The 52839-nt window shown below is 58.3% G+C and carries 56 protein-coding genes and 2 tRNA genes (2 of these 58 cut by a window edge); 22 read left to right on the top strand and 36 right to left on the bottom strand.

Annotated features, from left to right (window positions below; translation table 11 throughout):
• Positions 1-19 (bottom strand) — tRNA-His (locus AC1RR7_RS01230); it reaches 157 nt to the left of the window's first position.
• 32 nt (positions 20-51) lie between these two features.
• A tRNA-Arg gene (locus AC1RR7_RS01225) sits at positions 52-128 on the bottom strand.
• 274 nt (positions 129-402) lie between these two features.
• Here AC1RR7_RS01225 and folD point away from each other — a divergent pair.
• Both folD and pbpG read left to right on the top strand, forming a co-directional pair.
• Complete coding sequence (folD, locus tag AC1RR7_RS01220) at positions 403-1257, top strand: bifunctional methylenetetrahydrofolate dehydrogenase/methenyltetrahydrofolate cyclohydrolase FolD (RefSeq protein WP_085712473.1); 855 nt, start codon at positions 403-405, stop codon at positions 1255-1257.
• Between the two features lie 228 nt (positions 1258-1485).
• A complete protein-coding gene (gene pbpG, locus AC1RR7_RS01215; RefSeq protein ID WP_096822336.1) occupies positions 1486-2424 on the top strand; it encodes a D-alanyl-D-alanine endopeptidase in 939 nt (312 codons plus the stop codon).
• A 54-nt stretch (positions 2425-2478) separates the two neighbouring features.
• Here the strand turns inward: pbpG and AC1RR7_RS01210 are convergent, their stop codons facing one another.
• Together AC1RR7_RS01210 and AC1RR7_RS01205 are read right to left on the bottom strand one after the other, a co-directional pair.
• A complete protein-coding gene (locus tag AC1RR7_RS01210; protein WP_273535496.1) occupies positions 2479-2670 on the bottom strand; it encodes a hypothetical protein in 192 nt (63 codons plus the stop codon).
• 96 nt (positions 2671-2766) lie between these two features.
• Positions 2767-3438, bottom strand: a complete 672-nt coding sequence (locus AC1RR7_RS01205; RefSeq protein ID WP_273535497.1) for a peptidase C39 family protein — start codon at positions 3436-3438, stop codon at positions 2767-2769.
• Between the two features lie 231 nt (positions 3439-3669).
• Between AC1RR7_RS01205 and AC1RR7_RS01200 the strand changes: the two genes are divergently transcribed.
• Complete coding sequence (locus AC1RR7_RS01200; RefSeq protein ID WP_176504897.1) at positions 3670-3840, top strand: hypothetical protein; 171 nt, start codon at positions 3670-3672, stop codon at positions 3838-3840.
• Between the two features lie 74 nt (positions 3841-3914).
• Here AC1RR7_RS01200 and AC1RR7_RS01195 read toward each other — a convergent pair whose 3' ends face one another.
• The gene (locus AC1RR7_RS01195) at positions 3915-4664 is read right to left on the bottom strand and encodes a TerC family protein (protein ID WP_273535501.1); all 750 of its coding nucleotides are present in this window, start codon (positions 4662-4664) and stop codon (positions 3915-3917) included.
• Positions 4665-4692: 28 nt separating this feature from the next.
• A complete protein-coding gene (locus AC1RR7_RS01190) occupies positions 4693-4935 on the bottom strand; it encodes a hypothetical protein (RefSeq protein WP_493155802.1) in 243 nt (80 codons plus the stop codon).
• A 144-nt stretch (positions 4936-5079) separates the two neighbouring features.
• Between AC1RR7_RS01190 and nhaR the strand changes: the two genes are divergently transcribed.
• A complete protein-coding gene (gene nhaR / locus AC1RR7_RS01185; RefSeq protein WP_273535504.1) occupies positions 5080-5979 on the top strand; it encodes a transcriptional activator NhaR in 900 nt (299 codons plus the stop codon).
• On the opposite strand, the gene AC1RR7_RS01180 is transcribed toward nhaR, so the two are convergent.
• Positions 5976-7136 carry an MFS transporter gene (locus AC1RR7_RS01180; protein WP_273535506.1) on the bottom strand — a complete coding sequence of 387 codons (1161 nt, stop codon included), beginning with the start codon at positions 7134-7136 and terminating at the stop codon, positions 5976-5978. The genes nhaR and AC1RR7_RS01180 overlap by 4 nt on opposite strands.
• A 337-nt stretch (positions 7137-7473) precedes the next feature.
• Here AC1RR7_RS01180 and sstT point away from each other — a divergent pair, with 337 nt between their 5' ends.
• The gene (sstT, locus tag AC1RR7_RS01175; RefSeq protein WP_192558456.1) at positions 7474-8706 is read left to right on the top strand and encodes a serine/threonine transporter SstT; all 1233 of its coding nucleotides are present in this window, start codon (positions 7474-7476) and stop codon (positions 8704-8706) included.
• A 66-nt stretch (positions 8707-8772) separates the two neighbouring features.
• Here the strand turns inward: sstT and AC1RR7_RS01170 are convergent, their stop codons facing one another.
• Complete coding sequence (locus AC1RR7_RS01170) at positions 8773-9282, bottom strand: DUF1993 domain-containing protein (RefSeq protein WP_102621714.1); 510 nt, start codon at positions 9280-9282, stop codon at positions 8773-8775.
• Positions 9283-9406: 124 nt separating this feature from the next.
• On the opposite strand from AC1RR7_RS01170, the gene AC1RR7_RS01165 reads away from it, so the two are divergent.
• Positions 9407-10054, top strand: a complete 648-nt coding sequence (locus AC1RR7_RS01165; protein WP_102621713.1) for a YceH family protein — start codon at positions 9407-9409, stop codon at positions 10052-10054.
• A 17-nt stretch (positions 10055-10071) separates the two neighbouring features.
• On the opposite strand, the gene AC1RR7_RS01160 is transcribed toward AC1RR7_RS01165, so the two are convergent.
• Both AC1RR7_RS01160 and AC1RR7_RS01155 read right to left on the bottom strand, forming a co-directional pair.
• Positions 10072-10590 (bottom strand): cupin domain-containing protein, encoded by a 519-nt coding sequence (locus AC1RR7_RS01160; protein ID WP_102621712.1) that lies wholly within the window; start codon positions 10588-10590, stop codon positions 10072-10074.
• A gap of 97 nt (positions 10591-10687) precedes the next feature.
• Positions 10688-11506, bottom strand: coding sequence for a shikimate 5-dehydrogenase (locus AC1RR7_RS01155; RefSeq protein WP_102621711.1), 819 nt, complete (start codon positions 11504-11506; stop codon positions 10688-10690).
• Between the two features lie 254 nt (positions 11507-11760).
• Between AC1RR7_RS01155 and AC1RR7_RS01150 the strand changes: the two genes are divergently transcribed.
• The 3 genes from AC1RR7_RS01150 to AC1RR7_RS01140 all read left to right on the top strand — a co-directional run bounded on the left by AC1RR7_RS01150 (position 11761) and on the right by AC1RR7_RS01140 (position 12836).
• Complete coding sequence (locus tag AC1RR7_RS01150; RefSeq protein ID WP_096822348.1) at positions 11761-12111, top strand: hypothetical protein; 351 nt, start codon at positions 11761-11763, stop codon at positions 12109-12111.
• A gap of 245 nt (positions 12112-12356) precedes the next feature.
• A complete protein-coding gene (locus AC1RR7_RS01145; protein ID WP_085712486.1) occupies positions 12357-12551 on the top strand; it encodes a hypothetical protein in 195 nt (64 codons plus the stop codon).
• Positions 12552-12653: 102 nt separating this feature from the next.
• Positions 12654-12836, top strand: a complete 183-nt coding sequence (locus AC1RR7_RS01140) for a hypothetical protein (protein WP_096822349.1) — start codon at positions 12654-12656, stop codon at positions 12834-12836.
• Here the strand turns inward: AC1RR7_RS01140 and AC1RR7_RS01135 are convergent.
• Positions 12833-13894 carry an AI-2E family transporter gene (locus tag AC1RR7_RS01135; protein WP_273535513.1) on the bottom strand — a complete coding sequence of 354 codons (1062 nt, stop codon included), beginning with the start codon at positions 13892-13894 and terminating at the stop codon, positions 12833-12835. The genes AC1RR7_RS01140 and AC1RR7_RS01135 overlap by 4 nt on opposite strands.
• 156 nt (positions 13895-14050) lie before the next feature.
• Here AC1RR7_RS01135 and trhP point away from each other — a divergent pair, with 156 nt between their 5' ends.
• Positions 14051-15379 (top strand): prephenate-dependent tRNA uridine(34) hydroxylase TrhP, encoded by a 1329-nt coding sequence (trhP, locus tag AC1RR7_RS01130; RefSeq protein ID WP_493155798.1) that lies wholly within the window; start codon positions 14051-14053, stop codon positions 15377-15379.
• A gap of 6 nt (positions 15380-15385) precedes the next feature.
• Here trhP and AC1RR7_RS01125 read toward each other — a convergent pair whose 3' ends face one another.
• On the bottom strand, positions 15386-16249 hold the full coding sequence (locus AC1RR7_RS01125) for a LysR family transcriptional regulator (RefSeq protein WP_493155796.1): 864 nt from the start codon (positions 16247-16249) through the stop codon (positions 15386-15388).
• Positions 16250-16351: 102 nt separating this feature from the next.
• Between AC1RR7_RS01125 and AC1RR7_RS01120 the strand changes: the two genes are divergently transcribed.
• A complete protein-coding gene (locus AC1RR7_RS01120) occupies positions 16352-17245 on the top strand; it encodes a DMT family transporter (protein ID WP_493155794.1) in 894 nt (297 codons plus the stop codon).
• Between the two features lie 12 nt (positions 17246-17257).
• Here AC1RR7_RS01120 and AC1RR7_RS01115 read toward each other — a convergent pair whose 3' ends face one another.
• Entirely contained in the window at positions 17258-17974 is a 717-nt protein-coding gene (locus AC1RR7_RS01115) for a FadR/GntR family transcriptional regulator (protein ID WP_493065173.1), read from the bottom strand.
• Between the two features lie 365 nt (positions 17975-18339).
• Between AC1RR7_RS01115 and AC1RR7_RS01110 the strand changes: the two genes are divergently transcribed.
• Together AC1RR7_RS01110 and gudD are read left to right on the top strand one after the other, a co-directional pair.
• On the top strand, positions 18340-19686 hold the full coding sequence (locus tag AC1RR7_RS01110; RefSeq protein ID WP_493155792.1) for an MFS transporter: 1347 nt from the start codon (positions 18340-18342) through the stop codon (positions 19684-19686).
• Positions 19687-19700: 14 nt separating this feature from the next.
• On the top strand, positions 19701-21044 hold the full coding sequence (gene gudD, locus AC1RR7_RS01105) for a glucarate dehydratase (protein WP_493155790.1): 1344 nt from the start codon (positions 19701-19703) through the stop codon (positions 21042-21044).
• Here the strand turns inward: gudD and AC1RR7_RS01100 are convergent.
• On the bottom strand, positions 21041-21916 hold the full coding sequence (locus AC1RR7_RS01100) for a LysR family transcriptional regulator (protein ID WP_493155788.1): 876 nt from the start codon (positions 21914-21916) through the stop codon (positions 21041-21043). The genes gudD and AC1RR7_RS01100 overlap by 4 nt on opposite strands.
• Positions 21917-22076: 160 nt before the next feature.
• Here AC1RR7_RS01100 and ampC point away from each other — a divergent pair, with 160 nt between their 5' ends.
• Positions 22077-23243, top strand: a complete 1167-nt coding sequence (gene ampC / locus AC1RR7_RS01095; RefSeq protein ID WP_192558468.1) for a class C beta-lactamase — start codon at positions 22077-22079, stop codon at positions 23241-23243.
• A 71-nt stretch (positions 23244-23314) separates the two neighbouring features.
• Here ampC and AC1RR7_RS01090 read toward each other — a convergent pair whose 3' ends face one another.
• Positions 23315-23878 (bottom strand): DUF4174 domain-containing protein, encoded by a 564-nt coding sequence (locus AC1RR7_RS01090; RefSeq protein WP_493155785.1) that lies wholly within the window; start codon positions 23876-23878, stop codon positions 23315-23317.
• A 209-nt stretch (positions 23879-24087) separates the two neighbouring features.
• Between AC1RR7_RS01090 and AC1RR7_RS01085 the strand changes: the two genes are divergently transcribed.
• Positions 24088-24552, top strand: a complete 465-nt coding sequence (locus AC1RR7_RS01085; RefSeq protein WP_102621704.1) for a GNAT family N-acetyltransferase — start codon at positions 24088-24090, stop codon at positions 24550-24552.
• Here the strand turns inward: AC1RR7_RS01085 and AC1RR7_RS01080 are convergent.
• The 4 genes from AC1RR7_RS01080 to AC1RR7_RS01065 form a co-directional block, all read right to left on the bottom strand.
• Complete coding sequence (locus AC1RR7_RS01080) at positions 24542-24805, bottom strand: hypothetical protein (protein WP_493155782.1); 264 nt, start codon at positions 24803-24805, stop codon at positions 24542-24544. The two genes, AC1RR7_RS01085 and AC1RR7_RS01080, sit on opposite strands and share 11 nt — an antisense overlap.
• A gap of 80 nt (positions 24806-24885) precedes the next feature.
• Positions 24886-25671 (bottom strand): sulfite exporter TauE/SafE family protein, encoded by a 786-nt coding sequence (locus AC1RR7_RS01075; protein ID WP_011335062.1) that lies wholly within the window; start codon positions 25669-25671, stop codon positions 24886-24888.
• A 104-nt stretch (positions 25672-25775) separates the two neighbouring features.
• Entirely contained in the window at positions 25776-26990 is a 1215-nt protein-coding gene (locus AC1RR7_RS01070) for an MFS transporter (protein WP_493155780.1), read from the bottom strand.
• Positions 26991-27071: 81 nt separating this feature from the next.
• Positions 27072-27821 carry a hypothetical protein gene (locus AC1RR7_RS01065; protein ID WP_493155778.1) on the bottom strand — a complete coding sequence of 250 codons (750 nt, stop codon included), beginning with the start codon at positions 27819-27821 and terminating at the stop codon, positions 27072-27074.
• A 246-nt stretch (positions 27822-28067) separates the two neighbouring features.
• On the opposite strand from AC1RR7_RS01065, the gene AC1RR7_RS01060 reads away from it, so the two are divergent.
• On the top strand, positions 28068-29216 hold the full coding sequence (locus AC1RR7_RS01060; protein WP_493155776.1) for an aldose epimerase family protein: 1149 nt from the start codon (positions 28068-28070) through the stop codon (positions 29214-29216).
• A 184-nt stretch (positions 29217-29400) separates the two neighbouring features.
• Here AC1RR7_RS01060 and AC1RR7_RS01055 read toward each other — a convergent pair whose 3' ends face one another.
• From AC1RR7_RS01055 to AC1RR7_RS00985, 15 genes are all read right to left on the bottom strand, one after another.
• Entirely contained in the window at positions 29401-29838 is a 438-nt protein-coding gene (locus AC1RR7_RS01055) for an SUKH-3 domain-containing protein (RefSeq protein ID WP_102621754.1), read from the bottom strand.
• Between the two features lie 71 nt (positions 29839-29909).
• A complete protein-coding gene (locus AC1RR7_RS01050) occupies positions 29910-30380 on the bottom strand; it encodes a hypothetical protein (protein WP_146013099.1) in 471 nt (156 codons plus the stop codon).
• A gap of 142 nt (positions 30381-30522) precedes the next feature.
• Positions 30523-30918, bottom strand: coding sequence for a hypothetical protein (locus tag AC1RR7_RS01045; protein ID WP_493155774.1), 396 nt, complete (start codon positions 30916-30918; stop codon positions 30523-30525).
• A 208-nt stretch (positions 30919-31126) separates the two neighbouring features.
• Entirely contained in the window at positions 31127-31660 is a 534-nt protein-coding gene (locus AC1RR7_RS01040; protein ID WP_102621698.1) for an Imm15 family immunity protein, read from the bottom strand.
• Positions 31661-31788: 128 nt separating this feature from the next.
• Positions 31789-32181, bottom strand: a complete 393-nt coding sequence (locus tag AC1RR7_RS01035) for a hypothetical protein (RefSeq protein ID WP_102621697.1) — start codon at positions 32179-32181, stop codon at positions 31789-31791.
• Positions 32182-32363: 182 nt separating this feature from the next.
• Positions 32364-32627 (bottom strand): PAAR domain-containing protein, encoded by a 264-nt coding sequence (locus AC1RR7_RS01030; protein ID WP_007951599.1) that lies wholly within the window; start codon positions 32625-32627, stop codon positions 32364-32366.
• Positions 32628-32654: 27 nt separating this feature from the next.
• On the bottom strand, positions 32655-32990 hold the full coding sequence (locus tag AC1RR7_RS01025; RefSeq protein WP_102621696.1) for a hypothetical protein: 336 nt from the start codon (positions 32988-32990) through the stop codon (positions 32655-32657).
• A 38-nt stretch (positions 32991-33028) separates the two neighbouring features.
• Positions 33029-33766, bottom strand: a complete 738-nt coding sequence (locus AC1RR7_RS01020) for a hypothetical protein (RefSeq protein ID WP_493155772.1) — start codon at positions 33764-33766, stop codon at positions 33029-33031.
• 201 nt (positions 33767-33967) lie between these two features.
• Positions 33968-34963, bottom strand: a complete 996-nt coding sequence (locus AC1RR7_RS01015; RefSeq protein WP_102621694.1) for an ankyrin repeat domain-containing protein — start codon at positions 34961-34963, stop codon at positions 33968-33970.
• 139 nt (positions 34964-35102) lie between these two features.
• Positions 35103-35366 carry a PAAR domain-containing protein gene (locus tag AC1RR7_RS01010; protein ID WP_102621693.1) on the bottom strand — a complete coding sequence of 88 codons (264 nt, stop codon included), beginning with the start codon at positions 35364-35366 and terminating at the stop codon, positions 35103-35105.
• 21 nt (positions 35367-35387) lie between these two features.
• Complete coding sequence (locus tag AC1RR7_RS01005; protein WP_371858324.1) at positions 35388-35729, bottom strand: immunity protein Imm33 domain-containing protein; 342 nt, start codon at positions 35727-35729, stop codon at positions 35388-35390.
• Between the two features lie 224 nt (positions 35730-35953).
• Entirely contained in the window at positions 35954-36427 is a 474-nt protein-coding gene (locus tag AC1RR7_RS01000) for a hypothetical protein (RefSeq protein ID WP_102621692.1), read from the bottom strand.
• Complete coding sequence (locus tag AC1RR7_RS00995) at positions 36427-41115, bottom strand: RHS repeat-associated core domain-containing protein (RefSeq protein ID WP_493155769.1); 4689 nt, start codon at positions 41113-41115, stop codon at positions 36427-36429. Before AC1RR7_RS00995 ends, AC1RR7_RS01000 begins: the two co-directional genes overlap by 1 nt.
• A complete protein-coding gene (locus tag AC1RR7_RS00990; RefSeq protein ID WP_493155767.1) occupies positions 41112-44018 on the bottom strand; it encodes a type VI secretion system Vgr family protein in 2907 nt (968 codons plus the stop codon). The genes AC1RR7_RS00995 and AC1RR7_RS00990 overlap by 4 nt, the downstream gene beginning before the upstream one ends.
• Positions 44019-44145: 127 nt before the next feature.
• Positions 44146-44661, bottom strand: coding sequence for an Hcp family type VI secretion system effector (locus AC1RR7_RS00985; protein WP_007949952.1), 516 nt, complete (start codon positions 44659-44661; stop codon positions 44146-44148).
• A 433-nt stretch (positions 44662-45094) separates the two neighbouring features.
• Between AC1RR7_RS00985 and AC1RR7_RS00980 the strand changes: the two genes are divergently transcribed.
• Positions 45095-45916, top strand: coding sequence for an aldo/keto reductase (locus AC1RR7_RS00980; RefSeq protein WP_096823053.1), 822 nt, complete (start codon positions 45095-45097; stop codon positions 45914-45916).
• A 29-nt stretch (positions 45917-45945) separates the two neighbouring features.
• A complete protein-coding gene (locus AC1RR7_RS00975) occupies positions 45946-46416 on the top strand; it encodes a DUF1810 domain-containing protein (protein WP_096823054.1) in 471 nt (156 codons plus the stop codon).
• Here AC1RR7_RS00975 and AC1RR7_RS00970 read toward each other — a convergent pair.
• Positions 46381-48741 carry a DNA polymerase II gene (locus tag AC1RR7_RS00970; RefSeq protein WP_493155764.1) on the bottom strand — a complete coding sequence of 787 codons (2361 nt, stop codon included), beginning with the start codon at positions 48739-48741 and terminating at the stop codon, positions 46381-46383. The genes AC1RR7_RS00975 and AC1RR7_RS00970 overlap by 36 nt on opposite strands.
• 189 nt (positions 48742-48930) lie before the next feature.
• Here AC1RR7_RS00970 and AC1RR7_RS00965 point away from each other — a divergent pair, with 189 nt between their 5' ends.
• Entirely contained in the window at positions 48931-49371 is a 441-nt protein-coding gene (locus AC1RR7_RS00965; RefSeq protein ID WP_096823056.1) for a CBS domain-containing protein, read from the top strand.
• Between the two features lie 144 nt (positions 49372-49515).
• Here the strand turns inward: AC1RR7_RS00965 and AC1RR7_RS00960 are convergent, their stop codons facing one another.
• Positions 49516-50139 carry a glutathione S-transferase N-terminal domain-containing protein gene (locus AC1RR7_RS00960; protein ID WP_273535774.1) on the bottom strand — a complete coding sequence of 208 codons (624 nt, stop codon included), beginning with the start codon at positions 50137-50139 and terminating at the stop codon, positions 49516-49518.
• A 1090-nt stretch (positions 50140-51229) separates the two neighbouring features.
• Between AC1RR7_RS00960 and AC1RR7_RS00955 the strand changes: the two genes are divergently transcribed.
• The 3 genes in view from AC1RR7_RS00955 to AC1RR7_RS00945 are tightly spaced (at most 49 nt apart) and all read left to right on the top strand, a layout consistent with a single transcriptional unit that may run on beyond the window.
• On the top strand, positions 51230-52045 hold the full coding sequence (locus AC1RR7_RS00955) for an energy transducer TonB (RefSeq protein WP_493155762.1): 816 nt from the start codon (positions 51230-51232) through the stop codon (positions 52043-52045).
• A gap of 49 nt (positions 52046-52094) precedes the next feature.
• Positions 52095-52799 (top strand): MotA/TolQ/ExbB proton channel family protein, encoded by a 705-nt coding sequence (locus AC1RR7_RS00950; protein ID WP_007959058.1) that lies wholly within the window; start codon positions 52095-52097, stop codon positions 52797-52799.
• Positions 52799-52839 carry the beginning of an ExbD/TolR family protein gene (locus AC1RR7_RS00945; RefSeq protein ID WP_007959059.1) on the top strand. 361 nt of this gene lie beyond the right edge of the window, so only the first 41 of its 402 coding nucleotides appear in the window; its start codon is at positions 52799-52801; its stop codon lies off the right edge, out of view. The genes AC1RR7_RS00950 and AC1RR7_RS00945 overlap by 1 nt, the downstream gene beginning before the upstream one ends.

Raw genomic sequence — 52839 nt, 5'->3', positions numbered from 1 at the left:
CCAACTGAGCTACGCCCACCATATCGCGTTACTTGTGCCAAAGCTGCCTAATGGCGCACCCGGCAGGACTCGAACCTGCGACCATCCGCTTAGAAGGCGGATGCTCTATCCAGCTGAGCTACGGGCGCCTTGTTAGCTGTACCCTTGGAGGACTACAAACTAAGTGCTTTCCAGTCTCGCAGAACCTTGATTCCGCTCAACCTTCTTAACCAGTGCTAGGCTGTGCCCGACAAGTGCGACGAATAGTATAGAGCGACCTGCAGGTCGTCAAATCCTTTTTAAAAAAAATTCATTTAATTAAAGGGCTTAGGGGAATTTGCTGACCAAGCGCCTTTGCCCTCACCGTCTGACATGCGAGAATGCGTTCTCTTTTTTTCCCCTCTCGATGGTTAATCACGCGCAATGACTGCACAACTAATCGACGGCAAATCAATCGCCGCCAGCCTGCGCCAGCAGATCGCCCAACGGGTAGCCGAACGTCGCGAGCAAGGCTTGCGCACTCCCGGCCTCGCGGTGATCCTGGTCGGCAGCGATCCTGCCTCTCAGGTTTATGTCTCGCACAAGCGTAAAGACTGTGAAGAGGTCGGCTTCCTCTCTCAAGCCTACGACCTGCCTTCTGAAACCACTCAAGAAGCGCTGACCGATCTGATCGATCGACTGAACGACGACCCGGCAATCGACGGCGTTCTGCTTCAACTTCCGCTGCCTGAGCACCTGGACGCCTCCAAACTGCTGGAACGCATCCGCCCGGACAAGGACGTCGATGGTTTCCATCCTTATAACGTCGGCCGCCTGGCCCAGCGCATTCCGCTGCTGCGCCCCTGCACCCCGAAAGGCATCATGACCTTGCTGGAAAGCACCGGTGTCGATCTGTACGGGATGGACGCCGTGGTTGTCGGCGCTTCCAACATCGTCGGTCGCCCGATGGCCATGGAGCTGCTGCTGGCCGGCTGCACCGTGACCGTGACCCACCGCTTCACCAAGGACCTGGCCGGTCACGTCGGCCGCGCCGATCTGGTGGTGGTGGCTGCCGGCAAGCCGGGCCTGGTCAAGGGCGAGTGGATCAAGGAAGGCGCGATCGTGATCGACGTCGGCATCAACCGTCAGGACGACGGCAAACTGGTCGGTGACGTCGTGTACGAAACCGCCCTGCCCCGCGCCGGCTGGATCACTCCAGTACCGGGCGGTGTCGGCCCGATGACCCGTGCCTGCCTGCTGGAAAACACGCTGTACGCGGCAGAAACCCTGCACGCCTGAGTCGCTTTTCCCGCTCTCCCGAAACCCCGCCTCGTGCGGGGTTTTTCATGTCCTCGAAAAAACCTTTACCGTTCGCCGGAAACCCCTATTTTTACAGGGCTTTTCACGACTTTTTCATGCCTCGCAAACAACCATCGACAGTTCTTCAGCCATACTCCTAAAATGCGTCGTTTTACGACACAGTCCGTTACAAATAACGGCATTTCCAACCTTCATGAGTTCGCCCGCGTGAATATTCGTCTGTCCATCCTGAGCCTGGTTTTTGCATTTTCAGGCACGCTCCTCACGCCAACGGTCAACGCCGCCGAAACCACCGCTGCCCCCCGAGACGCCTCGCAACTGAAAATCGCCTCTGGCAGCGCCCTGCTGATGGATCTGCAGACCAACAAAGTCATCTACTCCAGCAATCCGGACGTGATCGTGCCGATCGCCTCCGTCAGCAAGTTGATGACCGGTCTGGTCGTGGTTGAAGCTCACCAGAACATGGACGAATGGATTGACGTCGACATCAGCCATACCCCGGAAATGAAAGGCGTGTTTTCCCGGGTCAAACTGCGCAGCGAATTGCCGCGCCGAGAGATGCTGCTGATTGCCCTGATGTCCTCGGAAAACCGCGCAGCGGCCAGCCTGGCCCACCACTACCCAGGCGGCTATGTGGCATTCATCGCGGCGATGAACGCCAAGGCCAAGGCGCTGGGCATGACCAGCACCCACTTCGTCGAGCCGACCGGCCTGTCGGAACGCAACGTTTCCACCGCCCGCGACCTGAGCAAGTTGCTGATGGCCGCGCAAAAACATCCGATCCTCAGCGAGCTCACCACCACCAAGGAAAAAACCGTGTCGTTCCGCAAACCCAACTACACCTTGGGTTTCCGCAACACCGACCACTTGGTCAACAAAGCCGACTGGGACATCAAGATCACCAAAACCGGCTTCACCAATCCGGCCGGCCACTGCCTGGTGCTTGTGACCAGGATGAGCAACCGTCCGGTCGCCCTGGTGATTCTCGACGCCTTCGGCAAGTACACCCACTTTGCCGATGCGAGCCGCATCCGCAGCTGGATGGAAACCGGCAGAAGCACCAACGTTCCGGCGGTGGCTCAGCAATACAAGGCCGAGAAGAACCTCAAGGGTCGCCACAGCGGCGTCGTCGAAGCCTCCAAGTAATCCGCGACACAAGAAAAAGCCCCGAACATTCGGGGCTTTTTTTCGTCTGCTGGATCAGTCGTTGGGCAGCGGCATCTGGTCATCACCGGCACTTGGATCGCGCCGATGCTCCGGCGTCACAACGGCGGGACGAGCCAGCGGATCACGCAGCGGGCTATCCGGGTCCAGCACCGGATCAACGTCCGGTTCCGGCGTCGTCGGCACACTGTCCGGTTTATGGTCGTCGAAGCTCGAATCGGTACTCATACGCACCTCTCATTCGGGTCATCACCCGAAAAATCGGGCGTTACCTTTAAGAGCTTAGCCCCGCGCCATCGTGCCCGTCAGAAGACGGACGGAACCTCATTTCGCTTCCAGCGCCTTGCGGGCCTGTGCCGCCTCGCGCTCCTGACCGGCCTGTGCCAGTTCATCAGCCGCTTTCAACCAACGCTGGCGATCGACCGCTGCCGGGATCTGCGAAGGCTTCTGAATCAATACTGCCCAGCCACCCGACTTCTCGAGCGCCGACTCAAAAGAGCTGAAACTCATCAGTTCGCGGCGGTTCATCCCGGCGCGCAGCAGCACCTTCTGCTTTTTGCGGTCGTAGCCAGAGAGGATCGCGTAACGCGGCTCGGCCCAGAACGCCGATCCTTCGCTGAAACGCACCATCACCGGGTAACCCGCCGCGACCTGGGTCAGCAACGCAGGCAAACGGGCATCTACCGGGTATACGACCATGCCGTATTCACGGGCCAGGTTCTGCATATTCTGCTGCAACTTGTCTTCGGCGCCCGGCAAATGCAGCGGTTTTTCCAACAGGCCCGGCGTGATCATGACGCCCTGTTGCGACAGCAGACTGGCCAGCACCTGCGGCCCGCTCTGATTGGCTTCGCCACGATAGAAGGTGCCACTGAGCTCGACGCGCTCCGGCAGGCGCTGGACCTCGGGTGCCACACTGCCCGCACAACCCACCAATGCTGTCACGCAACCGGCTACCAGCAACGCCATGCGAATCCGGGAAAATAGCTGCACCATCGTCACTCTCTTGATCAGTTACCGGTCATCGTGTTCCGGCTTGGTCGAGGATCATAGGACGGCGTAACGCTGCGGTATAGCCCAAAGGGGCAGATGCATCGTCTGCATAGAGCGAAGTGATTGGTCACCACCGACCTTTGGTCAATAGCCTGAAACACGCCAGCGACTAGACTGTCATCCAGACAAGCGCAAAAGAGCGAGCGCCCGACGCAGGGCAAAGAGGAGGCACAGATGAGCCTGACCATGACCATCGTAATGCTGATTGCCGGCTGGCTGGCCGTCGCCGCCGCCATGCTGTGGGGCGTGCTGCGGATTTCCCGGCGCCACCATCACCACCCTGCACAACCCGCACCGATCAAGAAAGTCGAGAAACACAGCACCCGTCACGCCACCGCGCACTGACCTCCTGCAACCGACTCAAACAAAAAGGCCGCCTGGACTCTCGCGAGTTCAGGCGGCCTTTGGTTTTCCAGCGATTACACTTCGGCAGTCAGTTTCTTCTGCCTGGCGCGGCGCGACATCATGTTCAGCACTTCAATCGAAGCCGAGAACGCCATGGCGGCATACACATAACCTTTCGGTACGTGGGCGCCGAAGCCTTCGGCGATCAGCGTCATGCCGATCATGATCAGGAAGCCCAGGGCCAACATCACCACCGTCGGGTTGTCGTTGATGAACTTGGCCAGCGGATCAGCCGCAAACAGCATCACCAGCACCGAAACCACCACCGCGATCACCATGATCGGCAAGTGTTCGGTCATGCCGACCGCGGTAATGATGCTGTCGATCGAGAACACCATGTCCAGCATCAGAATCTGCCCGATGGCGGCGGCAAAACCCAGGGTCACTGTCGACGTGGCGGACTTCGGATCTTCCGGCGCCGGGTCCATGCTGTGATGGATCTCGGTCGTCGCTTTCCACACCAGGAACAAGCCACCGGCGATCAGGATCATGTCCTTCCAGGAGAACGCCTGGCCGAGGATCTCGATGACCGGCGCGGTCAACTGAACGATGAACGCGATGGTGCTCAGCAAGGCCAGACGCATGATCAGCGCCATGCCGATGCCTAGGCGACGGGCCTTCTGCCGGTACTGCTCGGGCAGTTTGTTGGTCAGGATCGAGATGAAGATCAGGTTATCGATGCCCAGCACGATTTCCATTACCACCAGTGTGGCCAAGGCAATCCAGGCAGTCGGGCTGGAAGCGAGTTCTAACAGGTATTCCATGGGTCAGTCCTGACTCTTGTAAGACGATTTAGATGGTCTTGGAGGAAGATTCGGTTTTTTCCGCGTCTTTTTCCGGAGCTTCTTTTTTCTCGATCAGGCCGCCAGTGGCCTCGCTGAGCGCTTGTTCAGCGGCTTTGTGCGTGTCGTCGATCGCCTGCTTGGCGCTCTCGGCCGCCTTGCCCAACAACTGCTGGGCACTTTTTTCAGCCTGGTCGCAACCCGCCATAAGCAGTAAAGACGTAAACATCAGTGCCGGGATCGTGTATTTCATGAGGTTTCCTTCCAATGAACAGACAGGGTCACAGACCACTCGTCGATGGCTGGGCATTCTAGGGAGACAAACACTTCAGGAAAATTCGTATTTTCAGCGGCTATACTTCGATTTATACGAACTGTATTTCATGGACGGATCGCCATGCTCAATTACCGACAACTGCATTACTTCTGGGTGGTAGCCAAAACCGGCAGCATCGTGCGCGCGTGCGAGCAACTGAACCTGACGCCACAGACCATCAGCGGACAGATTTCCCTGCTCGAACAGACTTACGGCATCGAATTGTTTCAACGAGTCGGCCGGCAATTGGAGCTCACCGAAGCCGGGCGCCAGGCCCTGCCCTATGCCGAACAGATGTTTCAGCTCGGTGGCGAACTGGAACTGATGCTGCGCGCCCAGCCCAATGAACAGCAGATCCTGTTTCGGGTTGGCGTGGCGGACGTCGTGCCCAAATCCATCGTCTATCGCCTGATCGCACCGACCATGGATCTGAGCGAGCCTCTGCGCATCACCTGTCGCGAAGACAAACTCGAGCGGTTACTGGCGGATCTGGCGATCCAGCGCCTGGATCTGGTGATCTCCGACAGCCCGATGCCCTCGCACCTGGACATCAAGGGCTACAGCCAGAAACTCGGGGAATGCGGGATCAGCTTCTTCGCCACCGCCGAACTGGCGGCGCAGTACGGTCAGGATTTCCCACGCAGCCTGCATGGTGCGCCGCTGTTGATCCCCGGCGCAGAAACCGTAGTGCGCAGCCGTTTGCAGCGCTGGTTCGCCGAGCAGCAGATTCAGCCAAGGATTGTCGGGGAGTTCGATGACAGCGCCTTGATGCAGGCGTTCGGCCAGTCCGGCAGCGGGATCTTCATCGGCCCGAGCGTGATTGCCGAGGAAGTGAAGCGCCAGTACGGCGTCGAATTGATCGGACAGACCGATGCGGTGAGCGAATCGTTCTACGCGATTTCGGTGGAGCGCAAGGTCAAGCACCCCGGCATCAAAGCGATTACCGAAGGTGCCCGACGCGAGCTGTTTACAGAGTTTTAAGCCGGCGCGCAGACGTCGCGCGGCTTGAGCACCATCAGCACTATGGCGAGGAAAATCGACAGCAGAATGAACCCGGCTGCGGCGAAACCCACGAAGCCGAGGCCGGCGCTGTCGATTACCCGACCGCCAATGATCGCGCCCAGACCAATCCCGAGGTTGGCCCCGGCAATGTTCAGCGACGCCGCAAAGGCCGGCGCTTCAGGAGCCGCTTTCATCAAGCGCACGTGGCTGACCAGAAACAGCGCCGCCTGCGTCACGCCCCAGATCCCCATCGCCGCCGCCAGACCCAGCGACGAATTGATGTTCGGCACCAGCGCCACCATCCCGGGGATCATGAACGCACAGAACATCACCGACGCCATCAACGGATGACGATCCACCGCGCGTCCACCCAGCGAGTTGCCAATCAGACCGACCGCGCCAAAGCCCATCAGGCACCAGCCGACCACGGTGCCATTGAAGCCGGCCAGGCGTTCAAGAATGTCCGCCAGATAGGTGTAAGCGGTGAACATGCCGCTGAACACCAGGATCGACAGCAGCACATGACCAAGCATCAGCGGGCTGCGCAGGATCTTGAACTGTGAAGCGAAACTGACCTGATGCTGGTGCAGGCTGGTTTTCGGCAGATAGACAAACAGCAGCAACGCCTTGGCAAACGCGATCACCGCCAGAATGCCGAACGCACTGCGCCAGCCGAACGCGTCGGAAATCAGCGTGCCGACCGGAATGCCGAATACCGTGGCGCAGACGATGCCGAAGCCGATCTTGGCGATGGCACGACCGGCGAAGTCCGGGCCGACGATATCCACGGCGGTTTCACTGGCCAGCGCCCAGAACACCGGCAGCCCCAGCGCCGGAATCAACCGTGCAATGGCCATGACCCAGATGTTCGGTGCGAATGCCGCCACGGTATTGGCCAGTCCGAACATGATCAGGATGGTGATGAACAGTTTGCGCCGTTCGAAACGGGCGAAATATGCCGTCAAGAATGGGCCGAACATGGCCACGGTGAAAGCGAATAGAGTCACCAGCAACCCGGCTTGCGGGATGGTGACGGCCAGATCGCGGGCAATCGCCGGCAACAGGCCGACGATGACGAACTCCGTGGTCAGCACCGTGAACCCGGCGGCAGACAACAGAAGGATGGGCAACAGCATGAGGAACTCCAGCAAAACGACGACACCAGCGCTGACCCGAAGGCCCGCTGGCAGAACTTGAAAATAAGGATGCGCAATCTTAACAGAGTGTTTCCAGAGTGACTTGCACAAACCTGTCTAAGTTGCCGAACAATCCGGTGGCAGATCGTCACAGGTCTGAAGGATCCGGACGCCCCTGTGATAAAGTCCGCGCCCTGCAAAACGTACACCCTGTTCAGCCGCCCGTTTAACGGCGTGGCTGTCGCGTCATTCCTTTCGGTTCGTGTCTGTGGCCTGCCCCCGATTCATCGCCCGGATCACGCAACCTTGCACCCTATAAAAAAGCAGAGATGCCGTTATGACCGCTTCATCCCCTTCTCTATTGCAACGCCTTAAAAGCCTCAGCCTGGTCACACAGATCCTGATCGGCCTGATTGCCGGCATCGCCCTGGCGCTGCTCGCGCCGGAAGCGGCCAAAGGCACCGCATTCATCGGCAAGGTGTTCGTATCCGCGCTGAAAGCCGTGGCGCCGATCCTGGTGTTCGTGCTGGTCATGGCGTCGATCGCCAACCACAAGCACGGCCAGGAAACCCACATCCGGCCGATTCTGTTCCTTTATCTGCTGGGCACTTTCGCCGCTGCTGTGGTCGCGGTAATCGCCAGCACAATGTTCCCGTCGCATCTGGTGCTGTCCACCGACAACATTGCCGTGAGTGCGCCGGGCGGCATCGGTGAAGTGCTGCAAAGCCTGCTGCTGAGCGTGGTGGAAAACCCGATCACCGCGCTGATGAACGCCAACTTCATCGGCATTCTGGCCTGGGCCATCGGCATGGGCGTAGCCATCCGCCATGCGGGCGACACCACCCGGGAAGTGGTCAGCGACCTGTCCAACGGCGTGACCCTGATCGTGCGCGTGGTGATCCGCTTCGCGCCACTGGGGATTTTCGGCCTGGTGGCGTCGACCCTGGCCACTTCGGGTTTTGGTGCACTGGTTGGCTACGCGCATCTGCTGGCGGTGCTGCTCGGCTGCATGCTGTTCGTCGCACTGGTGATGAACCCGCTGATCGTGTTCTGGAAGCTGCGTCGCAACCCGTACCCGCTGACGCTGAAATGCCTGCGTGAAAGCGGCATCACCGCGTTCTTCACCCGCAGCTCGGCGGCGAACATTCCGGTCAACCTGGAATTGAGCAAGCGTCTGGGCCTGCACGAAGACACCTACTCGGTATCGATTCCGCTCGGCGCCACCATCAACATGGCCGGCGCGTCGATCACCATCACCGTGCTGACCCTCGCGGCCGTGCACACCTTGGGTATCGCCGTCGACATCCCGACCGCCATCCTGCTCAGCGTCGTCGCGGCGATCTGCGCGTGCGGTGCATCAGGTGTGGCCGGTGGTTCGCTGCTGCTGATTCCGCTGGCGTGCAGCCTGTTCGGCATCCCGAGCGAGATTGCCATGCAAGTGGTCGCAGTCGGTTTCATCATTGGCGTGTTGCAGGACTCGGCCGAGACGGCGCTGAACTCGTCCACCGACGTGCTGTTCACCGCCGCCGCTTGCCTGGGCGAAGAGCAGAAAACCCAGCGTCCGGCGTAAAAACCGAGCGCAATAAAAAGCCCGCCAAGGTTTGCACCTTGGCGGGCTTTTTCGTTGCAGGGCGGTTTAGAACGCGCCCATGTAATCGCGCTTGCCCACTTCCACACCGTTGTGACGCAGCAGTGCGTAGGTGGTGGTGACGTGGAAGAAGAACTGCGGCAGACCGTAGCTCAGCAGGTAAGCCTGGCCGGAGAAGCGCTTCTCTTTCGGCGTGCCCGGACGGGTAACGATTTCGATGCCTTCCTTGCCATTGATCTGCTCAGGCTTGATCTCGCCGATGAAGGCCAGAACCTTGGCGATCAGCGCTTGCAGCTCGGCGAAGGTGGTTTCTGTGTCGTCGTATTTCGGAATCTCGACTTCAGCCAGACGCGAAGAAACGCCTTTGGCGAAGTCCACGGCGATCTGTACCTGACGCACCAGCGGGAACATGTCCGGGTACAGACGCGCCTGCAGGAAGGCGTTCGGGTCGATGTTTTTCTCGGTGGCGTGGGCTTCAGCCTTTTTCAACACATCGCTCAGGGCGTTGAGCATTTGTTGGAAAACCGGGACGGATGCAGCGTACAGGGAAATGGTCATGGCAGTCTCACGTGGTGGCTGGGTGAATCGTGGGGCGATTATAGCCATGCTCGCGCGCCGCGCGGCTTGTCTTTTATCCAGCAAGGATTAGGCTAGGCGCCTTCGACTGCAGAGGGAACGCGCGATGACCACAGAACTTGATACCAACGCCAACGAACCACGGCTCAACGCCACGGAAATCCGCATTCTGGGTTCGCTGATCGAGAAACAGGCCACCAGCCCGGAAACCTATCCGCTGACCCTCAACGCCCTGGTGCTGGCCTGCAATCAGAAAACCAGCCGGGAACCGGTGATGAACCTGACCCAGGGCCAGGTCGGCCAGAGCCTACGCGCCCTCGAAGGTCGCGGTTTCGCCAAACTGGTCATGGGCAGTCGCGCCGACCGCTGGGAGCACAAGGTCGACAAGGCGCTGGAGCTGGTGCCTGCACAGATGATTCTGACCGGGCTGATGTTCCTGCGCGGCCCGCAGACCGTCAACGAACTGCTGACCCGCAGCGGTCGCATGCATGAATTCGAAGACGCCGAACAGGTGGTGCATCAGCTGGAACGCCTGATCGCTCGGGATCTGGCCGTGCTGATTCCACGTCAGGCCGGCCAGCGCGAAGATCGTTACACCCACGCACTGGGTGATCCGGCGGACATCGAGGCGATTATCGCCGCGCGGCAGAACCCGAGTGATCGCGGCGCGGCCAGCGGTGTTTCAGTCGAACGCATCGAAGAACTGGAAGCGCGGATTGCAGCGCTGGAAGAGCGTCTGGCCCGACTCGAATAAGTGCAATCGGGGCGGCGTCACTCGCCGTCCCAGTAATCCACCCCGTCCGCCTGCCGCGCCACCGCCACGAAGCCCGAGGCCTTGCCTTCGGCATCGACGCTGAAATTATCCATCACCGCGTATTTGTTCGAATCCGGGTACTCGCAGATTTCCGGTTGCTGCTGAGTGCTGACCGCCAGATAGCGCAGTTCTTCGCAGCTAGTGTTGATGATCTGATGAGCGGCTTCCGGGCCACCCGGCGGGCAGGCGATCACGTCGCCGGCGCGGATCGGGAAACGCTCGGCACCGAGGCGCACCTCCCCTTCCCCGGCCACCACGTAAAACATTTCCTCATTGACCCGATGGCTGTGAAACGGGCTGCCACGCATGCCCGGTGGCAGCGCGTACAGGCGATAACCAAGTTTCTGGGAGCCCAATTGCTGGCCGACCCGGGCGAACCGTTGTTGATAACGCCCGGCGGTTTCACCTTCGGGGGCCAAGCCTTCGGGGAGTGGTTCGAGTTCGACGTCATTCAGGTTGAGAATCGGCGGGTGCATGCAGACCTCGGTTTTTGTGATGGGCAAGTCTGTGCTTGCTGGTCCGACAGTATAGGCAACGGCAAGTCCGGACGGATTTGCCGATGCTCAGGATCCATCAACTACGGGCAAACGCCACCGCCGCGTCAAACTGCTCGACCGTCGGCCGCACGCCGGTATACAGCACGAACTGCTCCAGCGCCTGAATCGCGATCACTTCCAGCCCGGTGATCACTTTTTTACCTTCGGCGCGGCCACGCACGATCAGCGGAGTTTCCGACGGGATCGCCACCACATCGAACACAGTCTCGGCAGATTTGATCACATCCACATCAAAAGAAAGCTGACCCGCTTCCGGGCCGCCGTCCATCCCCACCGGGGTGACGTTGATCAACATCTGCGGGCGTTCGTCGCCCAGTTCCGCCTGCCAGCGATAGCCCAGGGAATCGGCTAATGCACGGCCGGCGCGCTCGTTACGGGCCACGATCAAACCATTCTTGTAACCGCCATCGCGCAAGGCGCTGGCCACCGCTTTGGCCATGCCGCCGCTGCCGCGCAGGGCGAAGGTCGAGTCCTTCGGCACCGCATGGGTTTCCAGCAATTGGGCGATGGCAATGTAATCGGTGTTGTAGGCCTTGAGATGGCCGTTGGTGTTGACGATGGTGTTGATCGACTGGATCGCTGCCGCCGACGCATCCAGCTCATCGACCAGCGCAATGCTGGCCTCCTTGAACGGCATCGACACCCCGCAACCACGAATCCCCAGCGCACGAATCCCACCGACGGCCCCCGGCAGATCCTGGCTGCTGAAGGCTTTGTAGTAGAAATTCAGACCCAGTTGCTCGTACAAATGGTTATGAAAACGCAGACCGAAATTCCCGGGACGCCCAGACAGGGACATACACAGTTGGGTGTCTTTGTTGGGGTTCATCTGCATGGGAGTCTCCTTCTAATGCACTTTCGGATGGACGGGATTAGCCAGACCATCGGCTTCTGAACGATCATAAGGCGGTCTGTTCCGGGCATCACAGCCGTTGCATGAAACCCGGTAAGCAAACCGGTACAGACCTTACACAAAATTTACCCAGCCGCCGTGCTGTTTTTCCAAATGTTGCTGTCTTAGAAGTATCCCCGCGCCATCCCGAGCCTGTTGCAGGCCTCGACGCCGGGTCGAAGAACCGAGGATTTATCATGATTCGTAAACTCCCCATCGTGGCCTTGTTGATCGGTGCATGCGCTATCACAGGTCAGGCAGAAGCCCATGGCGGTGGCTGGCAGGGCCCGGCGGTATTTGGTGCGATCGTCGGCTCGGCCATCATCGGCTCGGCGCTCATCAACCAGGATCGTCCGGTGTATGTTCAACAGCCTGTTTACGCTCAACCGGCACCGGTGTACGTGCAACAACCGCCACCACCGGTCTACTATCAGCCGGCCCCGGTTTACGTACAGCAACCGGTCTACGTGCAACCGGCCCCGGTGTATTACGGCCCTCCGCACGGCTATTACGGTCGTCCGCACTACTACGGCGGCCCGCGCTGGTAGCCAAAACACAAAGCCCCGCTGTTTAGCGGGGCTTTTTATTGCCCTCGATAAAGGGCGCCGTCTGTCGGACAAAGTCTGAAAAAATCTCGCCAAGGTCGCTGTGGGGACAGTTTGAACCGTTAAAGTCGGCATGATGGACTCGACCGTCGGGGGCAAAACACAAAACGGTCATCTATTTGTCATGACGGAACCGCAATCTGAATCCGTCCGCATACAACAGGTTGATAACAACAAGGACGACTTGAATGCCTACACAGAATCCGCACCGCATCGTCGGTTTATGCACCTCGAGCAAGGTGTACAACGCACTGACCGAGCTCAAGCACCTGGAAGGCCATCGCACGGCGAAGTTTGTGTCGCTGCTGGCGGAAAACCTGGTGCGCAAGGGCTTGCTCAATGAGCACGAGATCGTGCACATGCTCGATCAAGTGGTGGATTGAGCCAGTCCTCACTGGCATCAATGTCCACTATCGAAAGCGTTGATTGTCCCTGAAACGGACGAGTCCTTAAGGTAGCTCCATAGATTGATGGAGGTACTTCTCATGGCTCAGGTTCAAATCATGTCCGTTATCGGCAGCGCGGTTCCCGCATCGCTCAGAGAAATGGGACTGCTCGCCTGCTGGTATCTGGTGCGCGACGGCGAGCCGGTCAGCGGCCCGCTCACTTCACTGCCAGCCGCCCAGGCATTGTCGCAACGGCTGATCAACGGCCCGTTCAAGGCTTAAGGCAGCTGCACCTTCGGCCTGGTTTCGATGAACAGCGCCCAACTCGACATGAACAATGCAGCGATCAAAGGCCCGATCACGAAACCATTGAGGCCGAACACGGCCATCCCGCCCAGCGTCGAAATCAAAATCATATAGTCGGGCATGCGGGTGTCCTTGCCGACCAGCACCGGACGCAGCACGTTGTCCACCAGGCCGATCACGAATATCCCGAACAACCCCAGCACCACGCCCTGCCAGATCATCCCGCTGAGCAGGAAATAAACCGCCACCGGCGCCCAGACAATCCCCGCACCCACCGCCGGCAACAGCGATAGAAACGCCATCAACACCGCCCAGAGCAACGCGCTGGGAATGTCGAGAAACCAGAAAATCGCCCCGCCCAATGCGCCCTGAGTAATGGCCACCAGCAGGTTGCCTTTGACCGTGGCGCGCACCACCCGGTTGAACTTCAGTTGCAGCCGACGCTTGTGATGCTCCTCCAGCGGCACCGCCGTGCGCACCTTGCGCGCCAGTTCGGCGCCATCGCGCAGAAAGAAAAACAGCAAGTACAACATGATGAAAAAACTCACCACGAAATCGAACGTGCCCTGGCCGAAACTGAACGCCTGGGTCGCCAGCACCTGACTGCCCTGCATCGCAGCCTTGACGATTTTCTCGCGCAAGGCATTGAGTTCACCCACGCCAAAACGGTCTAGCAAATGCTGAAAGTACGGCGGCAGGCTGTGCTTGAACTGCGCCAGATACGCGCCGATGTCGAGCTTGCCGCTTTCGATGTTGTCGTAGAGCACCGCCCCTTCCTGCACCAGCAACACGCTGATGACGATCACCGGCAGGATCGCGATCACCAGGCAGACACTCAGGGTGCACAGTGACGTCAGGTTGCGTTGCCAGCCGAATTTCTGCTGCATCCGGCGCTGCATCGGCGCAAACAGAATGCCGAGGATCACCGCCCAGAACACCGCGCCGTAGAACGGCAGCAGGATCCAGATGAAGGCGATGGTCACCAGAAACAGCAGCACGGTGAGGGATTTGAATTGCAGACTCTTTTGGTTCATGTCCGGTCCATGTCAGTCAGGCGCCACGCGCACCCGCCCAACTTAGTCAGCCCACGCCCGCGCGAGTGCCATCTTTGTTCATGGAGCATAGATCCAGATCAATAAACCCTCGCCGCACCTCGTTTACCCTCCCGCGCTTTTGCGACCGACACCGCCATGACGCCCTCCTTCACCCCGGAACTGCTCGCCCCCGCCGGCACCCTGAAAAACATGCGCTACGCCTTCGCCTACGGTGCCGATGCGGTCTACGCCGGCCAGCCGCGCTACAGCCTGCGGGTGCGCAACAACGAGTTCGACCACGCCAACCTCGCCCTCGGGATTCGCGAAGCCCAGGCCCAGGGCAAGCGCTTTTACGTAGTGGTCAACATCGCGCCGCACAACGCCAAACTCAAGACCTTCCTCAAGGATCTGGCGCCAGTGATCGAGATGGCGCCGGACGCTCTGATCATGTCCGACCCCGGCCTGATCATGCTGGTGCGCCGGCACTTTCCGCAGATGCCGATTCACTTGTCGGTGCAGGCCAACACGGTGAACTGGGCGAGTGTCGAGTTCTGGCAGCAACAGGGTCTGAGCCGGATCATCCTGTCCCGTGAATTATCGCTGGAAGAAATCGGCGAAATCCGCGAACAGGTACCGGGCATGGAACTGGAAGTGTTCGTTCACGGCGCGCTGTGCATGGCCTATTCCGGCCGCTGCCTGCTCTCGGGTTACATGAACAAGCGTGACGCCAATCAGGGCACCTGCACCAACGCCTGCCGCTGGAAATATTCGGCGCAGGAAGCCACCGAAAACCAGCTCGGCGAGATCGTGCAGACCTTCGAACCGCAACCGACTCTCGGCCTCGGTGCCCCCACCGATCAGGTGTTTCTGTTGCAGGAAGCCAATCGTCCCGGCGAACTGATGCCGGCATTCGAAGACGAGCACGGCACCTACATCATGAACGCCAAGGATCTGCGCGCCGTGCAGCACGTCGAGCGCCTGACCCGCATGGGCGTGCACTCACTGAAGATCGAAGGCCGGACCAAATCGCACTTCTATTGCGCACGCACCACCCAGGTCTATCGCCGCGCCATCGACGATGCAGTCGCCGGCCGCGAATTCGACCGCAGCCTGATGACCGACCTGGAATCCCTTGCCCAGCGCGGCTACACCGAAGGTTTCCTGCGCCGTCACGTGCATGACGAATATCAGAACTACCAGAACGGCAGCTCGGTGTCGGAACGTCAGCAGTTTGTAGGTGAACTGACCGGCGAACGCCGGGATCGGTTGGCCGAGGTGAAAGTGAAGAACCGCTTTGCACTGGGCGATCATCTGGAACTGATGACACCCAAGGGCAACTTCCATTTTGATCTGCATGAATTGCAGAGCCTCAAGGGCGACGCCATCGACGTGGCGCCGGGGGATGGGCACACGGTGTACCTGCCGATTCCGGATGCCGTGGATTTGCGCTTCGGCTTGTTGATGCGCGACGTGACCGGAGCCTGATCCAGCTCAGACAAACTCCTCGCGCAACATCGCCACAAACGCCTCACGCGCCGGGTGCACCCCGGCGTTTTCATGCCAGTAGAACAAGTTGTCGATGGCCGTCAGTTCCGGGAATTCGTAACCCGCACACCCTGCGCCTTTGGCGTATTGCTCGAACACGCCTTTGGGCACCAGCGCCACGCCAGCGCCGGCACTCACGCAACCGACGATCGCCCCGTAACTAGCCAGGCTGACAATCGGCAACGCCAGGCCCTGACGCAACAGCCAGTGCTCCAGCGCGGCGCGATACGGACAGCCCTGCGGCCACATGAACACGGTCTTGTCCTGCAAATCATCGAGGTCGCGCACCGGCCCGAATGAGGTCGATGCGATCAGCAGCAATTCTTCGCGATACATCGGGGTGCGTTTGAGCTGGGAGCGCTCGACATCCACCGCGACGATGGCGCCGTCCAGACGATGGCTGGCGGTATCGTCGAGCAGTTGCCCCCAGGTGCCGGTGGTCAGCTCCAGTGCCACGTTCGGAAAGCGTTTGTGAAATTTCGCCAGCAGACGCGGCAGTCGACCGGTTGCCGAAGATTCAATGGCGCCGATGCGCAGCGGCCCCGAAGGCTCGGCGGCAGGATCGACCGCCCTTTTGGCTTCAGCTGTCAGCGCCAGAATCTTCTCTGCATAAGCGAGAAAGGTCTGCCCGGCAGGACTGATCCGCAGCCCGCGCCCTTCGCGCAGAAACAACGCCACCCCCAGTTCCGCTTCCAGGGATTTGATCCGCGCCGTGATATTCGACGGCACGCAAAACAGCTTTTCAGCCGCTTTGGCGATGCTGCCGACCTCGGCCACGGTCTTGAACATGCGGATCTGCGCCAGCTCCATAACTCGTCACTCATAGTGAATGGTTGACGCAGTATAAGTCAGTTGTGGCGAATAATTGGCCACCCGGATACTCGGCGCATCAACCCTCTTGGTGCCTCGCTCATGCCTTCCACTTCGCCTTTGAAAATCCTGTTGGCCATGGCCTTCGTCGTCGGCTGCTGGGCCTATTCGCCGACCGGCATTCACATCGGCCTGCAAGCCTACGAGCCCGGTCATCTGGCATTGCTGCGGTTTCTGCTGGCGTCGTTGTTCATGGCGGTGATTGCGGGTTTCAAGGGTATTCACCTGCCGCGCCTGCAGGATTTGCCGCTGTTACTGGCCCTGGGCTTTTTTGCCGTCAGCCTGCATCACGTCGTGCTGAACATCGGCCAGCAAAGCGTCAGCGCCGGCGCGTCGAGTGTGCTGGCGCAATCGACGCCGCTGTTCAGCACGCTGCTGGCGCGGTTTCTGTTCAAGGATCGGGTCAGCGTCTGGCGTTGGGGTTGCGTGCTGACGGGATTCGTCGGCGTGGTAATTGTGGTGAGTGGCGATCGCGGCCTCGGCAGCATCGACGCCCACGGTTTGCTGATCCTGCTGGCGGCGGTGTCGTGGAGCGTTTACTTCGCCCTGCAAAAACACCACGCCCGGCGCTACGACGGGCTCACGCTGGTTTGCTACACGGTGTGGTCCGGCACGCTGTTGCTGTTGATCTACTTGCCGGGGCTGGCCGACAGCGTGGCCCGTGCACCGTTGCGGGTGCAATGGGCGGTGCTCGGTCTGGGTGTGTTTCCCAGCGCCCTCGCCTATCTGGCGTGGGCGTTCGTGCTCAAACATGTCGATCTGAGCCGGGCGACGATGACGCTGTATCTGATTCCGCCGACCGCGATGGGTATTGCCTCGGTGGGATTGGGTGAGCGACCGACGCTGTTGGTGCTGGTGGGTTCGGCGGTGGTGTTGATCAGCGTGCTGGCGTTGAATCTGGAGCGGCCTGCGGCGGTGCGGGCCATTGAGACTTGAGTTGCGACTCCGTTATGCGCCGCCCGCCGAAAACCGGTCACGACTGTTGGTCAGGTGCAGCCACATTGCAGCACGCGCCGCGTCCGGATCCTGACGTTTGATCGCGTTGAGGATCGCCTCATGCTCAAGATTCGCCAGTTGCCCGAGCTTGCTCAAATCCACCGCCCCGCGCTCGGCCGCATTGACCCGGGTACGCGGAATCATCGCACTGCCCAGGTGCTGCATGATCTCGGTGAAGCAGACGTTGCCGGTGGCTTCGGCAATCAGCAGGTGAAAGCGCCGGTCGGCCTCGACGCAACTGTCGTTGTTGGCCAGTAGACGCTGATAGTCGTCCAGCGCCTGACGCATCTGCACCAGTTGTTGGTCGGTGCGGCGCTGCGCGGCCAGTGCCGCCGCTTGCGTCTCCAGTCCCATGCGCAATTCGAGAATGCTGCGCACCCCCAGCGCGGTGTCGACATTCAGCCGCAGCCCCTGCTCCGGCGCACGCTCGATCACGAACGTGCCGATGCCGTGCCGCGTCTCCACCAGCCCCGACGCCTGCAACTTGGAAATCGCCTCGCGCACCACGGTGCGGCTGACGCCGTGCTCCTGAACGATCGAATTCTCCGAGGGCAGCTTGTCACCGGGCAACATCTGGCCGAGCAGGATGCTCTGGGTGAGTTTTTCCACCAGGTCATGGGCCAGGTTGTGCGCGCGTTTACGGGCGGGAGCGTCGAGGTCTTCTTGCATGGTCGGTTCCGGTGATCGGGGCACACCGATCGTAGCACTGCGGGGGATGACTTGTATGAGCTCCTATGATTTCAGGCCCTCAACTTGTATGACAACAATCGATTTTAGCTAAAAAATCTTCCATTTCGCCGGGCAATCAGCCAACGATCACTGGCACAGAACGCTGTATCACGCTTGATGAAATCTCTCAAAACCCCAACAAATACGGCACTTAAAATCCGAAAAAGCATAAAAACCACTCCCCGTAGACAAATTTGATTGAGCACTCCCGCTTGTAGGACAAAAAAATCTAGTTGTATGATGTCTATCAACAACGCAGCACCCAGCCACACCCCGCATAAAAATAACGAGTGGGAGAAAACCAAGTGAAATCATCCATTGCCGGGATGAACGAGGGCGCCGATTCGGTGCTGTCCTCCGCCATTGCCAAAGTCAAACGCCACGTCCTGCCTCTGTTCGTGATCATGTTCATCGTCAATTACATTGACCGGGTGAACATCGGCTTCGTCCGCACTCACATGGAACATGACCTCGGTATCGGCGCCGCTGCCTATGGCTTCGGTGCGGGCCTGTTCTTCATCGGTTACGCGCTGTTCGAAGTCCCCTCAAACATGCTGCTGCAAAAGGTCGGTGCGCGAATCTGGCTGACCCGCATCATGTTCACCTGGGGTCTGGTGGCCGCCGGCATGGCGTTCATCCAGAACGAAACCCACTTCTACATTCTGCGATTTCTGCTCGGCGTGGCCGAGGCCGGATTCTTTCCTGGGGTGATCTACTACTTCACTCGTTGGCTGCCGGGGGCCGAGCGCGGCAAGGCGATTGCGATATTCCTCAGCGGTTCGGCCGTGGCCTCGCTGATTTCCGGCCCGTTGTCCGGCCTGTTGTTGCAGATCGAAGGTCTGGGCCTGCACGACTGGCAATGGATGTATTTCATCGAAGGGATGTTCTCGGTCGGCCTGTGCGTGTTCGTCTGGTTCTGGCTCGACACCAAACCCCACGATGCCAAGTGGCTGACCCGCGCCGAGCAGGATGCACTGGTCAAGGCCATCGACGATGAACAGAAGGCCCGCGAAGCCGCGACCCCGATCAAGCCTTCGCTGGGCAAACTGCTCAAGGACCGACAGATCATCCTGTTCTGCCTGATCTACTTCTTCATTCAACTGACGATCTACGCCGCGACGTTCTGGCTGCCGAGCATCATCAAGAAGATGGGCGAGATGAGCGACTTCCAGGTCGGCCTGTTCAACTCGATTCCGTGGCTGCTGTCGATCATCGGCATGTATGCATTCGCCTCGTTCTCGGCGAAGTGGAAACACCAGCAGGCGTGGGTGGCCACGGCGCTGTTGATCGCCGCCGCAGGGATGTTCATGTCCACCACCGGCGGGCCGATCTTCGCCTTCGTCGCGATCTGCTTTGCCGCACTGGGTTTCAAATCCGCGTCGTCGCTGTTCTGGCCGATCCCGCAGGCTTATCTCGATGCGCGGATCGCCGCTGCCGTGATCGCGCTGATCAACTCGGTGGGCAACCTCGGCGGCTTCGTCGCCCCGACCACTTTCGGCCTGCTGGAACAACACACCGGTTCGATCCAGGGCGGCCTCTATGGCCTGGCCGCGACCTCGATCATCGCCGCGATCATCGTGTTCGCCGCCCGCATGACACCCAAATCCGCACCTGACGTCGCCGTGGCCGATGCCGCGCCGAAACACGCTTGAAAGGACAACGCCAAATGACCGCACACGACATCGCCAAAGCCCCGATCATCACTGAGATGCAAGTCATCCCGGTGGCCGGCCACGACGGCATGCTGCTCAACCTGAGCGGCGCCCACGGGCCGTTTTTCACCCGCAACATCGTCATCCTCAAGGACAACGCCGGCCACACCGGCGTCGGTGAAGTGCCCGGCGGCGAGCGTATCCGCCAGACCCTTGAAGACGCCCGCAGCCTGGTGGTCGGCAGCCCGATCGGTACTTATCAGAAGATCCTCAACCAGGTGCGCCAGACCTTTGCCGACCGCGATGCCGGCGGCCGCGGCCTGCAAACCTTCGACCTGCGTATCACCATTCACGCGGTCACCGGGCTGGAAGCCGCCCTGCTCGACCTGCTCGGCCAGCACCTCGACGTGCCGGTGGCGGCATTGCTCGGCGAAGGCCAGCAGCGCGATGAAGTAAAGATGCTCGGTTATCTGTTCTACGTGGGCGATCGCCGGGAAACCGACCTCGCCTACCGCAGCGAACCGGATGCCGACAACGACTGGTTCCGCGTGCGTCACGAGAAAGCCATGACTGCCGACGCCGTAGTGCGTCTGGCGGAGGCGGCCCATGCACGTTACGGCTTCAAGGACTTCAAGCTCAAGGGTGGCGTGCTCAGCGGCGACGCCGAAATCGAAGCGGTGACCGCACTGGCCGAACGCTTCCCCGACGCACGCATCACTCTTGATCCGAACGGCGCGTGGTCATTGAAAGAAGCCATCCGTTTGTGCCGTGACCAGCATCATGTGCTGGCCTACGCCGAAGACCCGTGCGGTGCGGAAAACGGCTATTCGGGCCGTGAAGTGATGGCTGAATTCCGTCGCGCCACCGGCCTGAAAACCGCCACCAATATGATTGCCACCGACTGGCGCGAGATGGGTCACGCGATCCAGTTGCAGTCAGTCGACATCCCACTGGCCGACCCGCATTTCTGGACCATGCAGGGTTCGGTGCGGGTGGCGCAGATGTGTCATGAATGGGGCCTGACCTGGGGCTCGCACTCCAACAACCATTTCGACATTTCCCTGGCGATGTTCACCCACGTCGCGGCCGCCGCACCGGGCGACATCACCGCCATCGACACCCACTGGATCTGGCAGGACGGCCAGCGCCTGACCAAGGCGCCGCTGCAAATCGTCGACGGCTGCGTGCAGGTACCGAAGAAACCGGGGCTGGGCATCGAGCTGGACATGGATCAGGTGGCCAAGGCCCACGAACTCTATAAAGGCATGGGACTGGGCGCGCGGGATGACAGCGTGGCGATGCAGTTTCTGATTCCGGGCTGGACGTTCGATAACAAGCGGCCGTGTCTGGTGCGCTAAGCCTGCGCAGCCTCCAGCAGCCAGTGCCTGAACGCTGCCATCGCCGACGTCTCCGGCCGTGACTGCAACCGCGTCAGCCAATAGCTGCCGGTGGTGATTTCGATGGCAAAGGGTTGGCGGATCAGGTCCGCCGCCAGTTGCCGGGCAAACATCAACGGCGGCGCCAACGCCACTCCGCTACCCTGCAACGCCGCTTCCATCATCGCCAGCGACGAGTCGAACACGATGCTCTGAGGCGGCGCAGCATGGGTCGCCAGACCGGCCGCATGAAACCATTCCGGCCACTCATCGGTGCGATAGGAACGCAGCAAACGCTGCTGCAGAAGATCCCCCGGCGTGTGCAGTTGCCGGGCGATTTCCGACACGCAAAGCACCGACAACGGCGCCTCCAGCAAACGGGTCGCCTCGATACCGTGCCACGCCCCCGCGCCAAACCGGATCGCGTAATCCAGCCCTTCAGCGGCGACGTCCACCCGATTGTTGTTGGTCGACAGTCGCAAATCTATGAGCGGATGTTTCGCCTGGAAGTCCGCCAGCCTCGGCAACAACCAGCCCACGGCGAAAGTGCCCACCGCGCCGACCGTCAGCATTTCCCGATATTGCCCGCCTGCCAGACGCTCGAGCATCTGCGCGATATGATCGAACGACGTGGTCAGCACCGGCAGCAAAGTTTCGCCCTCGCCGGTCAGCATCAGCCCACGGGGCAGGCGTTTGAACAGGATCACGCCGAGTTGCGCCTCCAGGCTTTTGACCTGATGGCTGACCGCGGCTTGAGTCACGCACAGCTCAACGGCAGCGCGAGTGAAGCTCAAATGACGCGCAGAAGCTTCAAAGGCGCGTAATGCATTCAAGGGCAATTGAGGTCGAATCATGCCAAGTCCCAAATTTTTCTAATGGCTCATCCGAGTTTTCATCGTTTGTCGAAAGACACCGGACTGCCTAGATTTGGCGGCGCCGATCAGCCGGCCCGACGGAAAACGCTCGCAGTGTAGCGGGATAACACCATCAACACTCATGGAGAGTGGTTCAAGCATGTTTTCGATCAACCTGAACAAACTCAAGTCCCTGTGCGCTTTCGGACTTTTCTTCAGCGCCGCCACCTGCCTGGCCGCCCCGCAAACCGACGATCAGTTGCAGGCGCTGGTCAAGGCCACCGTGACACCGGTCATGCAGCAACAGGACATCGCGGGTCTGGCTGTAGCCGTGACCGTCGATGGCAAGGCGCATTACTTTAACTACGGTGTTGCCGACAAAAGCACCGGGCAAGCGGTGAGTGAAAACACCCTGTTCGAAATCGGCTCGGTCAGCAAAACCTTCACCGCGACCCTCGGCGCCTACGCCCAGGCCAGCGGCAAACTGGCGTTTTCCGACAAGGCCAGCCAGCACTGGCCCGAGCTGAAAGGCAGCGCGTTCGACCGTATCAGCCTGCTGCAACTGGGCACCTACAGCGCCGGTGGCCTGCCACTGCAATTCCCGGACGCCGCGGACTCTTCCGACAAGATGCTCGGCTATTACCAACAGTGGAAACCGACGTATCCTGCTGGCAGCCATCGCCTGTATTCCAACCCGAGCATCGGCCTGTTCGGTTATCTGGCCGCAAAAAGCCTCGGCCAGCCGTTCGATCAGATCATGACCGAAACCCTGCTGCCGAAACTCGGGCTCAAGCACACCTTCCTGTCGGTGCCCGCGTCTGAAGAGAAGCTCTACGCCCAGGGCTATGACAAGAACAACCAACCGGTGCGAGTCAGCCCCGGCGCACTGGATTCCGAAGCCTACGGCGTGAAAACCAGCGCTGCGGACCTGCTGCAATTCGTCGAAGCCAACCTCGACACCGCCAAACTCGAAACACCGCTGCAAAAAGCCATCGCCCTCACCCACACCGGCTACTACACCGTCGGCGACATGACCCAGGGCCTGGGCTGGGAACGCTACGCCTACCCGATCAGCCTCGAGCGCCTGCTGGACGGCAACTCCACGCCGATGGCGATGGAAGCGCACAAGGTCAAATGGCTCAACCCGCCACAGCCGGAACCGGCGAACGTGCTGCTCAACAAGACCGGCGCCACGGGTGGCTTCGGTGCGTATGTCGCGTTCGTGCCGTCGAAGAAAGTCGGGATCGTGATTCTGGCGAACCGTAATTATCCGAATGGAGAGCGGGTGAAGATTGCGCACAAGATTCTGGGTGAGTTGACCCGGTAATCACGCCATAAAAAATGGGCGACCTGAGAAGGTCGCCCATTTTTGTTTCAGCTCATTCCACGATCACGCCATCAGTCATCCGGCATTTCCGCAGGTTTGGCCGGCTTCGCGGGTTTTGCCGGTTTGCCGCCCTTCGTCCCTTTGGTCGGTGCCGCTTCAGCAGCCACCGGTGCTGGAGGCGGCGCGGCAAGCTCTTTCTCGGCGGCTGGCAGTGCATCGATGGTGTCGAAGACTTTTTTCAAATCGACTGACTTGGCCTCATCACCCGAAACAGCAAGCTTGGTCTCGCCATCCTTGCCCACCAGGAAAATTTTCGGATAAGCCCCGGCGCCCAGCTTCAACGAGCGCAACAGCCCCATGGTGTCCTGCTGGCCGAGGTCCTTGCCGTCGAGTTGGCCGAACATGTTGAGGATGGTGTAGACCTTGAGCTTGCGGTCGGCGATGCCTTGCTTGTTGGCCGGGTCTTCCAGCGACTTTTTCAGGCTGACCCAGACAGGGTCGACCGTGCTGCTGGCGATGACGATCAAGGGGCGGTAGTTGCCTTTGTCGACGTCCAGCGGGGAATCGTTGTCGCCGGCGAACAGGGGGCCGGCAATCGCCAGCAAGAGTGTCAGGGTCAGTGACCTGATGAGCATGCGCATCTCCTTTTGATATCCACGCTCTAATGATTGCGCATCGTGGCGATTGTTCCGGGGTTACCCGGCAAATATGTTTCGCCTTGTTCAAAGCGTAGGTCAGCAACGATTTTGCGCAACCGCATGCGCTCGATCATGTCGCGCATTTGATTACCTTTCATGACCGCATTAGGGTGGTTGTTCTGCTGATGAAACGGAGTTCAAGCCCCATGCACATCGACTACCTGTGCGATCACCCCGAACTGATTGAAGAACTGGCCGAGCTCAACTTCAAGGAATGGGGCCAGTACAACCCCGAAGACACCCTCGCCGCCCGCACCGAACGCATGCGCGCCGCCTGCGGCAAAGGCGCGATTCCCAGCGTGGTGGTGGCGCTCGAAGACGGCCGGTTGCTCGGCGGTGCGCTGCTGATCGACAGTGACATGGACGCCCGTCCGCAACTGACGCCGTGGCTGGCCGGGGTCTACGTGAAGGCCGAACAACGCGGACGTGGCATCGCTTCGCAGCTGGTCAACCGCATCGTCGAGGAAGCCGCCGCGCTGGGCCTGCCGCAGTTGTACCTGTACACCGATGCGGCGCAGTCGCTGTATGCGCGACTGGGTTGGGAGGTGGTGGAAGAGATGGAGTATGACGGCTTGCCGGTGACGGTGATGAAACGTTCTATCAGCCAGTGATCGCTTGGCTCAGCGCCACTTCCAGCCCGGATGAATCGACACATCGGCCGTCAAGCCGAAGCATTCCGTCATCGAGGTTGACGCTCAGGGACACCGCAGGTTTGTCACCCGGATACCTGCGCAGCAACAGTTTGATGCCGTTGTCGCTTTCCTCGCTGGTGGAGATCAGATCCCACTGGCTGTCGCTCAAGTCCAGCAGCGTCTGTTGGCGCTGCTGATCGACGACCAGTGGCGCGTAAAGCCAGTGGCTCATGCGCATCTCCCGGGGCTCGACCGTGATGGCGAGGCGGCCATTGCAATGGAACGTGGTTTCGCTCATGGCTTGCCTGCCGATCAGAACGCCAGTTTGTAGCCGATCAGCACCAGCATGGTCGCCAGGCACGGGCGCAGCAGTTCATCGGAGACGCGACCGGTCAGGTGGCTGCCGAGCCAGATGCCCGGCAGCGACCCCACCAGCAGAAAGCCCAGCACACCCCAATCCATATTGCCCATGCTCGCGTGGCCGAGGCCCGCGACCAGGGTCAGCGGTACGGCGTGGGCGATTTCGGTGCCGACCAGACGGCGGGTCGGCAGCAGCGGATAGAGGATGAACAGTGCGACGGTGCCGAGGGCGCCGGCGCCGATGGAAGTCAGGGCGACCATGGTTCCGAGGATCAGACCGGTGATCACGGTCATGACATTCAGGCGCGCACCGCTCGGGTTGTAGTTGCCGCCGGCACGTTTGTGGGCGAACTCCAGCAGGCGTTTCTTGAACAAAATTGCCAGCGCCGTGGCGAACAGCACAAAACCCAACGCCTGCTTGATGATTGCATTCATCGCGTCCGGCGCGGTGTGCAGAGTGCTGAGAAACCACAAGGTCATCGCCACCGCCGGGACACTGCCCAGGGTCAGCCAGCCGGTGATGGCCCAGTCGATGTTCTTGTTCTTCCTGTGCACCAGCACGCCGCTGGATTTGGTGATGGCGGCGTACAGCAGATCCGTGCCCACCGCCGTGGCCGGATTGATGCCGAACCACAGCAGGATCGGCGTCATCAACGAACCGCCGCCGACACCGGTCATGCCGACGATGAACCCCACGACCAGCCCGGCAATCACCAGGCCGAAATTTGCCAATTCCATTAAGACGTCCAGACGAACCACAGGAAAATCCGGCCCGCAGCATAACCAGTTTTCTTATAACGCCCTATATCGATCGGATCTATCGTTATGCCATTTCTTGAACATCAGTGCTGCCGCCGTCCCGGTTTAAAACTGTGGGTGCTGTTGATCCAGACCGTGGCCAACGCGATCAGCGAAAGAATCAGCAACGCCCACGGAAACGACATCGCCCCTGCACGGTCCAGTAGCAATCCGCCAAACAATCCGCCGCCGGCAATTGCCACGTTCCATGAAGTGGTGAGCATCGCCTGCACCACATCGACGTGCTCCCCGGCGGAGTCCGCTGCGGCGGTAAGCAGTAACGTCGCCGAGCCGCCGAACGACAGGCCCCACACCGCCATGCAGGCATAAATCAGCCAGGGCGACGGCGCGACCAGTGCCAGCACCAACGCAGTCACGGCAAACACCGCGAGGCTGATCAGCGCCAACCCGCGCAACCAGCGATCCACCAACAGGCCGATGATCCAGATCCCCAGCAGCGAGCACAGACCGAAGACCAGCAGCACTAGGTCGACCCGCTCGCCAAGACCGGCCTGCATCAGGAACGGCGCGATGTAGGTGTAGAGAATGTTGTGGCCGAGCATCCAGGTCAGTACCACGAACAGCACCGGGCGCACGCCGGGCAAGCGCAGCGACTGCATCAACGGCAAACGTTCGGCGCGGGCCTGGCCCGGCCGATCCGGCACCGCGATGACGATCCACGCCGCTAACACCAAAGCCAGCGCCGACATGATCCCGAACGAGGCGCGCCAGCCGATCACATTGCCCAGCCAGGTGCCGGCCGGTGTACCCAGCGACAACGCCACCGGAGTGCCGAGCATGGCAATCGCCAGCGCCCGGCCCTGCTGATGCACCGGCACGATCCCCCGCGCGTAACCGGCCATGATCCCCCACGACAGCCCTGCCGCCATCCCGGCCAGGAACCGCGACGCCAGGGTCACACCGTAATGAGTGGAAAACGTGGTGACGGTGTTGAACAGCAGAAATCCACCGACCGTCATCAACAGCACCCGCTTGCGCCCCCAGCCACGGGTGGCGACCGTCAGCGGTATTGCCGCGACAATCGAGCCCAGCGCATACAGCGTCACCAGTTGACCGGCCAGCACTTCGCTGACGTTGAGGCCGGCGCCGATCTGCGGCAAAAGACCGGCCGGGAGGGTTTCGGTGAGGATGGCGATGAAGCCGGTCATGGCAAACGCCAGCAGTGCGGCGTAAGGCAGTTTATCCGTGCGGGTGGCACGTTCCAGGTTCGTGAATTCGGCGCTTGCGGGGTCGGTCATGACGGGTGCAGCTCCCTTTGAGTCAAATCGAACGACAGATTGTATACAAACACGATCGTCCGTCACTCTAACCGACTTGGCTCACTGCACTGGCAAAAAATTCAAAAACAGCAGGCTCTGGGCGTAATTCAGCCCGATGCGCCGGTAGCGCTCGTCGAGCATCTGGGTCAGCAAGTCCAGACGCGCCACGACTTTGCCGAACTCCGTGGCGAAGCTCAGATTGCTGCCCTCCTCGGAAATCTCGTTGGAGAACAGCAGCGGCTGACCTTCCTTGTTCTGCCGCTGGGCGAGGATCCACGTGGCTTTCTCGATGTTGCGCGCGGCGTTGTTGACGAAGGTCGGGTTGATCTCATCGGTCATGTAGAACTCGGTGCGGTTGCCGTGGGCGGTGACCAGCATGCTGCCGATCGCATAGATAAACGCACCAACCCGGTCACCGAGAAACTCCGGGCTCATGGCGTAGCTCAGCGCTGCCAGATCCTTCTTGCCGCCCAGCGTCGGCAACGGTTGCTGCTGTTCGATCGCCAGCCGCACCTGCTTGACCGCGGTGCGAATGTCGAGGAAGCCGGATTTGCGCAGCTCGTCCGGGTTGCGCAGGTACAACTTGCCCATCAAACGATAAAGGCTGTCGAGGTTGTCTCGCATCGCCAGCGTGGCCATGCGATCGACGCTGGTCTGGAGAAACTCCTGAGGCCTGCCCTCGCGCATCTGGTTGATGAAATTGTTGCCGTCCTGATGGCTGCAACCACCGAGCAACAGCGTCGACAGGCAGGCCAGTAACAGGCACGGGCGATGAATGAAAGCAGCGATTGGGCGAAAAACTCTCGACATGAATTCTTTGAGGGACACATTCCTGTGCGGCGGGAGTCACCGCAACCTGGCCATGGATAGAGCCGAGGATTTCGCAAAAGTGCAGTGCCGCAGCGATTTCCCGACCTTCGGCGCAGGACACCCACTCAATTTAGTCCGACTTTATTTTTGCAATAAACGTTTAATCCGCTATAAATTTTCATTCACACGATAATTAGCATGACTATTTAGCGATTTTCAAAACAACAACAAAATGGAAGGTCAACCATGCTTCAATCCCGACATCAACTCTGCGGCCTCGGACTGTCCCTGATGATCGCCACCCTCTCCGCCCAGGCCGCCGGCCTGTCCAGCGAACACAAAGCCTTCGGCAAAACCAATGACGGCACGCCCGTCGAGCAATACATCCTGCGCAACAGCCACGGCATGCAAGCCACGGTCATCACCTACGGCGCAACCTTGCAGGCGCTGCTGGTGCCGGACAAACACGGCAAGCTCGACGACATCGTCCTAGGCTTCGACGATGTGCAGGGTTACCAGAAAGGCACCGCGTACTTCGGCGCGACCATCGGCCGCTTCGGCAATCGTCTGGCCGATGGCGCGTTCGAGCTCGATGGCAAACGCTACCAGGTGCCGCAGAACGACAAGACCAATGCCTTGCACGGCGGCACTCAGGGCTTCGACAAAAAAGTCTGGAAGGCGAAGGAAACCAAGGACCAGGATTCGGTCGGCGTGACCCTGACCTACCTGTCGGCGGATGGCGAAATGGGTTTCCCCGGCAACCTTACTACCGAAGTGACTTATCGCCTCACCGACAGCAACGAACTGCGCATCGACTACAAGGCCAGCACCGACAAACCGACAGTGCTCAACCTGACCAACCACAGCTACTTCAACCTCGCCGGTGCCGGCAACGGCGACATCCTCAAACAGGTCGCCACCCTGCACGCCAGCCATTACACCCCGGTCACCGCCAAACTGATCCCGACCGGCGAACTGGCCCCCGTGGCCGGCACGCCGATGGACTTCACCCAACCGACCGCCATCGGCCAGCACATCAAGGTCGATCACCCGCAGTTGAAATTCGCCGAACCGAAACACGGCGGCTTCGACTTCAACTGGGCGCTGGACACCAAAGGGGACGCAAGCAAACTCGCCGCCGAAGTCAGCGACCCGCAATCCGGTCGCCACTTGCAGCTGTTCACCAACGAACCGGGCGTGCAGTTCTACACCAGCAACTTCCTCGACGGCACGGTCAAGGGCAAGAGTGGCAAGGTCTATCCGCACTGGGGCGCGTTCACTCTGGAGACCCAGCACTATCCGGACTCGCCGAACCAGCCGAACTTTCCGAGCACCCGTCTGGATCCGGGACAGACCTACACGCAGAGCGTGGTGTTGAAGTTTTCTGCGAAGTAAAAGCAAAAGATCGCAGGCTGCAGCAGCGTCTACAGGGGAAAATTAATCCGGATGTAGAGCTGTTGCAGGCTGCGATCTTTTTGCTTTTTGAACCCCTGGGCTAGCCTGCTGCCCACTCAAAATCGTATCAGCACGAACAGACAGACGAACTCTTTACACTCAACAAGTCCGGGGGGGTCAGGAATCACTCGCTCCACTCACCGGCCTTGCGCCCGAAAATCAGGGTTTCCAAGGCCTGAATGAAGTCACGTCCCTGCATCCAAAGTTCGTCATGGATAAGGCTCAAGACGTAGCAGCGACCCCGCTCGTCCATCAACAGCGCGCCGTGGCCGTGCTGGACTTCGGCGATGCTCACCAAGGTACTGCCCAGGCGTTGCTGCCACTCAAGGAACTCTTCGCTCCCATGCAGATGTTCAAAGGTGCCGAATTCGACATCACTGGTAGCGCATTCCTCACCTGCGCCGCAGGTGCCCACCCGCAGTCCGGCAAGTTGCCCGAGCAAGGCCGCGGCCGGGTGTTCAGGTGGGACGAAAACCGGCAGCGGTTCGGTGCTGGTAGTGGGCCAGCCTGCGGCGAGAAACAGTGGACGCAGGCTTTCGGGGAGTTCGATCAGCGGGGGCATGTTCAGCATCCGGTCACAATCAGTGTTGGTAACAACAACGTGCGTTTTAAAAAGACGCCCGTTTGGCTATTTCAGCGCTTCGGCCCTCTTGAGTTCGACTCTCCATCAAGAGCTGCTTTTGTGGCTAGCTGTTCGAACGCCCGACTGAAATGGCCAATCCTGTTGATCATCTCGAAAAACCATTGAAAAGACTCCTGCACGAAATCTTCATCGGAAACTCTGTCAGGATACATGACACAAAATAAGGCTCTTATGGCAGCATCTTCGTTATCTTCAATGTCGACATCGCGCCCTTTCGCCTCCAGAAAATCCCAACATTTGACCCTGGCAGCATTCAACTCTTTTTCATTTTCTCCCCCCTCAAACCAGTATATGTGCGCAGCTGTAAACGCGCCATTGACAACAGGGGACACTTCTTCGTCCTGAAGAACCATACCGACGCCCGCGCACATAAACTTCATTATGTTCCGAGTTGCATCGGCCTCAGCTTTACCTTTACTCAACAGATCTGAAAAATTAATCATTTGCTCATGACTAATCATGGTGGACTCCAAGTGTTTCGAAATCATTAACTCCACGACCCTCTTGATTCGCCAGCCGACTAGCTCTTTAAAATTACTGATATACTTTTACACAGCATTCAAAAACTTTCTCGCCGCAAGTCTCACTGTAATCAATAGAGATTTACGTGGAAAGATCAGTACTAATCAATCTAATCTCGTCGCTTGTGGTTTCGTCAAAATCGAAACTCGCGCATAGAGAAGCAGCGCTTTCGGCCATATATGCCCCGCAGCATTTCCAATCTTCATCTATCAGTAAGTAGTATTTTTTATCTTCGACTACCGACAGGACAAAATTAAATGCATCAGCAGACAACAAATACTCTTTGCGCACGCAAGAGACTTCATGCATCGCCATCAGCCCTGCAATTATATTATCTGTTTCCGCCAAACTTAAAAGCAACAACTCATCAAAAGACCGCCTTAAAAGAGACTCAATCTTTATTTGATATTGGCTCAGCTTTCTTTTTCCTTGAGACTTTCTATAAAGAATTTCTCTTTTATAATGATCTATATTCATTTACAGCACCCTTTTGTGTAAAAGTCCTTTCCTTTACCGTTGCACAACTGGGGGCGACTACGCTTACTCATTCTTGATTTCAAAGGGGAGGTTTTTATTCTTCCACCCAACAACAACAACAACAACACACCAATACCACGCATCAAAGCTAACACACTTATACACTTATGAGGCAATGCATTAAAAAACACGCGCCACCAGCAAAGCATTAAAATGACTCTTTAACTATCAACGAGTCTTTAAAAACAGCAAAGACCCTTACAACAGCCTCACCGCAAGCCGCGTCATGAAACCTACTCTCATAAAAATCAAAAGCAGCTTCCAATCCGCAGTTAGAAAAATGTCTTTTAACTTCTTTAATCTCCTGCGAAGCAAGTCCGCTATGGTTTTTTCTTATCTTTTCCAAAAAACCTACTGCGGCTGGTTTTGGATAAATAAATATATTAGGCACGAGAACACCCTGCTCCCCGTACCCTTCAAAATCTGTAAAAGTAACTGCAAAAAAAATGTCACTGCCTCTCGACGCATCTAACAATCTCAAAGCACTCAAAAGAAACGCAGCAAACCCAGTCAGAAAATCAGAAACCTCGTTGCAGCCCATCTCCTCTTTCAAGCATTTTAAGCGGCTATATCTTGATACAAGCGGAATCTCTTCAAAGCTCTCATAGTTCGCAAAGAAAACACCCATATCATCATACGGCTCTTTGCTAATTATTTTATTATAAAGATCTCTAAATTTCATTCTTAACGCCGCTAACGATTACAGCCTTATGAAATACAAAACCATGCAAAACACTCCAACTATTCCACAGAGAAGCTCTCTTGAAATACTCATCTTCGCCAGTTGGAAACACAACAAAAAAACTCGACTTATAGTCTTTTTCTTGCTGCCTCGGCGACCATTTCATCTTCATCTTCATCTTCAGCAAGTAGAACCAATAGATCTCTCGGCACCTTCGGATTGCATGCAATTCTATGTCTAACCATTACAGACTTATCAGTAGCCAGTCTCTCGAAAGTGCTTCTATTGATACGTCTCTTCATTGCAACATCCCAACGAACATCAACGTCGTCGCTTAGTGACAGCCTCTCGAGCACATCAATAGATACCGACCCATTCGCAACAACCAACCGTGAAAGATCAGGATACTTTGAGATAACCTCTAGCCAAACTTCCTCTGCCGCAGTCTCATTTATCTTTGCATTTTCTACCTCATCTTTACTTTCCGCATAACACTTAAAATCATCAGCACTGCTAATCATCAGCTAAAACCTCAAGCCTTTCGGCACGTCATGTTTTTCATTGATTTCAAAGGGGACAGACTACTTTTAATCATTGGGCAGGGACTCGTACTCAGAAAGCCTGTTCGTTGGTGTGAGCCTGGTTAAAAATCTCAAACGTAAAACACGCGACGTTGAAGTGAACCTAAACGAAATTCAAAGACTCAGCTGATTACGGCCCCTTTCGGGCCACTGGCAATCAGCGCCGCCCCACAGGCGGTTTTCATACCGTCGAGCGCGATGGGCACGCCATCGACGGTGTAGGTGCTGCTGCCCTCGGCAATCGGGAAAACCCCTTTGCACAACGGGCAACTGACCTTGTGACCGACTCCGGCAATCGGTTTGCCGTTGAGGTCTGTCCGGGAGAAAGCTTCGAGTACCTTGCCACCGTGAGTGGTGGAGTCGCCCAAGCGAATGGCGTCTTTCATGGTGTCACTCCTTTGACCACGGCCTGTCTATTTGCACTGACGCACGATGCAAAACGCTTCCTTGAGCGGCACCTCTTCATCGTCATCACCATCCTCAAGACATCTATAGTTGCTGTCGCCCAACGCCGGAAGCATGGCTTGGTACAGGCTCAATGACTTGAAATTGACCTGAAGCCATAGAACGCTCTCACTTTCATAGATCAATCGAGCGTCATAATCAGCGCTGCTGTTGAGCGACTGATCTTTCAGGTAGAGGTCACCAGGCTGTTGCACGCGAACGCATGCGCCGCTGCCCCCTACTTTCTTCATTACGTTGCTGGCTGATGTGGTGTCGTCGAACACCAGCTTGCATTCATAACTCATTGCAAAAATAAATCCGCCCCCCTTTATTTGATTGTTATTTACATCTCAAACATACGCCTTCTCGCGAAAGGGGTTTTTATTGTGAAATTTCGTGTTAACGGTATTGGAGTCCGATTGGATTCGGTTCGAACCAAAGTGTTTGCGAGCTCTGAAAATTCGATTATCTGTTCCGGATGGCCTGAGATTAGTATTGCTCGAGTATCAGAGAGATCTTCACCTAGCATGACGACAGTGCACTTTTTTGAAAATAGCATTGCCGTTATTTTATGAAATAATTTTAATGAGGAGGCCTCAGAGAAATCTGTTCCTGAGGCTCTATACATCTCAGAGATTACACCGAGGATTTCTTTTTTATCACTTTCACTCAGCTCTATCTCTGATAAAAATATTAATGCATTCCACCCTTTGTATGTGGCAGTCAAAAGGGTTTTTATTTCTTCGCTGCTAGAGAGGGCAGAGAGGTCACAGAAATGATGTATCCCCTCAATGTCTAAGTCTAATTCCAAGTGTCTTCTTTTGTTTGCTGCGGCCAAGCCAAGCTTCCCAAACGCTCTTTTATGCTGGCCTAGTTTCTTCGCGATACTGCTACTGGAATCGAGCTCGGCAGCAAACACCGCATATATATTATGCCGAAAAAAAATGGGAGCCAAGCAATCAAAAATCAATCCATAAGCATAGCCTGTAGCCAGATACCATATCGAGTCGCATGAATTATCAAAGCGAAATCCTGCAGATTTCGAAGCAAGAACGGACCCGGCATCAACTACAGCTTTCATTGTGGACATCCTTTAGACTTTTGATTCTCATATGAATAATGCTCCCCGTTGACGCCGTGCTTGTTAAGGACGACAGATTTATTTAGTGCAAAAGTGATGTAAAAATAAATCCGTCACCTTTATTAAGAATTAAAGAAGCGATCTTCATATTTATTCCTTTAATTTTCAGAGAGCATTGAGCTCTGTTTGGCTCGATTGTTTTTACTGGAACAACTTAATAATGGATTCGGAATACAAATCCGGTACATCTTTTACTGATTTGAGTATGTTTTGACGGACGGTCTGACCTTTAACACTCGGGTCTTGTGCCACATATTCCGGGGGGAAAGCCGGTGCATCTTTATCAGCGCCGGCAGCCAGCAAAGCCTTCGTGCAATCCGGGTTGCTACGAATTGCACTTTCCAGCAATGGAGTGCCAACAGGCCATGCCTGCTGTTGAGGTGCGAAAGTATCAACGGAAGTGCCAGCCTTGTGTAGCAGGGCAATCCGCTGTTCAGCTTGTGGATCCGGTTGATCGTTCAATGCATAGGCGCGCTCGCAAACGTAATGCAGCGGTGTAGAACCCACCTTGCTGACGCCATAGGGATCGGTACCAGCAGCGATCAACAGCTTGATCAATTCCAGATTGTTCGCACCTTTGCCGATCAATGGAGAAAATCCCTGAGGCGTCAGCATCCGGGCATCGGCACCGGCCTGCAGCAGTAACTTTGTCACTTCGACCGACGACAGATTTTCTATGCTCACAGCTGCAATAAGTGGGGTATTGGTTCCGCCTTGAGCAATCACATTGGTGTCGGCGCCCGCTTTGATAAGGCTCTGCACTATGGGCATTGAGTCCTTCATGTCTTCTGGATCACCCATATGCCCCAATATGGATAACAGTATCGTTTCACCATTCTCGCTAATTGGCCGATTGACATCGATAGGAAACTCGAGAAGCCGATCCACCAGAACTGGACTCCTATAATAAGCTGCATGCCATAGAATAATAGCGTCAGGTTTCGCGCCTTCCGCAAGAAGTTTGTTTACGCTATCCAGGTCTTTCTGTTCTTTTGAATAGGCGTATTGAAGCACAGCGGTATCCAATTGCTTATAGGCGTCAACTGACTGCGCTAGCGCTACGTTCGTGCTACAGAAGCAAGCACCTGCGACACATGCAACCCACAGGCGGTTAAAAACAGAATTTAAATTCAGCATATAAAACTCATGATTGGGTAGTTAGCATCTACATTCAGACAATGCTAAAAGAACGACTTCATTCACGCTTCAATTGCCTTAGAACGGACGACGGGAGTCCGTGCCATGGAGATAGGCAATCCATTCACAAAATGTGGACTCAGCTGACAACCGCACCTTTTGGGCCGCTGGCAATCAGCGCGGCACCACAGGCGGTTTTCATGCCTTCGAGCGCGATGGGCGTGCCATCGACGGTGTAGGTGCTACTACCCTCTGCAATCGGGAAAATCCCCTTGCACAACGGGCAGCTAACCTTGTGACCGACCCCGGCAATCGGCTTACCGTTGAGGTCGGTTCGGGAGAAAGCTTCGAGCACCTTGCCACCGTGTGTAGTGGAGTCGCCGAGACGAATTGCGTCTTTCATGTTGTCACTCCTTTGACCAAGTTACTCAGCCATCCAGACGTCTTCGTACCCTTGGGTATCGATGATGAATTTTGCGCCCGTGGGCAAGCACAGATACTTCATAACCAGCGGTAGCACTTCGGGTAAATGTTCAATACAAATCGGCTGGTAAAAATCTATCGCCGTCGAATGCGTGCCGCAGTGAATGAACCAGCTGACATTCCCCCCATTCGGCAATCGAATGCGTGTGCCGTAAATGGGGGCATGTCCTAGCGACCCGGTGGCGATAGCGACCACGTCCTCTGGCGGAAGCACTGACATCCCGTATTTTTCGCATACCGCGTTCTGGACAGCGCTGGGATACCTCTGCTCTTGTTCGCTCACAGCCACTCGTTGCTTATCGATCCGATACCCTTCGATGGTGAATCGGGATCGTCAGTTTTCGAGCCACCGGCTCAACAACCTTTTATCATCATCGTCATCGAGATTTTTGTAGATAGCCTCGCATTCGAACTCATCGAAAAAAGAACAGCGTTGACCGGTCATCAGATACCTCTATTTGGCCAGAATTCTCGCCTAAATGGTGTCCGGTTTCATCAAGCCACTCCTCAATCGATTTTCCTTCGGTCTGCTATAAAGTCTTTGAAGACTTTAATAAAGCCTTGCCTTATATCAGGCAGAATTTTTTTAAGACCCAGAAAATAAAGATAGATTGGTGTTGTATCGCCCGTTCCCTCCTCAATCCAACGATCTTCTGTTCCAAAACAAAAAATTACACAACGTATGAGATTTGCAAAGTTCTCATCTGATTTACGGTGCTGCGCCTCTATCTCCCAGAGTTCTATCGCAAGCTTTTTTCGGAGATCACCATCGTTCTCTATACGCTCTCGCAGAATACCTTCTTCGATATATGGGATCAGCGTCTTTAACTTAGAGTCCGAAATGGTAGCTAGCACACCACCATCAATCAGACTCAGTAAATAACGAGCGTACTGGCGTGTCATTTCGCCGAAAGATACGTTCGCTTCGATTAACGCACCCTCAAGACGATCAAACTCTTTAACTTCAAGGCTATCAATCATCATACTGCTCCATCTTTTACTTTAAGCCTGCTCATAACCCCTGAGCACGAGGGACAAAACGGCATCATTTTACCATCATTTCTTGTAGTGGTTGATGTAGAGCCCTCCATAAGGTCTTTTAACTCATCAACCGTTTGAACATTGTGTTTCTTCGCAATGTTGCTGAGTGCGTCAGCCTCTCCACATTGTCCATGATAGATAGAACGTGGTTCTTTATGATCCTCGTAAAGCTCAGCTACGACGTGGTGGTGAACACCACCTCCTCCTGCGGTTGTGCTTAAACCTACAGCTGGATCCGGAAGCTTCCCCCCTCCAATATCAGTACGAGTTCCTTTATTGTTCGGAGTTATTCCTTTAACTCGAGCCAGCCCGAGGGGATCGACCCACTGTATTGGATTTGGAGCATATGAATAAAAATTCAAACCACCTGCGTAGCGGATAGGATCCTTACTGACAAAACGCCCTATGTTCGGATCATAGTATCGATGTCTGTTGTAATACAGATGTGTCTCATGGTCATGGTATTGCCCTTGGAACCGAATAGGGTTGGTCAATCCTTGCTGCTGCGCTAATACGGAACGCTGCTCCCGAATACCCCCCCAAGCCTTGTACTGGGCACTCCACGCAACCTCACCCTTCTGATCCGTCAGTTCCTGAGGCGTGCCTAGGTGGTCGCACTGATACCACGTCAGCATATCAATCGGCGAGGGCACCGGTGAGTGACTCCACAGCGGATCATCATCCAGGCTGTAGTCGTCGTCAGAGCTCGGCACTCCCATCAAGTTGATAGTGCTGTGCGTCAATGCCTGAGCCACAGGAACAAAGGTGCCTGGTTCGAAGATATAGTGAACAGTGCGCCCAGGCTCGCCATCGGCCTGCGCGGGACTGCTTTCCCACGCAAGGTTGTCGCCATCCCAACCGTAGAGCGTGAAGCCGCAGCCCAGCTCTCGTTGCTTGCGTGCGTGTTCGTTGCGGTTCCACAGGGAGCCGGCTTCAGGACGCTGTTTGTAGTGAGCGCGAGAGTTTTTGTGCAGGCGTCGCCCCAGTGCGTCATAAGCGAAATCGACCGCAAGGCGTGGATCTTCGAAATGCACGAGCCGGTCAAACAAGTCCCACTTCAGATCGCTACGCTGACCGTTGTGCCAGCGCTGGATCTGGTTGCCACGTTCGTCATAGTCGTAGTGAGTGCCGGCATACTCACGAAGCAGGTTATCGAGCAGTTTGCTGCGCGGTGGTGTCAGCTCCAGCGGGCGGCGAACTTCTGTCGCTTTGTCGTCGAGCAGGTTACTCGCCGGGTCGAAGGCGAAGGTTTCTACCCCTTGGCGTGTCACCGCGCTGAGCAGTCGGCCGACGGGATCGTAGCGATAGGCCAGGGGGCCGCGACGGCTGTCGTTGATGTCGGTCAGTTGGCCGGCAGCATCGTATTTGTACTCGCGCCTCAGCAGTGTCGATTTGTCATCGCGACGCCTTAGTCGCTGCTCCTGCAAACGTCCAGCCGGATCCCAGCTTTGGGTTTGCATCAGACGATTGCCTTGATGACGGGCGACTTCGCGGTGCAAGTCGTCGCGCTCGTAGCCGATCAGCTCATGCTCGTCCAGACGCATGCCGAGCAGGTGGCCACTACCATAGGTCAACCAACTGACGCGGTGACCATCTGGGCGAATAGTGGCAACACGCTGATTGAGCACGTCGTACTCGTGCTGCCAGATCGCGACCTTAGATTTTTCCAGACCGAGGTAGTGTTGGTGTTCGCGCAGAAGGTTGCCAGCCGGGTCGTGGAACCATTGCAGGCGGCTGTCGGCGTTGCTGGCCAGCAGCATGTTACCGTTGCCATCGTAGGCGAAGGTCTCGCTTTGTGACTGATCGCCTAAGGTCGCGCGACGCTCGGTCAAGCGGCCCATCGGGTCGAAGCTCACCGAGATGACGCGTTTGCCATTGATCGATTGGGCAAGGCGACCCGTTTGAGCATCGTATTGATAGCGCGTGGTGCGGCCGTCGAAGCCGCGTTCTTCAAGCAGGCGTCCGACGGGGTCGTAGTGGAAGTGCGCGCGTTGTTCGTTTTCGTTTTCCAGGGCCGTTAGCCGGCCGAGACGGTCCCAGCGATAGCGCAGGGTTTGCTCGGCGGCATCGACACGTTCGGCGATCAAACCGGCCGCGCTATAGCTCCAGGTGGTGCAGCGATCGAGACCGTCGACATGCGTCAACAGCCGGCCTTCAGCGTCGCGTTCAAAGCGCTCTTCAGTCTTGTCCGGGTGCTTGATCAGCACCAGTTGGCCAGCCTTGTATTCGTATTCGGTGGCGTTCCCGGCAGCATCGGTGAAGCAAATCATCTGCCCCAGTTCGTTGTATTCCCAGGCGCTGGTCTTGCCTGAGCAGTCGACGTACTCGACCAGTTGCCCGGCGTCGTTGTAATCCAACGTCTTTTCGTTGCCGTTGGCGTCCTTGATCGCGGTGGGCTGACCGGATTTGTTGTAGGCGTATTCGGTTTTGTTGCCCAGCGGATCGAGCGCTTCGACCAGGTTGCCTTGGTCGTCATAGGCGCGTTGCCACTGACCACCCTCGGCGTCGCTGATCTTGATCAGCATGTCTTGGTCGTCGTAGGCGTAATGCATCACCGTGTGATCGGCTCGGATGTGTTCGAGCAAGTTGCTGCGTTCATCGTAGCTGTAGCGATCGGTGCTGCCGTCGGCATTGACGCGGCGCACGATGTTCTTGGCCTCGTCGCGGAAGAACCATTCCGAACGCTCATCCGCATAACGGATGCGGTAGGTGTAGCCAAGGATGTCGTAGTAGTGCCAGGTCTCGTTGCCGAGCGCATCGGTGACATAGGTCAGACGGATGTTTTCGTCCCACTCCAGGCGCGAGTCGAAGCTGCCGTCGTCCGCCCATTCGCGGATGGCTTTAGCCTTAGCACCCGGACCGTCCCACTGCAGGTTCATGCCGCGTCCGGTGCGGTCGGTATAGCGGGTGATCAGGTGATGCTGGAACTGATACGACCAGACTGCGCCGTTCTCGTCCTGCGCTTGAATCAGGTCGCCATAAGCGTCGTATTGGTAGGCGCAAAGTTGTCGCAACGGTTCGCCGTCAACGATCTGCCAGAGGCCGATGAACCGGCCGTGGTCGTCGATCATTGTGCCGAGGTGAAGGTGGACCTTGCTGGTGTCGTTTTCCTGATAGGTGATCAGGTCGGAGAGCACCGAGTGTTCGCCGTGCCGATGCTCGTAATGCAACATGATCCCGGCGCCGTTGCGCAGCGAAATGTTGGTCAGCACAAAACGCTGGCCACGGCGGACGTAGGTTTCCTTGCGTTCGAAACCACGACACAACAGCAACTGCTCCTCGCCACTGCGAACCAGGGTGATGTTTTCAATGGCGTCGTAGTGAAACAGACCGACTTTGGGCAACGGATAGCTATGGTCGCGGCCATCGGCGTCGTAGAACGTCAGGCCATCGTCCACGCAGTCGAAACGTGTGGTGAACTCGCTGACCCAGCGAGCGCCGATTTCGCTCTGATCGTAGGCGTCGAGGCGTGAGTTGTAAGTGCGTGTCCATTCGATCGGGAATGGGCCGGGCAAGCTGAAATCGGTATGGCTGAGGCTTTCCGAACCCAAGGCGAAATTGATGCTGAAGTCCGTGGCACATTTGCAAGGGCCTTTCTTTGGATTGGGCGCGCCTTTCGCCGGTGCCTGTTGGCCGTGGGCGGCCAACTGCCCCTCAGATGCCGTACGCTTCGCCTGTCCGGTCTTCTCCGGATGGACGGAGGCGTTCTGGCCATGGGCATTGCGCTTGCGCCACAACGTCACGGCGCTGGAAAGAATCAGCAGCAACCAACCGATGGAGTTCTGAACGGACTCGTCGTCCAGCTTGCTCAACTGGGTGCGCAGCTCCGGACCCATCGCCCGCAGTTTCGCGGTTTCCGTGGCAACCCGCTTCTTCACCTCATCGGGCAGCAGGTGATCGGCCGCACTGTTGGCCAAGCCTTTGCCTGCGGCCTTATAAGCGCTGCACGCGGCGCCGAAGATGTTTCCGAACGATGCAAGGGGATCATTCTTGAATTGATCGACCGCCGCACTCGCTTGTGCGCCAGCCGCGTTTAGGTCGCCCTTGGCATCAAGCTTGCCATTGGCCACCGTCTCGAGGCCTTTGGCAATCTCGTTGACGACGTCTTCGCCCAGCTTGCCAGCGTCCGCCAAAATGCCCGGCAGCTTGCCTTTGGCCTGTTCAACAAAATCATCCAGCGTGCCAATAATCGAGGCGTTCAGGTGACCTACCAGCACCTCGATCACGGAGGTGCTGAGCAACAACTTGCTGCTGGCCCTCATCTCCTGACGCACCAGAAACAGCGTCGGACGCAGGGTCATTCGGGCTGCCGCCATCGCCGGTGGCAACGGCAAAACACCGATCAGGTTGATGCCCAGACTGGCCCAGGCGAGCAGATCACGCTTCTGCGCATTCGACAACGTGACGATGTCACCCAGCGCATCGACCAGTGCCATGATGTTGCCCACCACGGGTAAGGCGCCGGCGACGTTCTTGATCCGATCTAGGGTGACCACGCCGCCACTGGCCGATTGCAGCCAGGCATCGAAAGTCGCCGCACCGCTGGCGACGTCCTGAATGTCGATGGCATTCAGGGGAACAATAGCAACCTGAGGTTCACGTTTTACAACAGCATTTTCAGTCGTCATGACAGCATCTCACCCGCCAGCAGGCCCGGGGTTTTCAAGGAAGGTTTTGGAAGCGTCGGCGCCGGCAGACTCGGCAACTTGCCCGCCTTGCTCGCCGCCCCGAGCAGCCCGGAAGCACTCGGCATCGCCGCACTCGCCAGTTTCGGCAGCCCCGCCGCTCCGCCCTGCACGGCGCCTTTCACCTGCTGCGCCGTTTGCATCGCGGCTTGTGCGGTCTGCATCGCACCCATCCCTGTCTGTGCCAATTCCTTGCCCTTCTCCAACAGATCCCAGTTCTTGCTCGGCAGCGCCTGCGCGACCATCGCCTGCACCTGACTCGGAATGTCTTCCGCGCCCGGCGGATTCAACGGCCATTCCGGTTTGCCGATGTAGCTGCCTTCACTCCAGGTGTCCGCCGGATCCTTGCCGAACAGCACGCGCGCCGGCCCCGGTGCGGCGCCGGCGACGCTGGCGAAGCCCTTGCCGTCGAGCTTGCCCTTGATGCTTTTGCCCAGCGCATCGATGACTTCGTAATCGCCTTCCTTGATGCCCTGACGCCCGGCGTACTGGTTGAACAGCTCCAGATTGCCCTTGCCCGGTTTCGGCGGTTCCGGGAACACGCCGGCCAGGCTCTTGGCGCCGGTGTAGGCGAAGTTCGCCGCGTGGGCGGTGTACGGGCCGCTGGTGGCGTGGGTGATGCCGCCGGCGTTGTAGGTCGTGGCGCTGCCGCCGCCCTGGATCACCAGTTCGGTCTTGGCGGTGATGGTGATGCGGTCGGCGTTGGCGGTGATGTTGAGTTTGGCCAGCAGGTTGATGCTGTCCTTCAGTGCCTTGACGTCGATGTCGCCGGACGCCGCCACCAGACGCCAACCCATGCTCTGCACGAACAGGCGCATGCCACGGCTGGCACTCGCCAGCAAGCGTTTACCGATGGAAAAACTGGTGTGGCCGGTGCTGCTCAGCGCCAGGTGTTCGCCGGTGGCGATGTGGCTGGAGCGCGGTGTGGTCAGGGCGATGCCGGCCGGGCTGGCGAGTACCAGATGCGGCTCGGTGAACTCGGGGAATTCGTTGGCGGTGAGGTTTGCCGGACCCGAGCCGAGTACGCCTTGGTGCTGGGCGTGCAAGGCCTTGGCCACGTCGTCCTGATCGCCGGCCTCTTGAGCCTGAAGCTCTTTGGCTTGTGTGGCGAAACCGTCCTGTTGATCGCTGGCGGTGGCCAGACGTTCGGCGGTTTCCGGCAGGTCCTTGTGGTGCTTGGATTCGTTCGGGCGCGGCTCAGTGGTGATCAACAGACCGGCACCGGCACGCACGGCGCCGTGGCGGTCGGTGCGCAACTCGAAACCTTCGCCGCGCGGCTGGCCGCCGCTTGGGCGCGGGTGGGTCAGGTAACCAAGGTTGATCGCACTGGCGCCGTGGTCACTGCGCAACGCAATGCTGATTTCGCTGGTGGTGTCGTCGATGCGCAGTTCGTTGGCGCGGCTGCCCTTGTATTCCTTGCTCTTGACCGTGGCCAGGGTCTTGAAATCCGGCAGTTTGTACGGCGGCAGGTTGGCGCCGTGGTACAGGCAACCGGTGATCAGCGGCTGGTCGGGATCGCCTTCGAGGAAGGTGATCAGCACTTCCATGCCGACCCGCGGAATGTTGATCGAGCCAAAGGTTTCAGCCGCCCAGCTGGAGGCCACGCGCATCCAGCAGGTGGTCTTGTCGTCGTGCTGGCCTTCGCGGTCCCAGAAGAACTGCACCTTCACCCGGCCGTACTGGTCGCAGAAGATTTCTTCGCCTTCGGGGCCGGTGACCACGGCGCTTTGCGAACCGAGGACTTTGGGTTTCGGGTGGTCCAGCGGCGGACGGTACGGCACGTCCCAAGGGATGGCGTTGAAACGGTTGCGATAGCCCTGGTGAAAATCGTCTTTGTTGTCGGTGGTGTCGCTGGTCACCGACTCTTCCAGCACCTGCGGCTGTTTGCCTTCGTGGAAGATTTCAGTGAGCAGCCAGAGGTCGTTCCACGTCGGGTTGGCGTGGTCGGTCAGGGCCAGAAAATGCCCGGAGACCAGGATCGGCTGGTCGCTGTTGCCCTCGGCCAGGCGATAGTCGCTGCGGTGGCGTTCGAGGTTGCGGTTGGCCAGATGCTTGCCGCGCTCGCGGTCCACGAAACGCCCCGGGTAATCGTAATCTTCCAGGTCCGGCTGGGCGCTGCTCTTGGCGTCACTTTCCAGCTCGATCTTCGGTTTGACGAAGTCGTAATCGCGCCGCGTGGTGCGGCTGGTGCGGGTCGCCAGGCGCAAGCCGAAACGCTTGACCACCGGTTTGTCCGCCACCAGCCCGGAGTCCTGCTGATAGGCCACGGGCGCGAGTTTCGGGAACACCGTCTGGTCATCGCCGAAGGTCAGTTTGTGGCCGCTGGACGTGTGCTGGAAGTGGTAGTGAATCCCCTCCTCTTCGCACAGGCGCTGGACGAAATGCAGGTCCGACTCGTCGTACTGCGTGCAGTAGATCCGCTCCGGGTAGATCGCGCTGAGCTGGAAGTGGTAGTCGCTGGCAAGAATGCCGTGTTCTTCCAGCACCTGGCTGATGATTTGCTGCACGGTCATCTGCTGGAAGATGCGCTGGTTGAAACGGTGTGCGAGGTACGAAAGCTGCGGGCGCAGCGAGATCTTGTAACGGGTCAGGCGCTTGCCCGCCTCGCCCTGAGCGATGCTGTAGATCAGCCCGTGGATCCCGGTGCCGCTCGGCGACAGCTGAAGAAACGCCAGTTTGTGCAGCAGGCTTTCAAGGTTGATCGAGGCCTTTTCGCTGACCAGCTCCAGCTCGAATTCGAAGGGCGTGTTGAGGGCCTCCCGACCGGTGAACGACAGCACCTGGAAATCGCTGTCCGCGCCATCGATGGTCAGGTTGAAATGAGCCTGGTTGGCCGGTGAGAACATTCCCTTGTCCCTCGCACAGTGCTGCGACGCCGCCAGATCGCTAAGGATCGGGCGGCAAAAATTCTTTGAGTAGTGAAGGTGCCTCGACCGGCGAACCCGGCCGAGGCGGTACAACCATCAGCCGCGATTAAACGACTGGAGCACGCCAGTCATCGGAACCCGAAGTACCGGAGACTTCGTGGGTCCAGGTGATTTTGCGGTAGGTGAACTGCACTTCTTCCAGGTGGGTGAAGTGCGCGTTGCCTGGATCCTGGCAGTTGTGCATTTTGTTGTTGATGGCGACGATGATCGCGTCTTCCAGTTTGGTGGTGTAGTAGTGCTCTTGGGTGCCTTGCGCCGAAGTGCGGTACCACTGGATAACGATTTCGCTCATGCGCTCGCCGGAGGTCAGTGCTGCTTGCAGCAGAGGCGAAGCCTTGTCGTAGACCTTGGTGATCACAACGGGCTTGTGAACGCGCTGACCGGTTGGCTGACCGGATTGTGGGTCACGCGGGATGATCACGTCGTGGGTGAAAGCCTGAACCATAACCTGGTCTTCGTGGCCTTCCTGGTAGGTGTTGCCAACGGAGTCGGCGGTGAAGGCGCCGGCAGTGATCAGGCCTTGTTTTTCGCCGGTAACCGACATGTACGCTGGTGTTGCCATGGGGTGTGCTCCTTGCTGAATCGTTGGGTGCGCCGATAGGTGATATCACCCAAGAGGCGGCCAATGGCCATCAATTAGCATGCCAACTTTTTCAAACCCTTATAAACCGGGGGCTTGGTAAGTTTTCTTCGTAGATACGGCGAAAACTCCCACTGAATTCGTCGAAAAGTGCGCAAGAAGTTGCGCAGTACTGTGCAACTTCTTGCGCACTTGGCTGTAGGCCTTGATCGGCAAGGCCTGTAGCGGTTTTTAACTTGGTTTTATTACGGACAACTGCGCAACTTCTTGCGCAGTTGCGAAACGCCCGTTCAATACATCGGAGCAACAGAACCTCGCCATAAACGCCTCAACGGGCCGACACACCTCATTTGGAACCCATGGGCTATCCTGCTGCCCACTTAAAGGTATCGACCGTTTCAGATAGGAGGTTTGAATGCGTACCCTCGAATTGGCTGGCGTGCAGGTTCCGGTGATCGGCCAGGGCACCTGGCGCATGGGCGAAGACCGCTCGGCGCACACGCGTGAAGTCGCGGCCCTGCGCAGTGGCATCGAACTGGGCATGACCCTGATCGACACCGCCGAAATGTACGCCGAGGGCGGTGCCGAAACCGTGGTCGGTGAAGCCATCGCCGGCCTGCGCGATCAAGTGTTCCTGGTGAGCAAGGTCTACCCGCACAACGCCAGTCGCAAAGGCATTCCCCAGGCTTGCGAACGCAGTCTGCGTCGGCTCGACACCGATTACATCGACCTCTATCTGCTGCATTGGCGCGGCCAGTATCCGCTGGAAGAAACCGTCGAGGCCTTCGAGCGTCTTCGCGAGGACGGCAAGATCGGCCGCTGGGGCGTGTCGAACTTCGACGTCGGCGATCTTGAAGAACTGTCGAATTCGGCCTGCGCGACCAATCAGGTGCTGTACAACCTGGAAGAGCGCGGCATCGAATTCGATCTTTTGCCGTGGTGCCAGCAACAGCGCATGCCACTGATGGCGTACTGCCCGATCGGCCAGGGCGGCGCGATGCTCGCGGAAACCGTGCTGAAACAGATTGCCGTTCGTCACGGCGTGACCCCGGCACAGGTTTCGCTGGCGTGGATTCTGCGTCAGGATGGGGTGATTGCAATTCCCAAGGCAGTGCGTCCGGAACATGTGCAGCTCAATGCACAAGCGGCGCAGCTACAGCTCGATGCCGGGGATCTGGCGGCGCTGGACCAGGCGTTTCACGCGCCACAACGCAAGCAGCGGCTGGCCATGGTCTGAGCCACCGCCGACGGGCAGAGGGCTTCGCCATGAGAAGCACTGATCAGTACGACCCGTTCAACCTGCAACGATTTGTCCTGGCCCAGGACCCGGTGTTCGAACGGGTGCAACGCGAACTCGACGAGGGCCGCAAGCGCAGCCACTGGATGTGGTTTGTATTTCCGCAGTTCGCCGGGCTCGGGGGCAGCGAGATGTCCCGACGCTTTGCCATCGGCTCGGCCGGGGAAGCCAAGGCTTATCTGGCCCATGAGCTGCTCGGCGCCAGGTTGCGCACGTGCGCGCAACTGGTGCTGAACGTGCAGCAGCGTTCGATTGCCGAGATTTTCGGCCACCCGGACGATCTGAAATTCCACTCATCGATGACCCTGTTCGCCCAGTTCGCCGACGAAAACAGCCTCTGGCATCAAGCGCTGGAGCGTTATTTCCACGGCATTCAGGACGAGTGGACCCTGCAACTGCTGGACTCAAAACAGGCCCAGTTGCCCCCCGATCAGGGTTGAGAAATCGTCGTCGACAAACGGCAGAATCGCATCCGCCACCGGTTGCAGTTGGCGGGTGATGTAGTGGTCGTAGTCGATGGCCGCGCGGCGCACTTCCAGCGGCTCGGGGCCGGCCAGGGTGATCACGTAGCTGATCCAGCCGCCGTTCTGGTATTGCCGCGGGCGACCGTGCTGCGCGTTGTAGTCGTCGGCCAGCCGTGCAGCGCGCACGTGGGGCGGCACGTTGCGTTCGTAGTCGTCGAGGGTTCGGCGAAGACGCTTGCGGTAGACCAGTCGCTCGTCGAACTCGCCGGCCAGGGTCTTGCGCACGTATTCACGCACGTAATCCTGATACGGCTTGCGCTGGAAGATCCGCTCGTACAACTCCTGCTGAAATTGCCGGGCCAGCAGCGACCAGTCGGTGCGCACGGTTTCCAGGCCTTTGTAGACCATTTCTTCTGTGCCGTCGGCGCGGGTCACCAGACCGGCGTAGCGCTTTTTGCTGCCCTCCTCGGCACCACGAATAGTCGGCATCAGGAAGCGTTTGTAGTGGGTTTCGAACTGCAATTCGAGGGCGCTTTCCAGCCCGTACTGCTCACGCACATGCTCGCGCCACCAGTCGTTGACGTACTGCACCAGCGCCCGGCCGATGGTCGCCGCTTCTTCCTGACCGTGGGGGCGACGCAGCCAGACGAACGTCGAGTCGGTGTCGCCATAAATCACCGCATGCCCCTGAGCCTCGATCAACTGCCGGGTACGCAGCATGATTTCGTGGCCGCGCAGGGTGATCGATGACGCCAGCCGCGTATCGAAAAACCGGCAACCGCTGGAACCGAGTACGCCGTAAAAGGCGTTCATGATGATCTTCAGCGCCTGGGACAGCGGCGCGTTGTGTTCACGCTTGGCGGTCTCGCGGCCCTCGGCGACCCGGGCGACGATGGACGGCAGGCAATGACGGGTACGGGAGAAACGGGCGCCGCGAAAACCTGGCACCGAATCGCTGTCGTCAGGATGCTGCAAGCCTTCGATCAACCCCACCGGATCAATCAGGAATGTGCGAATAATCGACGGATAAAGACTCTTGTAGTCGAGCACCAGCACCGATTCGTACAGCCCCGGTTGCGAGTCCATGACAAATCCGCCGGGGCTGGCCTGCGGTGGATTGGTGCCAAGGTTCGGCGCCACAAAGCCCTGGCGGTGCATCAACGGCATGTACAAATGAGTGAACGCCGCCACCGAACCGCCGCTGCGATCCGCCGGCAGGCCGGTGACGCTGGCGCGCTCCAGCAAAAATTTCAGCAGCTCGGTCTTGGCGAAGATCCGCGTGACCAGTTCGCAGTCCTTGAGGTTGTACTTGGCCAGCGCCGGTTTGTCCTCGGCGAACATGCGGTTGATTTCGTCCATGCGCTGGTACGGGTTGTCGATCGACTTGCCCTCGCCGAGTAGGGTCTGGGCGACGTTCTCCAGGCTGAACGAGGGGAAGCTCCAGGTCGCCGAACGCAGGGATTCGATGCCATCGATGATCAGCCGCCCCGCCGCTGCCGCGAAGTAATGAGTGCGGCTGCCGTGTTCGCGCCACTGCATTTCCTCACCGCCGCGCCCGAGCTTGAGCGGCACGCCAAGGCGTCGGGCGTGTTCGTGGAGAATGCGCAGGTCGAACTGCACGAGGTTCCAGCCGATGATCGCGTCGGGATCGTGGCGGGCGAACCAGTCGTTGAGTTTCTTCAGAATCAGTGTGCGCGATTCGCAGTACTCAAGGTCGAAGTCGACAATGCTGTCATCGCCATTCGGCGCGCCGAGCATGTACACCTGCCGTTCGCCGCAGCCTTCCAGCGCGATGGAATACAGCTCGCCCTGCTCGGTGGTTTCGATATCCAGCGAAACCAGCCGCAGTGTCGGGCGATAGTCGGGCGAAGGCTTGAGGTGGGCGTCGAGCAGCACACCGTCGGCATCGGGTGTGCCGCTGAACCACACCGGCGCGGTGATGAAACGCTCCATCAGGTAACGCTCGGGCGGTCGCACATCAGCTTCGAAGACATCGACACTGTGACGGTTAAGCGCGGTTTCCAGACGCATCAACTGACCGTGTTGCTGGCAATACAGCCCGAGCACCGGGCGATGTTCGAAATCCTGCAGGGCCAAGGGGCGCAGTTCGACGTTCTTTTCGCCCGCCAGCACAAGCTCGGCCTGCTCACGCTGCGCCGCCGGGATGAACGCCACCGATGGCTGATGCGGCAGGCGCACACGGCGCGGCCCGGCGTCGGTCGCCAGCCAGAACTCGACTTCGGTGCCGGCCGGGGTGTCGCGCCAATGCCGGGTCAGGACGAAGCCCTGCTGTAAATCCACCACTGCGACCTCAAGAATTGATTCAGAAAGGCATTCTACGCGGCATTGCAGCAACCGGTGGCACAGGCCTCGCAATGAAAAAACCCGTCAAATGACGTTTTTTGCGTGTTATCTGCCGTTTTGCGGCCTTGCTCTGCGCGCCTGCGTCTACGATGCTTGGAGAACAACGACAACACCTGAGTAACCACCATGAAAACCGTCGCCCAGCTGCTCAAGCTCAAAGATCAGAAAAATCAGGAAGTGCACCAGATCAAACCCGATCACATGGTGCTCGAAGCGCTGATGAAGATGGCCGAGAAAAACGTCGGCGCCTTGCTCGTGGTGGAGGACGATAAAGTGGTGGGCATCATCAGCGAACGCGATTACGCGCGCAAACTGGTGCTGCACGGGCGCTCCTCGGTAGGCACGCCGGTACGCGACATCATGGTCGCAAACGTGATCACGGTGGACACCCACCAGACCGTCGACACCTGCCTGAGCATCATGTCCGACAAACGTCTGCGCCACTTGCCCGTGGTGGAAAACGGCAAGCTGCTGGGCCTGCTGTCGATCGGCGACCTGGTCAAGGAAGCGATTGCCGAACAGGCCGAGCTGATCAAACAGCTGGAGCAGTACATTCGCGGGGAGTGATGCCTTCACCCTGATCGTTCCCACGCTCTGCGTGGGAATGCCTCTTGTGACGCTCTGCGTCACGCTTTGGGACGCGGAGCGTCCCGGGCTGCATTCCCACGCGGAGCGTGGGAACGATCAACGATCAACATCTGATTCGATTTCTTAACCGGGCCAATGTCGCGCGAAGACCGGCGCCAGCACCGGGTGCCGGTCGATGCGTTGCAGCCATGCATAAAACCCCGGCCGGGCCTGGCGCAGGTGTTCGCGGGTGCCAGCCCAGCGCGTCACCACTGCCGCCAATACATCCAGTGCTCCCGGTGTTTCATCGTCCAGGTACAGCTCGGCGGAAAACTGGTCGGCGAACACTTCCCACATCCAGTGCAATCGCTCCCGGGCGCCCGCCATCAGGTTCTGTCGCGATGCTTCGTCCGGCATCACCAGCCAACGCTCGGGGTAATCGATGACACCGATGGCTCCGTAGCAATTGTTGACGATGTACACCAGACCGCGAATCGCCTGATCACGATCCGCCGCGTTGGCCGGCAACAGGCCCGACGCAGGGAAGCTCAACCCCAGGTGAATCAGGATCGCCGCGCTTTCAGTGAGCGCACTGCCATCGGGTAGTTGCAAAGTCGGAATCTGCTTGAGCGGATTGAGCCTGGCCAGTTCCTGCGCCGCTTCGGCGCTGGCTTCGATGTCGATGAAGCGATAAGCGATCTGGCACAGCTCTAGCGCCGCCTCGATGGCCGCCGCCCCTGAATTGCGATGTCCGTAGAGCTGATACATATCCCCTCCTCCACTGCGAAAGGCATCCTGCCTGGCCCTATTTATAGCTGTTGTATCGAATTTGGCACGGATTGCGCATTCATCGGCAGCTTGCGAATCCCTGATCTCGCAAAACAGCGCTGGCGGTGCCCATCCCGCACCAAGAGCAATCAGCGAACGCTATCCGCGTTCTTGTAAGGTGCGATACCGAACCAAAAGTTCGCGTATCCGAGCTGGCAACAAGGAGTTCACCGCGTGAATCTTCATCTGCTGCGCCATTCTCTTCTCTCCGTACCCCTGTACCTGCGCGGTGTTCGTCCTCCGAACAGTCCGTGCATTCCTTTTATTACCTGAACGCCAGCACTATTTATTTTTTAAATAGCATGCAAGAAGTCATTGCGTGCGCGCTGCATTAATGAACGCCAGAAAATATTGTTCGACAATAACTTCCAGACAGCACACCGCTACAACTTTTACTGTTCGGCGTTAATGTTCGGCGCGCACCAAAACTGCACTTTCAGTCAATACACCGCTCAAGCGGAACGACCGACTCTACTTAAACAAGAACAAGGAACATCGCCTGTGACCCGCTAAAACACTGACCCGCACCAAATCAGTCCGCCACGCACCATCACGCGCCCTGGCTGACACGAGAACAGCCGCTCTATCTCGCTGAACAGCGCGATACCGCGCCCGGCCTGTCTCGCCTTGAAAAAAGCCCTGCAAACAGGGCCTTCGGGAGGTTATGCGCCCATGAAAACCGGCGTGCTTGATGAAACTTATATAAATGCGACATACGTATCAGTCGAGAAATAAACACTACACAATGGGTCACTCTTTGGCACAGCGGTTGCTATTGCATCAATCATGAGGGCAAGAATGAGACAAGCCACTCAATTGCACACTCACTCATAAAAGAACAGCCACGGACCGGGTCAATGAACAATCGAAGTCGATGTTACTGAAGCAATAAGCTGCACAAGCCCTGTTCAATAGATAGTTCAACTATCGGCTTCTGCACACCTGTATGAAAGTTGCGACCACTCACTCGAACAACGCTTTGTTGTTCGAACGGCACCTTATTGCCCTTCATCCACCCGAGGGAGCTTTAATGAACGATGCGGTAAAGCACAGAACGCCGCCGGGGCCATTACGGAACGCACCACTTGCGTCTGTGGCGGGTCGGCCCATCTATAAGGCCAACACTTCGCAGCCCGGCGGCCTGAACAAACAGCAGATGCTGTTGCTGGTGGCGGTGTCGGCGTTGATACACGGCGGCGCCTGGTGGTTTTTCCAGCAGGCCAGGGCCGAGCCGTTGCCCACGCCACCGGAAATTCCGGAAATGACCGTCGAGCTCACCAGCCCGACACCTCCGGCCCCGCCGACACCGGAGCCGCCGCCCCCTCCGCCGCCTCCCGAACCGGAACAACCGGTGGAAGACGAGGACGCGGTCAAGCCACCGCCCAAACCGGTGGAGAAACCCAAGCCGATCGAAAAACAGAAACCGGTCGAGAAACCCAAACCGGTGAAAAAGGCCGAGCCGCCGAAAGCGCCGCCCGCCCCTGCGCAACCGGCAGCGCCTGTCGCCCCGGCCACCCCGAGCGCGCCTCCGGCACCTGCTGCGGCACCGGGCCCGGTGAAAGAGTCGGCGGCGATTTCCGGTCTCGCCAGCCTTGGCAACCCGCCGCCGGAATACCCGTCGCTGGCCCTGCGGCGCAACTGGGAAGGCAGCGTGGTGCTGCGGATTCAGGTGCTGGCCAACGGTCGTGCAGGCTCGGTGACGGTGACCAAATCCAGCGGCAAGCCGCAACTGGATGACGCAGCGGTCGCGGCGGTGAAAGCCTGGAAGTTCATTCCGGCCAAACGCGGCGACACACCGATCGACGGCTTCGCCACCCAAACCATCGATTTCAAATTGCCGCAATGACGGCGCGACAACCGAACTCACAACCGATTAACGCAAGCGAGGTGTAGCCATGAACGATTCTTTGTCTTCGATGATTGTCCCCGGCGTGCTCTGGGGGCTGGTGCTGTTTTCCGTGGTCAGTTGGGCAATCCTGCTGGTCAAGTCGGCGCAGTACCTGCGCCAGAAAACCCAGAACAGACAGTTCAGCAAAGCCTTCTGGGGCGCGCCGGACCTGCTGACCGCCGCCGAGCACGCCAGCCAATATCCGGGCTCGCTGGCGCGGATCGCCAGCAGCGGTTTCGAAGCCTTGCTGGTGGAGGAATCCCCTCGCACCACCCAACAACTGGCGCACACCATCAACCGTTCCGACCGACTGGAGCGCAACCTGCGCCAACAGATCCAGAAGGAACGCCGCTCGCTGGAAAACGGCCAGGCGATCCTCGCCAGCATCGGCAGCACCGCGCCGTTCATTGGCCTGTTCGGTACCGTGTGGGGAATCATGGAAGCCCTGCAAAGCATCGGCGCCAGCGGTTCGGCCAGCCTGGAAACCGTGGCCGGACCCATCGGCCACGCACTGATCGCCACCGGCGTGGGGATTGCCGTCGCGGTGCCGGCAGTGCTGATTTACAACTTCTTCCTGCGGCGCCTGAAGCTGGCCTCGGCGGACATGGATGACTTCGCCCACGACTTCGACGCCCTCGCCTCGCGCAGTGCGTTTTCCATCAGCCGCCAGGCCATCGCCAAGTCCACGGCCGCCGTGCGGGAGGCCAGCTGATGTCCTTTTCCACTCAAGACAGCGATGAAGTGCTCAGCGA

It is taken from the genome of Pseudomonas sp. GW821-FHT11G12 (assembly GCF_058808055.1).
The sequence above is the reverse complement of the archived record's forward strand: the minus strand, read 5'-3'. Positions and strand labels throughout refer to the sequence as shown.

What these genes read in the sequence shown, in the direction of transcription:
- AC1RR7_RS01080 (WP_493155782.1), bottom strand. Translation starts at nt 24,805, where the DNA reads ATGAGCCACTGGCTTTACGCGCCACTGGTCGTCGATCAGCAGCGCCAA.
- AC1RR7_RS00980 (WP_096823053.1), top strand. Translation starts at nt 45,095, where the DNA reads ATGCGTACCCTCGAATTGGCTGGCGTGCAGGTTCCGGTGATCGGCCAG.
- AC1RR7_RS00965 (WP_096823056.1), top strand. Translation starts at nt 48,931, where the DNA reads ATGAAAACCGTCGCCCAGCTGCTCAAGCTCAAAGATCAGAAAAATCAG.
- AC1RR7_RS01015 (WP_102621694.1), bottom strand. Translation starts at nt 34,963, where the DNA reads ATGCTGAATTTAAATTCTGTTTTTAACCGCCTGTGGGTTGCATGTGTC.
- AC1RR7_RS01155 (WP_102621711.1), bottom strand. Translation starts at nt 11,506, where the DNA reads ATGCAGATGAACCCCAACAAAGACACCCAACTGTGTATGTCCCTGTCT.
- AC1RR7_RS01170 (WP_102621714.1), bottom strand. Translation starts at nt 9,282, where the DNA reads ATGACCATTTCCCTGTACGCTGCATCCGTCCCGGTTTTCCAACAAATG.
- AC1RR7_RS01205 (WP_273535497.1), bottom strand. Translation starts at nt 3,438, where the DNA reads ATGGTGCAGCTATTTTCCCGGATTCGCATGGCGTTGCTGGTAGCCGGT.
- AC1RR7_RS01200 (WP_176504897.1), top strand. Translation starts at nt 3,670, where the DNA reads ATGAGCCTGACCATGACCATCGTAATGCTGATTGCCGGCTGGCTGGCC.
- AC1RR7_RS01050 (WP_146013099.1), bottom strand. Translation starts at nt 30,380, where the DNA reads ATGATTAGTCATGAGCAAATGATTAATTTTTCAGATCTGTTGAGTAAA.
- sstT (WP_192558456.1), top strand. Translation starts at nt 7,474, where the DNA reads ATGACCGCTTCATCCCCTTCTCTATTGCAACGCCTTAAAAGCCTCAGC.
- gudD (WP_493155790.1), top strand. Translation starts at nt 19,701, where the DNA reads ATGACCGCACACGACATCGCCAAAGCCCCGATCATCACTGAGATGCAA.
- AC1RR7_RS01180 (WP_273535506.1), bottom strand. Translation starts at nt 7,136, where the DNA reads ATGCTGTTGCCCATCCTTCTGTTGTCTGCCGCCGGGTTCACGGTGCTG.
- AC1RR7_RS01115 (WP_493065173.1), bottom strand. Translation starts at nt 17,974, where the DNA reads ATGCAAGAAGACCTCGACGCTCCCGCCCGTAAACGCGCGCACAACCTG.
- AC1RR7_RS01055 (WP_102621754.1), bottom strand. Translation starts at nt 29,838, where the DNA reads ATGCCCCCGCTGATCGAACTCCCCGAAAGCCTGCGTCCACTGTTTCTC.
- AC1RR7_RS01010 (WP_102621693.1), bottom strand. Translation starts at nt 35,366, where the DNA reads ATGAAAGACGCAATTCGTCTCGGCGACTCCACTACACACGGTGGCAAG.
- AC1RR7_RS01065 (WP_493155778.1), bottom strand. Translation starts at nt 27,821, where the DNA reads ATGTCGAGAGTTTTTCGCCCAATCGCTGCTTTCATTCATCGCCCGTGC.
- AC1RR7_RS00985 (WP_007949952.1), bottom strand. Translation starts at nt 44,661, where the DNA reads ATGGCAACACCAGCGTACATGTCGGTTACCGGCGAAAAACAAGGCCTG.
- AC1RR7_RS01120 (WP_493155794.1), top strand. Translation starts at nt 16,352, where the DNA reads ATGCCTTCCACTTCGCCTTTGAAAATCCTGTTGGCCATGGCCTTCGTC.
- AC1RR7_RS00990 (WP_493155767.1), bottom strand. Translation starts at nt 44,018, where the DNA reads ATGTTCTCACCGGCCAACCAGGCTCATTTCAACCTGACCATCGATGGC.
- AC1RR7_RS01195 (WP_273535501.1), bottom strand. Translation starts at nt 4,664, where the DNA reads ATGGAATACCTGTTAGAACTCGCTTCCAGCCCGACTGCCTGGATTGCC.
- AC1RR7_RS01000 (WP_102621692.1), bottom strand. Translation starts at nt 36,427, where the DNA reads ATGATTGATAGCCTTGAAGTTAAAGAGTTTGATCGTCTTGAGGGTGCG.
- AC1RR7_RS01210 (WP_273535496.1), bottom strand. Translation starts at nt 2,670, where the DNA reads ATGAGTACCGATTCGAGCTTCGACGACCATAAACCGGACAGTGTGCCG.
- trhP (WP_493155798.1), top strand. Translation starts at nt 14,051, where the DNA reads ATGACGCCCTCCTTCACCCCGGAACTGCTCGCCCCCGCCGGCACCCTG.
- AC1RR7_RS01075 (WP_011335062.1), bottom strand. Translation starts at nt 25,671, where the DNA reads ATGGAATTGGCAAATTTCGGCCTGGTGATTGCCGGGCTGGTCGTGGGG.
- AC1RR7_RS01150 (WP_096822348.1), top strand. Translation starts at nt 11,761, where the DNA reads ATGATTCGTAAACTCCCCATCGTGGCCTTGTTGATCGGTGCATGCGCT.
- AC1RR7_RS01035 (WP_102621697.1), bottom strand. Translation starts at nt 32,181, where the DNA reads ATGATTAGCAGTGCTGATGATTTTAAGTGTTATGCGGAAAGTAAAGAT.
- AC1RR7_RS01085 (WP_102621704.1), top strand. Translation starts at nt 24,088, where the DNA reads ATGCACATCGACTACCTGTGCGATCACCCCGAACTGATTGAAGAACTG.
- AC1RR7_RS01135 (WP_273535513.1), bottom strand. Translation starts at nt 13,894, where the DNA reads ATGAACCAAAAGAGTCTGCAATTCAAATCCCTCACCGTGCTGCTGTTT.
- AC1RR7_RS01045 (WP_493155774.1), bottom strand. Translation starts at nt 30,918, where the DNA reads ATGAATATAGATCATTATAAAAGAGAAATTCTTTATAGAAAGTCTCAA.
- AC1RR7_RS01140 (WP_096822349.1), top strand. Translation starts at nt 12,654, where the DNA reads ATGGCTCAGGTTCAAATCATGTCCGTTATCGGCAGCGCGGTTCCCGCA.
- AC1RR7_RS00955 (WP_493155762.1), top strand. Translation starts at nt 51,230, where the DNA reads ATGAACGATGCGGTAAAGCACAGAACGCCGCCGGGGCCATTACGGAAC.
- AC1RR7_RS01160 (WP_102621712.1), bottom strand. Translation starts at nt 10,590, where the DNA reads ATGCACCCGCCGATTCTCAACCTGAATGACGTCGAACTCGAACCACTC.
- nhaR (WP_273535504.1), top strand. Translation starts at nt 5,080, where the DNA reads ATGCTCAATTACCGACAACTGCATTACTTCTGGGTGGTAGCCAAAACC.
- AC1RR7_RS01165 (WP_102621713.1), top strand. Translation starts at nt 9,407, where the DNA reads ATGACCACAGAACTTGATACCAACGCCAACGAACCACGGCTCAACGCC.
- AC1RR7_RS00950 (WP_007959058.1), top strand. Translation starts at nt 52,095, where the DNA reads ATGAACGATTCTTTGTCTTCGATGATTGTCCCCGGCGTGCTCTGGGGG.
- AC1RR7_RS01025 (WP_102621696.1), bottom strand. Translation starts at nt 32,990, where the DNA reads ATGAGTTATGAATGCAAGCTGGTGTTCGACGACACCACATCAGCCAGC.
- AC1RR7_RS00975 (WP_096823054.1), top strand. Translation starts at nt 45,946, where the DNA reads ATGAGAAGCACTGATCAGTACGACCCGTTCAACCTGCAACGATTTGTC.
- AC1RR7_RS01020 (WP_493155772.1), bottom strand. Translation starts at nt 33,766, where the DNA reads ATGAAAGCTGTAGTTGATGCCGGGTCCGTTCTTGCTTCGAAATCTGCA.
- AC1RR7_RS01070 (WP_493155780.1), bottom strand. Translation starts at nt 26,990, where the DNA reads ATGACCGACCCCGCAAGCGCCGAATTCACGAACCTGGAACGTGCCACC.
- ampC (WP_192558468.1), top strand. Translation starts at nt 22,077, where the DNA reads ATGTTTTCGATCAACCTGAACAAACTCAAGTCCCTGTGCGCTTTCGGA.
- AC1RR7_RS01040 (WP_102621698.1), bottom strand. Translation starts at nt 31,660, where the DNA reads ATGAAATTTAGAGATCTTTATAATAAAATAATTAGCAAAGAGCCGTAT.
- AC1RR7_RS01090 (WP_493155785.1), bottom strand. Translation starts at nt 23,878, where the DNA reads ATGCTCATCAGGTCACTGACCCTGACACTCTTGCTGGCGATTGCCGGC.
- AC1RR7_RS00995 (WP_493155769.1), bottom strand. Translation starts at nt 41,115, where the DNA reads ATGACGACTGAAAATGCTGTTGTAAAACGTGAACCTCAGGTTGCTATT.
- AC1RR7_RS01100 (WP_493155788.1), bottom strand. Translation starts at nt 21,916, where the DNA reads ATGATTCGACCTCAATTGCCCTTGAATGCATTACGCGCCTTTGAAGCT.
- folD (WP_085712473.1), top strand. Translation starts at nt 403, where the DNA reads ATGACTGCACAACTAATCGACGGCAAATCAATCGCCGCCAGCCTGCGC.
- AC1RR7_RS00960 (WP_273535774.1), bottom strand. Translation starts at nt 50,139, where the DNA reads ATGTATCAGCTCTACGGACATCGCAATTCAGGGGCGGCGGCCATCGAG.
- AC1RR7_RS01190 (WP_493155802.1), bottom strand. Translation starts at nt 4,935, where the DNA reads ATGAAATACACGATCCCGGCACTGATGTTTACGTCTTTACTGCTTATG.
- AC1RR7_RS01125 (WP_493155796.1), bottom strand. Translation starts at nt 16,249, where the DNA reads ATGGAGCTGGCGCAGATCCGCATGTTCAAGACCGTGGCCGAGGTCGGC.
- AC1RR7_RS01030 (WP_007951599.1), bottom strand. Translation starts at nt 32,627, where the DNA reads ATGAAAGACGCCATTCGCTTGGGCGACTCCACCACTCACGGTGGCAAG.
- AC1RR7_RS01145 (WP_085712486.1), top strand. Translation starts at nt 12,357, where the DNA reads ATGCCTACACAGAATCCGCACCGCATCGTCGGTTTATGCACCTCGAGC.
- AC1RR7_RS01060 (WP_493155776.1), top strand. Translation starts at nt 28,068, where the DNA reads ATGCTTCAATCCCGACATCAACTCTGCGGCCTCGGACTGTCCCTGATG.